Source organism: Phytohabitans rumicis (genome assembly GCF_011764445.1).
Lineage (GTDB): Bacteria > Actinomycetota > Actinomycetes > Mycobacteriales > Micromonosporaceae > Phytohabitans > Phytohabitans rumicis.
In genome coordinates this window covers 7,623,222-7,680,892 of the sequence record NZ_BLPG01000001.1, presented here as the reverse complement: position 1 = coordinate 7,680,892, position 57,671 = coordinate 7,623,222, and the positions used below count along the sequence as shown (strand labels likewise).

At 72.7% G+C, this 57,671-nt stretch carries 37 protein-coding genes and 4 pseudogenes (2 of these 41 cut by a window edge); 22 read left to right on the top strand and 19 right to left on the bottom strand.

What is annotated here, in order from left to right:
- The 3 genes in view from Prum_RS34945 to Prum_RS34935 are tightly spaced (each overlapping or abutting the next) and all read right to left on the bottom strand, a layout consistent with a single transcriptional unit that may run on beyond the window.
- A protein-coding gene (locus tag Prum_RS34945; protein WP_173080576.1) for a hypothetical protein crosses the window boundary here: on the bottom strand, positions 1 to 87 show its 5' portion. It extends 90 nt beyond the left edge of the window; 87 of the gene's 177 nt are visible here — the first part of the coding sequence; the start codon lies at positions 85 to 87; its stop codon lies beyond the left edge, outside the window.
- Positions 84 to 779, bottom strand: a complete 696-nt coding sequence (locus Prum_RS34940; protein ID WP_173080574.1) for a hypothetical protein — start codon at positions 777 to 779, stop codon at positions 84 to 86. The genes Prum_RS34945 and Prum_RS34940 overlap by 4 nt, the downstream gene beginning before the upstream one ends.
- Entirely contained in the window at positions 776 to 1,282 is a 507-nt protein-coding gene (locus tag Prum_RS34935; RefSeq protein ID WP_246278287.1) for a SigE family RNA polymerase sigma factor, read from the bottom strand. Before Prum_RS34935 ends, Prum_RS34940 begins: the two co-directional genes overlap by 4 nt.
- Before the next feature lie 83 nt (positions 1,283 to 1,365).
- Between Prum_RS34935 and Prum_RS34930 the strand changes: the two genes are divergently transcribed.
- The 4 genes from Prum_RS34930 to Prum_RS34915 are packed head-to-tail and all read left to right on the top strand — an operon-like array spanning position 1,366 to position 3,667.
- Positions 1,366 to 1,956, top strand: coding sequence for a GNAT family N-acetyltransferase (locus Prum_RS34930; RefSeq protein ID WP_371871303.1), 591 nt, complete (start codon positions 1,366 to 1,368; stop codon positions 1,954 to 1,956).
- A 46-nt stretch (positions 1,957 to 2,002) separates the two neighbouring features.
- Positions 2,003 to 2,290, top strand: a complete 288-nt coding sequence (locus Prum_RS34925) for an MBL fold metallo-hydrolase (RefSeq protein ID WP_173084471.1) — start codon at positions 2,003 to 2,005, stop codon at positions 2,288 to 2,290.
- Between the two features lie 34 nt (positions 2,291 to 2,324).
- Complete coding sequence (locus Prum_RS34920) at positions 2,325 to 2,915, top strand: SigE family RNA polymerase sigma factor (protein ID WP_173080568.1); 591 nt, start codon at positions 2,325 to 2,327, stop codon at positions 2,913 to 2,915.
- The gene (locus tag Prum_RS34915; protein WP_173080566.1) at positions 2,912 to 3,667 is read left to right on the top strand and encodes a hypothetical protein; all 756 of its coding nucleotides are present in this window, start codon (positions 2,912 to 2,914) and stop codon (positions 3,665 to 3,667) included. Before Prum_RS34920 ends, Prum_RS34915 begins: the two co-directional genes overlap by 4 nt.
- A 15-nt stretch (positions 3,668 to 3,682) precedes the next feature.
- On the opposite strand, the gene Prum_RS34910 is transcribed toward Prum_RS34915, so the two are convergent.
- The 9 genes and pseudogenes from Prum_RS34910 to Prum_RS34875 form a co-directional block, all read right to left on the bottom strand.
- Positions 3,683 to 4,081: a DUF805 domain-containing protein gene (locus Prum_RS34910; RefSeq protein WP_173080564.1), complete on the bottom strand. Its 399-nt coding sequence runs from the start codon at positions 4,079 to 4,081 to the stop codon at positions 3,683 to 3,685.
- 39 nt (positions 4,082 to 4,120) lie between these two features.
- Positions 4,121 to 4,600 carry a DUF1295 domain-containing protein gene (locus Prum_RS54020; protein ID WP_281369075.1) on the bottom strand — a complete coding sequence of 160 codons (480 nt, stop codon included), beginning with the start codon at positions 4,598 to 4,600 and terminating at the stop codon, positions 4,121 to 4,123.
- A complete protein-coding gene (locus Prum_RS54015) occupies positions 4,597 to 5,064 on the bottom strand; it encodes a DUF1295 domain-containing protein (protein ID WP_281369074.1) in 468 nt (155 codons plus the stop codon). Before Prum_RS54015 ends, Prum_RS54020 begins: the two co-directional genes overlap by 4 nt.
- A 20-nt stretch (positions 5,065 to 5,084) precedes the next feature.
- Positions 5,085 to 5,570: a peptidoglycan-binding domain-containing protein gene (locus Prum_RS34900; protein ID WP_173080562.1), complete on the bottom strand. Its 486-nt coding sequence runs from the start codon at positions 5,568 to 5,570 to the stop codon at positions 5,085 to 5,087.
- A 307-nt stretch (positions 5,571 to 5,877) separates the two neighbouring features.
- Positions 5,878 to 8,688, bottom strand: coding sequence for an AfsR/SARP family transcriptional regulator (locus tag Prum_RS34895; protein ID WP_371871302.1), 2,811 nt, complete (start codon positions 8,686 to 8,688; stop codon positions 5,878 to 5,880).
- A gap of 140 nt (positions 8,689 to 8,828) precedes the next feature.
- Positions 8,829 to 10,010: an MFS transporter gene (locus Prum_RS34890; RefSeq protein ID WP_246278285.1), complete on the bottom strand. Its 1,182-nt coding sequence runs from the start codon at positions 10,008 to 10,010 to the stop codon at positions 8,829 to 8,831.
- Positions 10,007 to 11,638, bottom strand: coding sequence for an amino acid adenylation domain-containing protein (locus Prum_RS34885; RefSeq protein WP_173080560.1), 1,632 nt, complete (start codon positions 11,636 to 11,638; stop codon positions 10,007 to 10,009). Before Prum_RS34885 ends, Prum_RS34890 begins: the two co-directional genes overlap by 4 nt.
- Positions 11,635 to 18,912 (bottom strand): annotated as a pseudogene (locus Prum_RS55320) (amino acid adenylation domain-containing protein). Before Prum_RS55320 ends, Prum_RS34885 begins: the two are co-directional and overlap by 4 nt.
- On the bottom strand, positions 18,909 to 20,576 hold the full coding sequence (locus tag Prum_RS34875) for a condensation domain-containing protein (RefSeq protein ID WP_173080558.1): 1,668 nt from the start codon (positions 20,574 to 20,576) through the stop codon (positions 18,909 to 18,911). Before Prum_RS34875 ends, Prum_RS55320 begins: the two are co-directional and overlap by 4 nt.
- Positions 20,577 to 20,721: 145 nt before the next feature.
- Here Prum_RS34875 and Prum_RS34870 point away from each other — a divergent pair, with 145 nt between their 5' ends.
- From Prum_RS34870 to Prum_RS55920, 14 genes and pseudogenes are all read left to right on the top strand, one after another.
- Positions 20,722 to 21,735 carry a ketoacyl-ACP synthase III family protein gene (locus Prum_RS34870; RefSeq protein WP_218577485.1) on the top strand — a complete coding sequence of 338 codons (1,014 nt, stop codon included), beginning with the start codon at positions 20,722 to 20,724 and terminating at the stop codon, positions 21,733 to 21,735.
- A 13-nt stretch (positions 21,736 to 21,748) separates the two neighbouring features.
- A complete protein-coding gene (locus Prum_RS34865) occupies positions 21,749 to 22,015 on the top strand; it encodes an acyl carrier protein (RefSeq protein WP_173080556.1) in 267 nt (88 codons plus the stop codon).
- Complete coding sequence (locus Prum_RS34860; protein ID WP_173080554.1) at positions 22,012 to 23,190, top strand: acyl-CoA dehydrogenase family protein; 1,179 nt, start codon at positions 22,012 to 22,014, stop codon at positions 23,188 to 23,190. The genes Prum_RS34865 and Prum_RS34860 overlap by 4 nt, the downstream gene beginning before the upstream one ends.
- A 153-nt stretch (positions 23,191 to 23,343) precedes the next feature.
- The gene (locus Prum_RS34855) at positions 23,344 to 24,216 is read left to right on the top strand and encodes a hypothetical protein (protein ID WP_218577484.1); all 873 of its coding nucleotides are present in this window, start codon (positions 23,344 to 23,346) and stop codon (positions 24,214 to 24,216) included.
- Between the two features lie 25 nt (positions 24,217 to 24,241).
- Positions 24,242 to 25,120, top strand: a complete 879-nt coding sequence (locus Prum_RS34850; protein WP_173080552.1) for a 3-hydroxyacyl-CoA dehydrogenase family protein — start codon at positions 24,242 to 24,244, stop codon at positions 25,118 to 25,120.
- A 152-nt stretch (positions 25,121 to 25,272) separates the two neighbouring features.
- Positions 25,273 to 25,899, top strand: a complete 627-nt coding sequence (locus tag Prum_RS34845) for a helix-turn-helix transcriptional regulator (RefSeq protein WP_173080550.1) — start codon at positions 25,273 to 25,275, stop codon at positions 25,897 to 25,899.
- Between the two features lie 28 nt (positions 25,900 to 25,927).
- Entirely contained in the window at positions 25,928 to 26,533 is a 606-nt protein-coding gene (locus Prum_RS34840) for a response regulator transcription factor (protein WP_173080548.1), read from the top strand.
- Between the two features lie 128 nt (positions 26,534 to 26,661).
- Positions 26,662 to 27,966, top strand: coding sequence for a diaminobutyrate--2-oxoglutarate transaminase (gene ectB / locus Prum_RS34835; protein WP_173080546.1), 1,305 nt, complete (start codon positions 26,662 to 26,664; stop codon positions 27,964 to 27,966).
- Positions 27,967 to 27,981: 15 nt separating this feature from the next.
- Positions 27,982 to 28,932: an ornithine carbamoyltransferase gene (locus Prum_RS34830; protein ID WP_173080544.1), complete on the top strand. Its 951-nt coding sequence runs from the start codon at positions 27,982 to 27,984 to the stop codon at positions 28,930 to 28,932.
- The gene (locus Prum_RS34825) at positions 28,917 to 31,223 is read left to right on the top strand and encodes a lantibiotic dehydratase (RefSeq protein WP_173080542.1); all 2,307 of its coding nucleotides are present in this window, start codon (positions 28,917 to 28,919) and stop codon (positions 31,221 to 31,223) included. Before Prum_RS34830 ends, Prum_RS34825 begins: the two co-directional genes overlap by 16 nt.
- A gap of 4 nt (positions 31,224 to 31,227) precedes the next feature.
- A complete protein-coding gene (locus Prum_RS34820) occupies positions 31,228 to 32,715 on the top strand; it encodes an amino acid adenylation domain-containing protein (RefSeq protein ID WP_371871400.1) in 1,488 nt (495 codons plus the stop codon).
- Positions 32,716 to 32,750: 35 nt separating this feature from the next.
- The gene (locus tag Prum_RS34815) at positions 32,751 to 33,005 is read left to right on the top strand and encodes a phosphopantetheine-binding protein (RefSeq protein WP_173080532.1); all 255 of its coding nucleotides are present in this window, start codon (positions 32,751 to 32,753) and stop codon (positions 33,003 to 33,005) included.
- Between the two features lies 1 nt (position 33,006).
- Positions 33,007 to 34,740, top strand: a pseudogene (locus Prum_RS34810) (lantibiotic dehydratase); the annotation flags it as partial.
- Between the two features lie 128 nt (positions 34,741 to 34,868).
- A pseudogene (locus Prum_RS55920) lies at positions 34,869 to 35,057 on the top strand (lantibiotic dehydratase); the annotation flags it as partial.
- 375 nt (positions 35,058 to 35,432) lie between these two features.
- On the opposite strand, the gene Prum_RS34805 reads toward Prum_RS55920, so the two are convergent.
- The 5 genes from Prum_RS34805 to Prum_RS34785 all read right to left on the bottom strand — a co-directional run bounded on the left by Prum_RS34805 (position 35,433) and on the right by Prum_RS34785 (position 46,329).
- A complete protein-coding gene (locus Prum_RS34805; RefSeq protein WP_173080530.1) occupies positions 35,433 to 36,212 on the bottom strand; it encodes a 2-keto-4-pentenoate hydratase in 780 nt (259 codons plus the stop codon).
- Positions 36,212 to 37,198, bottom strand: coding sequence for a methyltransferase (locus tag Prum_RS34800; RefSeq protein WP_173080522.1), 987 nt, complete (start codon positions 37,196 to 37,198; stop codon positions 36,212 to 36,214). Before Prum_RS34800 ends, Prum_RS34805 begins: the two co-directional genes overlap by 1 nt.
- 51 nt (positions 37,199 to 37,249) lie before the next feature.
- The gene (dmpG, locus tag Prum_RS34795; RefSeq protein ID WP_173080520.1) at positions 37,250 to 38,287 is read right to left on the bottom strand and encodes a 4-hydroxy-2-oxovalerate aldolase; all 1,038 of its coding nucleotides are present in this window, start codon (positions 38,285 to 38,287) and stop codon (positions 37,250 to 37,252) included.
- Positions 38,284 to 39,024, bottom strand: coding sequence for an acetylating acetaldehyde dehydrogenase (locus Prum_RS34790; RefSeq protein ID WP_246278661.1), 741 nt, complete (start codon positions 39,022 to 39,024; stop codon positions 38,284 to 38,286). Before Prum_RS34790 ends, dmpG begins: the two co-directional genes overlap by 4 nt.
- Positions 39,025 to 39,186: 162 nt before the next feature.
- Positions 39,187 to 46,329, bottom strand: coding sequence for a non-ribosomal peptide synthetase (locus Prum_RS34785; protein ID WP_173080518.1), 7,143 nt, complete (start codon positions 46,327 to 46,329; stop codon positions 39,187 to 39,189).
- Between the two features lie 133 nt (positions 46,330 to 46,462).
- Here Prum_RS34785 and sbnA point away from each other — a divergent pair.
- Together sbnA and sbnB are read left to right on the top strand one after the other, a co-directional pair.
- A pseudogene (gene sbnA / locus Prum_RS34780) lies at positions 46,463 to 47,487 on the top strand (2,3-diaminopropionate biosynthesis protein SbnA).
- Entirely contained in the window at positions 47,481 to 48,467 is a 987-nt protein-coding gene (gene sbnB / locus Prum_RS34775; protein ID WP_173080516.1) for a 2,3-diaminopropionate biosynthesis protein SbnB, read from the top strand. The pseudogene sbnA and the gene sbnB overlap by 7 nt, the downstream one beginning before the upstream one ends.
- Before the next feature lie 144 nt (positions 48,468 to 48,611).
- Here sbnB and Prum_RS34770 read toward each other — a convergent pair whose 3' ends face one another.
- Positions 48,612 to 48,827, bottom strand: coding sequence for an MbtH family protein (locus Prum_RS34770; protein ID WP_173080514.1), 216 nt, complete (start codon positions 48,825 to 48,827; stop codon positions 48,612 to 48,614).
- A 134-nt stretch (positions 48,828 to 48,961) separates the two neighbouring features.
- Here Prum_RS34770 and Prum_RS34765 point away from each other — a divergent pair, with 134 nt between their 5' ends.
- Positions 48,962 to 49,942, top strand: a complete 981-nt coding sequence (locus Prum_RS34765; protein ID WP_173080507.1) for a TauD/TfdA family dioxygenase — start codon at positions 48,962 to 48,964, stop codon at positions 49,940 to 49,942.
- Positions 49,939 to 56,280, top strand: a complete 6,342-nt coding sequence (locus Prum_RS34760; protein ID WP_173080505.1) for a non-ribosomal peptide synthetase — start codon at positions 49,939 to 49,941, stop codon at positions 56,278 to 56,280. The genes Prum_RS34765 and Prum_RS34760 overlap by 4 nt, the downstream gene beginning before the upstream one ends.
- An 8-nt stretch (positions 56,281 to 56,288) precedes the next feature.
- On the opposite strand, the gene Prum_RS34755 is transcribed toward Prum_RS34760, so the two are convergent.
- Positions 56,289 to 57,671, bottom strand: partial view of an ATP-binding protein gene (locus Prum_RS34755; protein ID WP_173080503.1) — the final stretch only. The gene runs 1,533 nt beyond the window's last position; 1,383 of the gene's 2,916 nt are visible here — the last part of the coding sequence; its start codon lies off the right edge, out of view; its stop codon occupies positions 56,289 to 56,291.

Here is a 57,671-nt window from a genome sequence, read left to right as displayed (position 1 = left end):
ACCCCCCGCCTGCCACCACACCGTCCACATCCCGGCGCTGTTGCCGGTGATGGTGCCCTCGTATGGGCCGAGGTCCACCGTGCTCACGGGAACGCGCTGCTGGACCGAGTCGGAGGGCTGCGCCCGCAGGTGCAGCGCGGAGCCGTCCGGACCGTTGTACCCCCGTACCAGTTCACATCGTCGAACTGCCAACTTCCGCCGAAGGGTGACCACCTGCCGTCCGACCGAAGGTCGGGCAGATACCGCTCGAAATAGAGGGGATGCGGGCGCTGACCCACCGCGTCCACCAGCTTGCGCTCGCCCAGCGGCCCGGGCAGCGTCACAACGACCGGGACGGCGATGCCGCTGGTGGAGCAGTCACCGGCCGGAACGACACGACCGGTCACCTCGACCGTTACCCGTGCGGCGTCCTGCGCGGCAATCCGAGCCTGCGGCCGATCAAGCGCCGAACACCGTTCAGCACCGGCGTACACGGTGATCGTGGCATCGTCGCGAGCAACCATCGCCGAAACCCAGGGCACCACCGGTGCGGCCGCCGCAGTGGGTGACGCAGCGGGCACGATCGGTGCCTTCGGTGCGGGCTCGGCTAACATCTGCCGGCTGACCGAGTACCCGCCGGCAAGCACCACCGCGACGGCCGCCGCAGTGACAGCACCGAACATCCGCCGGCGGCGGCGTACCCGTGCGTGGATAGCCGCAAGCGGGGGCGCCAAGCGGGCCCCGGGTACGTCGGCGGTCGCGACATCAAGCAGCTCAGCGAGCTTACGGTCCGTGCTCATCGCTGTGCCTCCTCGACAAGCAGCCCGCGCAGCGACGTGTCATCGCGCAGTGTGGCCAATGCCCGTGCGGTGTAAGACTTGACGGTTCCCACGCTGATGTTCAGGGCCCGCGCCGTGTCGGCCTCCGTGAGGTCGGCATGGAATCGCAGCATCAGCACGGCCCGCTGCTGCCGGGGAAGCGCCGCCAGCGCGCGCCGCATCCCCTCCTGTATCTCGACCCGCCCCTGAGCGTCCCGGCCAGGCCTTTCCGGGCCGTCCGGCAGTGGGTCAGTCGGGATCTCGTTGCGCGACTTCCGCCGCCACCAGGTGAGGTACGTCGTCGCCAGCATGGTGCGCAGGTATGCGTCCGGCGCGCCGTCCCGTAGCCGTGGCCACCGGCCGTACGCCCTGGCCAGCACCGTCTGCACCAGATCCTCGGCCTGATGCCAGTCCCCGGTCAGCACCCAGGCCGATCGCAGCAGCCGCGGCCAGGCCGCCGCCACGTACGCGTCGAAGTCCTCCACACCGCCCCCTCCTGCATGGCCAACAACGCGTACGACGCAAAAGGTTGCCATGGATCCGCCGCGGGATAATCAGACGCGCCGCCATGATCCGTCCGTTAACGTCCCACCTCGTGGAGATCATCAACTTGCGCACCGAACGTCTCGAGCTTCGCCCGGTGCGTGATGAGGATGTCGACCGGATCCTGGAGTACCGCAACCTGCCGGAAGTCACTCGCTGGCTGCTGCGTACCGAGGTCGACCCGGTGTCCTTCCGGGCGGCGTGGCGGCGGCGCGCGGCTGAGGATCCCGACGACCACAGCGTGGCCGTGACCCTGGACAGCGCGGTGATCGGAACCGTTTCGCTCGTGGTGGTCGATGGCATGGGTCAGCCCGGCATGCCGCCACGGACGGAGGCGCAACTCGGCTACATTTTCGACCCGGTGTACGGCGGCCACGGCTACGCGACCGAGGCTGTCACCGCGATGGTGGCGCACGCGTTCGACCATCTGGGTGTTCGGAGGATCACCGCTGGCTGCTTCGCGGACAACCTCGCCTCGGTACGGATCCTCGAAAAGGTCGGCATGCGTCGTGAGCAGCACGGCGTCGGGGACTCCTGGCACGCCGAGCTGGGCTGGGTGGACGGCTACACGTACGCCCTGCTCGCCGAGACATGGCGCCGCGGGACGGCCAACTGATGAACGCCGCCGACGTCGATAGTCGCCGGTCAACGACGGCGACGACATTTTCGGCCTCCAGATCATCGGCACACCGGGACACACCGCCGGCCACATCGCGGTGTTCGACCCCTCGACCGGCGTCCTGGTGGCCGGCGACGCGCTGCGCACCACCGACGGGCTGACCGGCCCGGACCCGCGGTACACCAACGACATGACGCAGGCCGCGGCGTCCGTACGCAGGATGGCGGCCTTGGACGTACGCGTCATCCTGCCCGGACACGGCGCTCCCCTGACCACCGGCACCGCCGAGGCATTGGCGAAACTCGCAGCACACACCGACACGACCCGTTGACAACGTTCAGCAATGCTGCTGCGTGGTGACAAGTGTGAGCACGTACAGCGAACCGCCTGCCGTGGGCCCGCCCGCCGTGGCGCCCACAGTGGTTGACGAGCCGGCGGCCGCCCGCCTCCGCGTCGGGGCAGTGGACGCGCGTGACCAGGAGTTCGTCGAGTTCGTGCGGGCGTCCGGTCGCTACCTGCTACGCACTGCTGTGCTGCTGTGTGGTGACCCGGTCCGGGCGGAGGAACTGGTCCAGGCCACCTATGAACGCACGTATCGCTCCTGGCGCGTGGCGCGCGAGGGCGACCCGCAGGCGTACGCGCGTCGTGTGCTGGTCAACCTGCGGGTCGATGGGTGGCGGCGCACGCGTCGCGAGGTCGTCGTCGACCCGGTCGCCCTCCCCGATCAGGCCGGGCCAGACCATATGGGCGCCGTCGTCGCCCGCAACGTCGTGGTCCAGGCTCTGGCCCGGTTGCCGCTCGCGCAGCGGCGGGTCGTGGTGCTGCGACACCTGCTGGACCTCACCGAGACCGAGGTTGCCCGCGAACTGGGGATCTCGGTCGGCACGGTCAAGTCCCACCACGCGCGGGGCATCGCCCGGCTGCGCGAAATCTTCGCGGAAGGGGACCTGCGATGAGCGTCCAGCTACACGATGACGACGTCGTCGCCCGTCTGCGGGCCGGCGCGCCGAGCTACCCGGATGCCGGTCCCGACGCCGAGCGTACCCTCGTCGCCGCCCGACGAGCGCTGCGCCGCCGCCGGGGCCGGCGGGCGTTTGGCAGCGTGGCCGCGGTCGCGGCCGCGGTCATCGGACTCACGGCGGTCCACCCGATCGAGCTGCCCGGCCTCGGCACGTCCGTCACGCCTGGCGGGCCTGACGACAGTTCGCTCCCGAACCAGAGTGAGCCGCCCGTGTTCCCGCGCCAGCGGCTGCTCGACGACGTCGCGGACCTGGAGCTTCGGGTGCTGCCCGTGGCCGAGGACTTGGCGCTCACCCAGTACATCAACGATGGATCAGGATGGGGCCGGCCGGCGTGCCGCGTGTTCACCTGGTCGCACGGAGCGTTCCGGGACCGCGACTCGGATTGCGCGAATCCCGACGACCCCGAGCCACCGTTCGACACCGAGAGCGAGACCGCGTTCACCCGGGTGTCCGACGCGATCGAGCACTCTGGAGTGAACGTGTACCGGATCGAGAACGGTGGCTGGGGCCCCGGCACGTCGTTCCACCTCCGCGACAACTCCTGGAGGTGGAACTGGTACTACTCCTACGTTCCTGGCACCCCCGCCGACGCCCCAAAAGAGGAGCGGACGGAGACACAACTCGGCGTCAGGCTGCAGATCCACGTCACCGGCAACTGGTGGTTCACCGTGGAGCCCGACGACTGACATAGCGCGTCATCGTCAGGCCCAGCCGGGAACGGCCTGGTGCTTCGGGCTCGGACCAAAGCGGTTTGGACCGGGCGTGCCGTCCTGCAAGGAGAACACCAGCAGGACGATCACACCGACGAGCGGGATCAGCCCGATCAGAATCCACCATCCGGAACGGTCGATGTCGTGCAGGCGCCGCACGGCGACCGCCAGCGACGGCAGCAGAAGCGCCAGGTTGGCGATCAGGCTGAAGAGGCCACTGGACATGAACGACCCTTCGAAGTCCGTGCCCAGCGCGACGTCGAGGATCGAGGTCACGATGCCGAGGAGGACCGAGAAGAGGACGAACCACCAGTACTCGGCTCGGCGGGCCCGCCCTCCGAATTCGACATACTTGGAAAGCACCGAACGAACAGCGGCGGTAAAGGACATGGCGACTCCAGCGTCTCAACGGTGAAGCTGTGGGCGGCATCAGGGTAGGCGGCGGCCGCAAGCGCGCAGCGACGGCAGCAACGCCGGAACCCGGCGCATGTGATCGGCATACGCCGGGCGGCGTTCCAACGACCTACGATCCATCATCGGAACGCTGACCGCGGCAAAAAGCAGGACCATCCCGATCGGACCGATGACTGTCCACCACCAGGCCGGCGCGGCGGCCAACCCGAAAAGCCACATCCCCCACCAGAACCCGATCTCACCTAGATAGTTCGGATGGCGCGAGTATCGCCACAGTCCACGATCGACGATCCGACCACGATGCGCCGGATCGCTGGCGAACCGGCGCAACTGCCGATCCGCGACCGCTTCGATCGCGATCGCGGTGGCCGTCACCGCCACGGCAACGGCGTCGAGCGGACCGAGCGGCGCCGCCACCGTCACCGCCGGCCAGACCGCGAGCAGGCCGCCGAAAACGACGAGCGTGGGCATCATCTGGATGCCGGTAAGGCTCACCAGCCACCAGGGCACCCAACGAGGGCCTGGGCGCGGATCTGTACGTAGCGCCAGTCCTCGTGACTCAAGCCCCGCCACGACAACGCCCAGTTCGCGGTCAACCGGACAGCCCAGATCAGCACCAGGACGATCACCAACGCCTGCCGGCCGGAGATCGCGGCGACATCGGCGCCGCCGCTCCAGATCGCCCACGCGACGACGATCACGGCGGGCGCGACGCTCCAGTACGGGTCGTAGAGGCTTGAGTTTCCGACGGCCATCGACACCGCGAACACCACGGCGGTGGCGACGAGGTCGGCCCAGAGCGTGCCCACCAACGGGTGCTGACCCCGTACGGCGACACAGACACCCCACGCGGCGACGCCAGCCGCGAGATATGTGACAGTCACGACCGCGAACCCCAGCCGCCGCGATGTCGCGGCCAGGCCCCGCCCCACCCGGTACTCGCCGCGCTCCAGCGCCATGCGCAGAGCTTAGGGCGTGTCTACTTGGTCTTGAGATACCAGCAGTAGTACCGGTCGAGGTCGTCACGATCCCGGTAGTGCGGCCACCTGAGGTAGGCGCCGCTCTCGTTCCAGGAATAGACGCCGCTGACCCGGACCTGCCACTGGTCGTTGACGGTGTGCTCCCACCACTGCGCGATCGCGAGCGCCTCCCTGGTGCGCGGACCGAAGTCGCCGTCGACGGCGATGGCCTGCCCGTAGCACTTGACGAGCATGTCTTGCAGGGCGACCACGCCGAAGTTGTTGTAGTCACCCTCGCGGAGCCAGCAGTCGAGATCGTTCGGATAGGCCGCGGAGTTGTTGGGCAAGAACCGCCACAGAAAGTCCTCCGACCGGTCCCATCGCGCGAGGGTGCAGTCGAAGTTGATCGCGGCGGCCGCTTGCGCCGGTGCCGCCGCGGCGGCGGCCGGGAGGAGCAGGCACCCGATGACGATCGCGGCGAGCACCGCGACGGCTTTCCGCATCATGTCCGCACTCCTTCGCCACCCGCGCCACGCCAACCGGTGGTTCGACGCTACGAGATCCACGTTCATCATCACAAGCGGCCGACGAGCTGGCGGCCCCCCATGCCGAGCAACCACCCGCCCGCCCCGCCTCGCGCTGATCAAGGACTTCCGCGCCGATCAAGGGCAAACGGTCGTGGATTGGAGATCAAAGCACGACCATTCGCCCTTGATCGACGAGCAAGGGGGAAGCCCTTGATCGACGAGCACGGGGACGCCCTTGATCGACGAGCACGGGGAAGCACGGGAAGGCGAGCAAGGGGAAGCCTGGTCAGCGGGATCTCAGTTTGGCGCGCACGGGGTCCGCGTCCGGGTGGCCGAGCTCGTCGAGGATGGCGACGGCGCGCCGCCAGGCATCGTGTGCCGCCTTCGGGGCGCCGACGGCGTGGTGGGCGTCGCCAAGACGGGTGAGGGTGTCGGCCTCACGCCACCGGTGGCCGAGGTCCCGGTACAGGCTCACCGCCCGCAGGTAGCAGGTGACGCTTTCCCGGCGGTGGCCGAGATGGTGGTGGGCGTGGCCCAGCGTGTCCCAGGTGTCCGCCTCGCCGTGCCGGTCGCCGATCTCCTGGTGCAGGCCGAGGGCCTGCTCGCCGGCCACCAGGGACTGCTCGTGGTCGCCGAGATAGTTGCGCACCCAGGCCACGGTGTTGAGGGCCCTGGCCTGCCCGGACCGGTTGCCCGCGGTCCGGAACAGCTCCAGTGACTTGCGGGCGTGTTCGAGCGCCCGCCGGTACTGCTCCTGCCGGGCGCTGATCCAGCAGAGGTCGAGGTTGACCCGGGCCTGGCCGGCGAGGTCACCGACCGCCCGGAAATAGTGCTGGGCCTGGCGCAGGTGGGCATCCGCCTCGTCGACCCGGTCCAGGTGGACGCTGACGCGGCCGAGACTGCGGTGGGCGTGCGCCTGCCCGCTCCGGTCGGCCAGCCGCCGCGCGGCCGCCAGCGCGGTCTGCTGGGCGGCGGCCCAGGGCTCCCAGTTTCCGCTCCCTTCCAGGAAGTAGGCGGCGGCCCAGGCCAGCCGCCAGGCGTGCGCGTCGAAACCGGTCTGCGCCGCCCGGTCGATGGCGGCGAGCAGGCCAGGAACCTCGATCGTGAACCAGCTCATCGCCTGCTCGTGGTCGGCGAGCCGCTCGACGGCGACGCCGGGCTCGGCCGGTGGGATGGTGATCGGGTCGCGGTGCGGGTCGAGCAGCCGGTCGGCGGCGCACGCGCCGTGCAGGTAGTGGTCGAGCAGACGATGTTGGGCCGCGCGGCGATCCGCGTTGGCGTCGGACGTGTGTGTCAGCTCGGTGGCGTACGCGCGGAGGAGGTCATGGCACGCGTACCGGCCCGGCGCGTGCTCGGTGATCAGGCGCGCCTCGGCTAGCTCGGCCAGCAGCGGACGCGCCTGTCCATCCGGGACACCGGCCAGGCTGCTGGCCGCCGGGACGGAGATGTCCGCGCCAGGGTGCAGCCCGAGCAGCCGGAACAACCGCCGCGCGGGCTCGGTGAGCTGCTCGTACGACCAGGAGAACACCGCTCGTACGTCGGTAGCCGGATCGCGGCTGCTGAAGGCGGCCAGGCCGCCGCCGGCGGCGCGCAGCTCGGCGGCGAGCGTGGCCAGCGAGAAGCCGGGTTGGGTGGCGGCGCGGGCAGCCGCCACCGCCAGGGCCAGCGGAAGCCGCGCGCAGCGGGTGATGACCTCCTCCGCGGCCTGCGGCTCGGCACCCACCCGCTCTCGACCGAGCCGATGGACGAGCATCTGATGCGCCTCGGCCGGGTCGAACAGATCCAGCATGACCGGGCGGGCGCCCTCGGCGGCGACCAGGCCGGCCAGCACGTTGCGGCTTGTTATCACGACCCGGCAGCCCCGGCTGCCGGGCAACAGCGGCCGGACCTGGTCGGCGTCTCGGGCGTTGTCCAGTACTACCAGCATCCGCCGGTCAGCCAGCAGGCTGCGGTACAGGGCCGACCGGGCCGCCAGGCCAACCGGAATCCGTCCCGGTGGTACGTCCAGAGCGTCCAGGAACCCGCGCAACGCCTCGGACGGGTGCACGGCCCGACCGGCAGGGTGGAAGCCGCGCAGGTTCACGTACAGCTGGCCGTCCGGGAAGCGGTGCCGGACCCGTTGTCCCCAGTGGACGGCCAGCGCGGTCTTCCCGACACCGGCGGTCCCCGCGATCGCGGAGATCACCGCGGCGGTGGCGCCGCCGGGTGGGTCGTCGGGGAGTAGCTCGTCCAACTCCTTGAGGTGGTCCACGCGCCCGGTGAAGCCGGCGATGTCGGTGGGGAGCTGGGCGGGGACCGCCCGCGCGCTGGCGGTCGTGGCCGGCGACGCGCTCGACACCAACGCGTCCACGCTGTTCTCGTCTTTCAGGATGGCGGTATGCAGCTCGCGCAGCTGCGCGCCGGGCTCGAGGCCGAGCTCGCCGACGAGACTCTCCCGCAGGCGGCGGTATGCCGCAAGCGCGTCGGCCTGTCGCCCCGAACGATGCAGGGCCACCATCAGCTGCCCCACCAGTCGCTCGCGCAGCGGGTACGTGGCGACCAGCTCGGTCAGCTCTCCGATCACGTCGAGGTGGCGGCCGAGCCGCAGCTCCAGCTCCAGGCACTCCTCGATGGCGGCGCGTCGCTGCTCGTCCAGCCGGGCCGCGGCCGCCTCCAGTACCCGGCCGGTCAGGCCGGCGAGCGCCGGGCCGCGCCACAACCGCAGCGCCGCCCTCAGCTCGGCCGCGGCCTGGCTGGCCTGGCCGGCGGCGCTCAGCTCCTGCGCCTCGTCAACCTGGTTCTGGAAGAGCCCGGCGTCCAACTCGCTGGCGGCCAGCCGCAGACGGTACGCGTTGCCTTCGGTAGCGATCGTGGGCTGCTCCGGCGCGGGCCCCACGGCCAGCAGGCGGCGAAGCGCGGAGATGCTGTTCTGGACCTGGCGCTTGGCGGTGGTCGGCGGATCCTCGTCCCAGACCACCTCGATCAGGGTATCCAGCGACACCGCCCGATCGGCGTTGACCAGCAGCAGCGCGAGTAGCCTGCGTTGGCGCTGGCCGGTCAGGCGCACCGGCCGGTCGTTCGCGGATACCTCCAGCGACCCCAGGACGTGGAACTTCACCCGAAGCATCGTAGCCGTACGCAAATAGATCAGCACGAATGGCGTGAAACCTCAGCTGTGGGCGGCGCCGACGCGCAGCGCCGGCTGCTCGACAGCTTCGGCCGGAGCGGACCGGAGCAGGGGCAGGGCCACCAGGATGTTCACCGACGCGGCGGTGATGACCGCGGCCACGCCGAGCAGCGTCGGGACCAGCCCGCGCGGTCGATGACCACGCCGGCGGCGAGCAGCCCCAGCGGCCCGGCGACGGTGCTCAGCGTCATCACCGCCTGCAGCACCTTCGGTTGCAGGGCCGCGGGTACGCGGGCGGTGAGGATGGCGAAGTAGGGCGCGTTCGAGAAGCCCATCGCCGCGCCGGACAGCACCACCGCGGTGAGCGGCACGACCGGTGGGGCGGGCAGGGCGAGCAGCCACAGCGGCAGCGCCTGGAAGACCATCGCCACGGCGATCATCGGGGCAGGCCCGAGCCGGCGGGACACCAGCACGGCCAGGAACGACCCGGCCAGCATGCCGGCACCGGTGCCGGCCAGCAGCAGCCCGCCCACCGCGGCGTCCCCGCCGTACCGGTGGAATGCCAGCAGCGGCAGGCAGATCGCCAGGAAGCGCAGCACGAAGCCGCCGGCGATGGTCGAGGCCATGGTCCGGCCCAGGAATGGGTCGGCGCGCATGTGCCGGATGCCGGCCAGCACGCCGCGCGGGCGCGTGCCGCCGGCGGCCGCCCGTCCGGCCCGGGCCGGCACGCAGCCGAGCAGCACCACGAACGACACCGCGAACGTGGCCGCGTCCAGCCACAGCACCCGCTCGGCGCCGATGACCGCGATCAGCAGGCCGGCCAGCATCGGTCCGCCGAACCCGGCCGAGTTGTAGACGGTGTCGATCAGCCCGTGGGCGCGGGTGAGAGCGCGCTGGTCGTCGCCGGCCAGCTCGCCGGCCAACAACCGCTGCGACGCCGCGTACGGCACCGCGGCCAGGCCCGCCGCCGCCACCAGCGCGAGCAGTACGGGGAAGCTGAGCGCGCCGGTGCCGTACAGCAGCGGCACCGCGGCGATCAACACGCCGCGCGTCCCGTCGGACACCAGCATCGTGCGCCGCGCGCCGAGCCGCTGCAGCACCTCGCCGCCGAGCAGGCCGAACAGCGCGATCGGCAGCACCTGCGCCAGCAGCACCAGGCTGGTGCGGGCGGCCGAGCCGGTCGTCTCCAGGACCAACCAGGGCAGCGCGAGCACGGTCATCTGGGTGCCGAAGGCGGACACGGCGCCGCCGGCGACCACCGCGCGCAGCCCGCGGCGGTACCCGGTGGGCCCGGCGGCCGGTGCGCGGCTCATGCCGGGACCCCGAGCACGTGCGTGCTGCCGGTACGCGCCGGCCACGGCAGCGCCGCGCGGTCGAGCTTGCCGTTGGCGGTCGCCGGGAAGCCGTCCACGAACACGACCGCGGCCGGCACCATGTAGTCCGGCAGCGCCGTTGCCACGTGCCGGCGCAGCTCCCGTACGGTCGGGTGGCAGCCGGGTGCCGGCACGACGTAGACCACCAGCGCCCGGTCGCCGTCCCGGTCCGGCCGGGCCAGCGCCACCACGTCCTTCACGCTCGCGTGCGCACGCAGCCGGTGCTCGACCTCGGCCAACTCCACCCGGGCGCCGCGGATCTTGACCTGCCCGTCGGCCCGGCCGAGGAAGGTCAACACGCCGTCGGGGCCGAAGCTCGCCCGATCGCCGGTGCGGTAGAGCCGCCCGCGCGGGTCGGGTCCGAGCGTGTCCGGGATGAACCGCTGCCGGGTCAGCTCCGGCTGGCCGTAGTAGCCGGCGGCGAGGACGTCGCCGCCGATGAGCAGGTCGCCCGGCACCCCGACCGGGCAGGGCCGCAGGTCCTCGTCGACCACCCAGTACTGCGCGTTGTCGATGGGCCGCCCGTACGGGATGCTCCGCCAGGCCGGGTCGATCGCGCCGACCTCGAACCAGTTCGACCAGACGGTCGCCTCGGTGGCGCCGCCGAGGCTAACGATCGTCGCCCCGGTGAAGACCGATCGCACCTCGTCCGGCAACGTCAGCGGCGTGTAGTCGCCGCTGAGGTAGACCAGCCGCAGATCGCCGGTGCCAGCCCGGTGCCCGCCGAGCAACGGCGCGAGGTGGGCCAGCGTGGTTGGCGCCGAGTTCCAGTACGTCACCGGCTCGCGCAGCAGCACGTCCAGCAGCAGCTCCGGGTCGCGCCGCTGCGCGTCGTCGGCGATGTAGACGCCGGCCCCGTACGCGGGCAGGCCGAGCAGGTCGAAGACGGACAGGTCGAAGCCGAGCGAGGTGGCCGACAGGCCCAGGTCGTGCGGGCCGAAGCCGTGGGTACGCCGGCACCAGGCGAACAGGTTGTGCAGCGACCGGTGCGCCACGGCGACGCCGTTGGGCCGGCCGGTGCTGCCGGAGGTGAAGACCACGTAGGCGGTGGAGTCCGCGCCGGTGCCGGGCTCCGGGCCGCGCAGCTCGCGGCAGTCCGGGATCGGGCTGTCGGCGGGCACCGGGCGCACCTTCGGCGGTACCGGCCAGGTGTCGCCGCTGTCCGCGTCGACCAGCACCCGCGCACCGGCCTCGGCCAGGACGGTGTGCGCGCGCTCGGCCGGGAGCCCCGGCTCGACCGGCACGTAGAAACCGCCCGCCTTCAGCACCCCGTACACGGCGACCGCCAGCAGCGGGCCGCGCGGCACCCGGATGCCGACCGGTGTCTCCGGCCCGACCCCGCGGTCGCGCAGCGCCCACGCCAGCCGGTTGGCGCGCCGGTCCAGCTCGGCGAAGGTCAGCGTGCCACCGGCCCAGCGCACCGCCACGGCGTCCGGGCGGAGCCGGACCTGCGCCTCGAACAGCCGGTGCACCGGACCGTCCGCGGCGTACTCGCGGGCGGTGGCGTTCCACGCCCGCTGCTGCGCCGCCGGGTCGAGCGCCGGCGGGCGGATGGTCGCGGTCCTCATCGGGCACCTTCCAGCACGGTGCTGATCACGTCGGTCAGGTGCACCAGGAGCGGCGGTTTCATGATTCCGATGTGGTCTCCGGGCACCCGGTGCAGCTCGATCCCGCCGCCGATCAGCTCCTCCCACCGGACGAGGTAGTCGGCGAAGGTCTGGCCGGAGGACACCACGTGCTGGCCGTTGGCGAGCGCGTCGCTGACGATGAGGTGCAGCTTGCCGGCGTAGACGGGGTTCGGGTACTCGATGAGGGCCTGCAGCGACTCCCGCCAGACCCGGACCATCCGCGGCCAGGCGGTGCCGACGCCGCGCTCGGGCAGCGCCATGCCTTCCTTCTCGTCGATGTCGTTGGCCACCCGCTCGTACAGTTCCATGATCTCGGCGCGGCGCTCGGGCGTATCCGCCTCCGGTCCGCCGCGGTCGATCTCCAGGACCAGCTTCTCCAGCCGGCGTACGAAGCCCATCTGCTCGTAGAACTTCGGCCGGGTCTGCGCGTCCAGCACCGGATCGAGGAGCATGAAGGTCACCTCCTCGCCGGCGTCCCGCAGCAGGGTGGCGAGGTCCGCCGCGATCGTGCTGCCGCCGCACCAGCTGAACAGCCGGTACGGCCCGTGCGGCTGGGCGGCTCGCAGCTCGTCGAAGTGCCGGCGGGCCATCTCGGCGGCGGTGGGGATCGTGGCGTTGTCGCCGTGCGGCTTCGGCCACTCGAACGCGGCCAGCGGGAGCTGCGGATCCAGGTACGGCAGGAAGCGCTGGAACCAGTGGGCGCTGCCGCCGCCGGGGTGGATGCAGAACAGCGGCGTGCCGCTGCCGCGGCGCAGCCACAGCATCGCCCGGTTGCGCCGGCCGGGCTCGGCCGGGGCCTCCGGCTCGCCGACCGCGCCGTCGGTGATCGCGGCGGCCAGCCGTGCGACGGTCTGATGCTCCAGGAAGGACCGGAACGTCAGCTCCACGCCGTGCGACTCCCGCAGCAGCGAGATGATCCGCATCATCGCCATCGAGTGACCGCCGAGGTCGAAGAAGTCGTCGTCGATGCCGACACTGTCCAGCTTCAGTACCTGCGCCCAGGCGCCGGCGATGGCCCGCTCCAGCGGCGTACGCGGTGCCACGGGCGCGATCTGCGTGGCGACCGGCTCCGGCTCGGCCGCGATCAGCGCGGCGCGGTCGACCTTGCCCGAGGCGGTGACCGGGAACTGCCCGACGACGTGGCAGCGGGTCGGCACCATGTGTGCCGGCAAGCGGTGGCGTACGTGCTCGCGCAGCTCGGCCGCGGACGGGCCGGCGCCGCAGGTGCCGCCGGTGAGCCGGACGAACGCCACCAGCGTGGCGTCCTCGGTGCCCGCCGCGGCGACCGCGACGGCCGCGGCGGCGACCGCCGGGTACGCCTCCAGCGCGTGCTCGACCTCGCCGAGCTCGATCCGGAAGCCGCGGACGCTGACCTGGTGGTCGCCGCGGCCGTGGAAGCGCAGCGTGCCGTCGGCCGCGCGGGAGGCCACGTCGCCGGTGCGGTACATCCGGCTGCCGGGCGGTCCGAACGGGTCCGGGACGAACCGGTCGGCGGTCAGCCCCGGCTGGCCGAGGTAGCCGCGGGCCAGGCCGGCGCCGGCGACGTGCAACTCGCCGCGTACCCCGGCGGGCACCGGTCGCCCGTCGGCGTCCAGCACGTAGCAGCGCACGTTCGCCAGCGGGGTGCCGATCGGCGGCATCCGGTCCGGGGAGCCGGCGGCGACGGGCGCGTACGTGGCGGCGACGGCCGCCTCGGTGGGGCCGTAGAGGTTGACGAACGCGGCGTGCCGCGCCCAGCGGTCGGCCTGCGCGGCGGGGCACGCCTCGCCGCCGACCAGGGTGACGCGCAGTTGCGGGAAGTCCGCCGGAGTCAACCGGCTCAGCATCGACGGCGGCAGGAAGATGTGGGTGAGCGTGGCCGCCTCGCCGCGCAGGTCGCCCGGGTCGCGGCCGACCGCGGGCAGCACCAGCTCGGCGCCCGCGGTGAGCGCGGCGATCAGCTCGGACACCGACGCGTCGAAGCTCACCGAGAAGAACTGAAGCATCCGGTCGCCCGGCTGGACGTCGAAGATCTCCTGCTGGGCGTGCCGCAGGTTGAGCGCGGCCCGGTGCGGTACGGCGACGCCCTTGGGCCGCCCGGTCGAGCCGGAGGTGTAGGTGACGTACGCCAGGTCGTCCGGCGCCACGGCCACGTCCGGCGCGGTGACCGGCATGCCGAGTTGGGCGGACTCGTCGGTCACGTCGATCGCCGGCAGGCCCGCCGGGCCGGCTTCGGTGAGGCCGGCCGGCAGCCGCCCGGCGGCGAGCACCACCGCGGCCGCCGCGTCGTCGAGCATGAACCGCAGCCGCTCGACCGGGTACTCCGGGTCCAGCGGCAGGAACGCGCCGCCCGCCTTCAGCACGGCCAGCACCGAGACGGCGTAGTCGGGCGTCCGCGGCAGGCAGATGCCGACCACGGTGTCCGGGCCGACGCCGAGCGTACGCAGCCGGTGCGCCAGCCGGTTCGCGCGCAGCTCCAGCTCGGCGTAGTAGACCTTGACGGCGCCCTGCCGCAGCGCGACCGCGGTGGGCGCGGACCGGGCCTGCCGCTCGATCAGCCGGTGCACCGGCTGATCGGTGGGAAACGCCCGATCGGTGCGGTTCGGCGCGACGAGCACCCGGTCGTGGTCGACCGGCGCCAGCGTCAAGGTCCGCGGCGACGGTGCCGTGGCGTCCGTGCTGGCGGCCATCGCGGCCAGCACCTGCCGGTAGGTCCGGGCGACCAGCTCCAGATACGGCCGCCCGATCCGGCTCGGCCGGCCGAGCAGTTGCAGGCGGCCGGGGAACGACACCGCCGAGAACGGCTGCTCGCTCGGGCTGAAGTCGGACTCCAGGCCGATGCCGGAGCTCCAGTCGATCATGTGGAAGTCCAGGTACGTGAAGCTGACGTCGACCAGCGACGAGGCGTGCCGGCCGTCCCGCCGCATCGCGGCCATCGGGTAGCGCCGGTGCGGCCACAGCCGCGCCTCCTGCGCGAAGACCGCCCGCACCAGCTCCGGCCAGCTCGCGGCGGTCAGGTCGGCGGAAAACGGCACCGTGTTCAGGTACATGCCGATCACCTCGTCGCCGCGCAGCCGCTCCGGCCGGCCGTTGCTGACCAGCCCGGTGAAGAAGCGGTGCCGCCCGGTGACCAGGCCCCAGGCCGCGACGTGGGCGGCGAGCAGCACGCTCTTCAGCGACGCGCCGGCACCGGTCGCGAGCCGGCGCAGCGCCGGCTCCAGGTCGGCGTACCCGACCACGACCGAGTCCGGCGCGTCGCCGGTCCCCTCCGCTTCGGCCGCCTGGTCGCCCCACTCGGCCGGGATCTCCAGCTTGTCGGCGGCGGTGATGGTGGCGGTCCAGAAGTCCCGGTCGGCCGCCGACCGCAGGGACTCCTGCTCGGCGGCGACGAAGTCGGCGAACCGGACGGCGGGCATCGGCACCGGCTCGGGCGTGCCGCCCCGGCGCAGCGTGCGGTAGTGCGCGAGCAGCTCGGCGATCACCGAGGTGTGGCTCCAGCCGTCGAGGATCGCGTGGCACTCGACGTGGGTGAGCCACCACTCGCGCTCGCCGGTCTGGTGCACCGTGTAGCGCAGCAGCGGCGGCACGGCCAGGTCGAACGGCGCGTCGCGCTGGGCGAGCAGGAAGTCGTCGAGGATCTGGCGCTGCGCGGCCGGCGGCAGGTCCCGCAGGTCGTCCAGGTCCACCGGCAGCTCGGCGGTGCGGTGCACAAGCTGCAGCGGCTGCGTGTAGCCGGCGAGCGCGAACGACGTACGCAGGATCTCGTGCCGCCGCACCAGCAGCGCCGCGGCCGCGCGCAGGTCGGCCAGGTCGAACGGCAGCTCGTCCTCGATCCGGTAGCAGCTGACGTTCACGTAGACGGGCCGCTGCGCGGCCAGCATCTCGTACACCATCCCGGCCTGGATCTCGCCCATCGGGTACGCGTCGAGCAGGCCGGGCGGCAGCAGCCCGCGGTCGGCGTCGGACAGCAGCGCGAACGGCGCCACGACCGGCTGCTCGGCGGCGGGCTCCGGCACGTCGGCTAGCCCGTCCGGCGCGGGCGCGCTGACCAGCTCGGCCAGCTCGGCGACCGTGGCGTGGCTGAACAGGTCGTGCACCGACACCGGCAGGCCGGCCGCCCGCAGTGTCCCGACGGCGCGGATCGCCCGGATCGAGTCGCCGCCGTGCTCGAAGAACGCGTCGTGCCGGCCCACCGTGTCGACGCCCAGCGCGCCGGCCAGGGCGCGCGCGATCGTCCGCTCCACCGCGGTCTGCGGCGCGGCGCCAGCGGGCTCGACGCGGGTGGGCGGCGCGGGCAGCGCGCGGTGGTCGACCTTGCCGGCGACGGTCAGCGGCAGCGCGTCGAGCACCACCCACTGCGCGGGGACCAGTTGCCGCGGCAGCCGGGCCCGGGCGTGTGCCGCGACCGCGTCCCGGTCGACTGCCGGTCCGTCCGCCTCGGCGCCCGAGCCGACGAGGTACGCGACGAGCCGGTCGTCGTGCACGGTGACCACCGCGGCGGCGACGGCGGGATGCGCGGTGAGCGCCGCCTCGACCTCGCCCGGCTCGATGCGGTGGCCGTGCAGCTTCACCTGCCGGTCCAGCCGGCCCAGGTATTCGATCGTCCCGTCGGCGCGGTGCCGGGCCAGGTCGCCGGTGCGGTAGAGCCGGCCCCCGGCTCGCTGCCGGACGGATCCGGTACGAACCGGTCGGCCGTGTGCGCGGGGCGGCCCAGGTATCCGCGGGCGAGCTGGACGCCGGCCAGCAGAAGCTCCCCGGGTACGCCGGCCGGCAGCAGTCGCAGGTCCGGGTCGACGACGTAGGCGCGGGTGTTGGCGACCGGCCGGCCGATCGTGACCGGCTCCCCGGCAGGCATTCGGTCGCGGTCACGTCGATCGTGGCCTCGGTGGGGCCGTAGAGGTTGTGCAGCTGGCAGCCGATCCGCTCGTGTACGGCCGCGGCCAGCTCGGCCGGGAGCGGCTCACCGCTGGCGAAGATCCGGCGCACCGAGGGCAGCTCGCCGGCCAGCGAGTCGAGGAAGGGGCGCAGCATCGACGGCACGAAGTGCAGCGTGGTGACGCCGTGCTCGGCGATCGTCGCGGCCAGGTACGCCGGGTCGCGGTGCCCGCCGGGGCGGGCGACGACCAGCGTCGCGCCGGTGATCAGCGGCCAGAACAGCTCCCACACCGAGACGTCGAAGCCGTACGGCGTCTTGTGCAGCACCCGGTCGGTGCCGTCGAGCCGGTGCTCGCGCTGCATCCAGGTCAGCCGGTTCACCAGCGCGCGGTGGGTGATCACCACGCCCTTGGGCCGGCCGGTCGAGCCGGATGTGTGCAGCACGTACGCCGGGTGGTCCGGGTGGGGATCATCGCCGAGCGGCCCGCTCGGGGCGCCGGCGCCCGCGTCGGGCCGGACCAGCGTGCGCGCGGCCAGGCCGACGGTGGCCCGGTCGGTCACCACGACCCGTACGCCAGCGTCGGTGAGCAGCTGCTCCAGGCGCTGCTGCGGGCTTTCGGTGTCCAGCGGCAGGTAGGCGCCGCCGGCGGTGAGCACGGCCAGCAGCGCGGTCACCAGGTCCGGGCCGCGCTCCAGGCACACGCCGACCACCGACTCGGGACCGACCCCGAGCGCGCGCAACCGGTGCGCCAGGGCCGTGACGCGGGCGTCCAGTTCGGCGTACGACAGGTGCTGCTCCCCGCCCGTACGGCCACCGCGTCCGGGGTGGCGGCCGCCTGGGACCGGAACAGCGCGGGCAACGTGGTGGCCGGTACGTCGGTCGCGGTGTCGTTCCAGCCGCCGAGCAGCTGCGCGCGTTCGGCGGGCGGGAGGATGTCGATGTCGGCCAGCGGCGTGTCCGGTGCCGCCGCCACGCCGGCCAAAAGCTGCCCGACCTGCGCGGCGAACCGCTCGATCGTGCCCCGGTCGAACAGGCTGGTGGCGTAGACCACGGCGCCGGCCAGCGAGCCGTCCGGGCGCGGGGTCACCGACAGGGTCAGGTCGAACTTCGCGTCGGCGAACGGGATCGGCACCCACAGCACGTCCAGCCCCGGTGCCTCGAAGCCGCCCGCCCCGGCCTCCTGCCAGACGAACATCGTCGAGAACAGCGCGGTCCGCGCGGGGTCGCGGACCGGCGCGAGCTCCTCGACGAGCTGCTCGAACGGCAGTTCCTGGTGGGCGAAGGCGGCCAGCGAGGTACGGCGGACCCGGTCGACAAGCTCGCCGAACGTCGGGTCGCCGGCCAGGTCCGCCCGTACCACGACGGTGTCGAGGAACAGCCCGATCAGGTCCTGTACGTCGTCGTGCCCGCGGCCGGCGACCGGCGTACCGACCGTGACGTCGGTCCGGCCGCTCCACCGCCCGAGCACGACCGCGTAGGCCGCCAGCAGCACCATGAACGGCGTGGCGTGGTGGCGGCGGGCGAGCTGGCCCAGCGACGCGGCGACCTCGGCGGGCACGGTGAACGGCACGATGTCGCCGGCGGCATCCCGTACGGCTGGCCGCGGCCGGTCTGCCGGCAGGTCCACCGGCGTGGCACCGGCGAGCTGCTGGCGCCAGTACGGCAGCTGCGTTTCGCGCAGCTCGGCGGTCCGCTGCCGCTGCCAGGCCGCGACGTCGGCGTACTGCACCGGCAGCGGGGCGAGGTCGGCCGGGCGGCCCTCGACCGCGGCGGTGTACCGCTCGCGCAGCTCGTCCAGCAGCAGGCTCTCCGACCAGAGGTCCATCGCGAGGTGGTGGGTGGTGAGCAGCAGCAGGTTCTGGTCGGGTTCCCGCCGGACGAGCAGCGCGCGGAAGACCGGCCCGGCGGCCAGGTCGATCGGCTCGCGGTCGGTCGAGACGAGCCGGTTGAGCAACTGGCCCTGGACCTTGCCGTCCAGGTGGGTCAGGTCGCGGATCGGCAGCGGTACCGGGGCGGGCGGGTCGATGATCTGCACCGGCTCGCCGTCGGGGCCGGCCGGGTAGCGGGTGCGCAGCACCTCGTGCCGCGCCACCAGCCCGGAAAGCGCGGTCCGCAGCGCGTCGACGTCCAGCCGGCTGCCGGGCTTGTCGGTCATGTGCAGCGCGATCTGCACCAGGTACTCGACGCCGCCGGGGCGCATCTGGTCGAGGATCCACAGCCGGCGCTGCGCGTACGACAGCGGCAGCGGGTCGGCCCGGGACACCCGGGCGATGCCCGGCTCGGTGAGCGGTTCGAGGCCGTGCAGCCGGCGCTCCAGCAGCTGCTCGTGCGGGCTTGGCGCGTGCAGTGTGTCGGTCATCGGGTTCCCTCTCGGGCGGCTCGGGACAGCACGTCCCGCACCTGGCTGTCGGAAAGTCGGCTCACATCGGCACGGACCGCTGCGGTGACCGCGGCCGCGAGTTCGGCCACCGAGGTGGCCTCGAACAGGACCTGCAAGGGCAGATCGACGGCGAACGTGCGCCGCAGCGCGGTACGTACCCGGGCGACCAGCAGCGAGTGGCCGCCGAGGTCGAAGAAGTCGTCGTCGGCGGTGATGTCTTCGACGCCGAGCAGCCGCGACCAGATCCCGGCGACGGCCTGCTCGACCGGGCCGGCCGGCGGCCTCGGGTCGGCCGCGCCCGCGGCGGTCGGGGTGGTCGGGGTGGCGGGCACCGCGGCCGGCTGGACCGCGCGGGCCTCCGGCGCGCCGGCCAGCCGCTCCAGCAGCGCCACGTAGTCGTCGGCGAGCCGCTGCATCGTCGTCCGGTCGAACAGGCCGCTGGCGTACTCCAGGACGCACCGCAGGTCGCCGGCCGCGGTGCGGCGGACGGTGAACACGAGGTCGAACTTGGCGGCGGTGGCGCCCACGGGCAGCGGCTCCACGGCGGCGCCGCCGAGCGTGCCGGGCGTGCCGGCCGTGTACATGACCTGGAACATGATCTCGAACAGCGGGTTGCGGGCGGGATCGCGGTCGGGCCGGACCGCGGCCACGACGTCCTCGAACGGGACGTCGTTGTGCATGAGCGCGGCCAGCACCGTCTCCCGCACCCGGTCCAGCACCTCGGTGAACGACGGGCCGCCCGCCAGGTCGGTCCGCAGCACCTGCGTGTTGATGAAGAAGCCGATCAGCTCCTCGGTCTCCGGCGCGTCCCGCCCGGCGCCGGGCATCCCGACCGCGATGTCGGTACGGCCGGTACGATGCGCCAGCAGCACCTTGAAGGCGGCCAGCAGCGTCATGAACGCGGTCGTCCCGTACCGCTCGCCGGCGGCGTCGACCAGCCGAGCGACGCGCCGGGGCACGTCCACGGCCAGGATGTCGCCGCGGCGGTCGCGATGGGCGTCGCGCGGGCGATCGGTGGGCAGCAGGACCGGCTCAAGCCCGGCGAGCTGGTCCCGCCAGTACGCGGTGCCGGCCGCACCGGCAGCCGCGCGCCGCTCCCGCTGCCAGGCCGCGACGTCGGCGTACTGCACCGGCGGCGGAGCCGGCATGGGCTGGCCGCCCACGAGCGCGCGGTACGCCTGGTCCAGGTCACGCAGCAGCACGTCGCACGACCAGCCGTCGGCGGCGATGTGGTGCAGGGTGAGCGCGACGAGGTGTTCGGTGGGTGCGAGCCGGACCACGACGACCCGCAGCGGGTGCTCGCGGCGCAGGTCGAACGGCCGGCCGGCGGCCGCGTCGAGCAGCGCCGCCGCCCGCGTCTCGCCGTCGGGCTCACCGGTCAGGTCCACGACCGTGACGTCGACCGGGCCGGGCGGGTCGATGACCTGCATAGGCTCCCCGGCGCTGTCCTCGTACCGGGTGCGCAGCACCTCGTGCCGGCGGACGACCTCGGCCACGGCGCGGGCGAACACCGCCGGATCCCACGGTCCGCGCAGGCGCATCCGCTGCCAGACGAGGTACTCGGTGCCGCCGCGCAGCCCATCGAGGAACCACAGCCGCTCCTGCCCCGGCGAGAGCGGATGGGCGTTCGTCTGGGTAAGCATGGGTCGAGGCTGATGGAGGCGGGCGGGCCCGCACCAGGGTCGGACCGGCAGCGCACCTCTGCCGGCGCTTCTCTATCCCGAGCCCGGCCGCTGGCGGCAGAGTCGGCCAGGTCAGCGAACGCCACCACCGGAAAGGTGCGGCGACATGCCCGGCACGATCGCGGTACGCACGATGGCGTCGTTCTTGCCCAAGCGGTCGGTCGCGGTCGCGGAGCTGCCGGAGCTGGCGTACCTGGGCCCGGCCGAGCGGGAACTCTGCGCCGGGCTCGGGATCGACCGGATCCGCACCGACCCGGAGCTTGACGCGTTCGGCCTGGCCGCGGGCGCCGCCACCCGGGCGCTGGACGCCGCCGGGCTGAGCCCGGAACGGATCGGGGCGCTTGTCGTGGTGGAATCCCGCGCGCCGGCCACGCTGATGAGCTCCGGTGAGACCCGGCTGCAGGCGCACCTGCGCGCCGACCGGGCGCTGACCTTCTCCGTCGGCGGGCTGGGCTGCGTGTCGATCACGCCGGCGCTGCTGGTGGCGCGCGGCCTGCTGGCCGCCGACCCGGACCTGACCGACGTCCTCGTCGTGCACGGCAGTACGCCGGCCACGCCGCGCCGCTACCGGCACCCGGTCACGGTCAGCGGGGACGGCGGCATGGCGGCGGTCGTCTCGCGGGACGGGCCGCTGCGGGTGCTCGACGTGCTGCAGGAGACCGACGGCCGCTACTGGGATCTGTTCCGGGTGGACTACCGGGACCGCCCGTCGGCCCGCTGGAGCGAGCAGTGCCGCGACGCGCGGGAGTACTCCTTCCAGCTGGCCCTGGAGAGCCGCAACCGGCTGCGCGCGATGTACCGGCGCCTGCTGGACCGCAACGCGCTGGCGCCGGCGGACATCGCCCGGCACGTGAGCCACAACCTGTCCGCGGGCGCGTTCCGGTTCGTCGAGGAGACGCTCGGCGTGGCGGTCGCCAAGACCTGCCACGAGAACCTGCGCGACCTGGGCCACCTCGGCCCGAACGACGTCCTGCTCAACCTGGCGACCGAGATCGGGACCGGGCGGCTGCGGGGCGGCGAGCGGGCCGTGTTGATCAGCTCCAGCCCGGTGGCCGCCTGGAGCATGCTGCTGGTCGAGTTCGACGGTGATCCCGGTGTCGCCGCCGGGGCGGGTGACTGAGATGGGAGTGGGGATGGATGCGCTGGACCGGTCCGCGGTGGCGCGGGACCTGCACGACTTCATCGCCCCGGCGCTGGCCGGACCGGTCGGCCCGGACGAGGACTACTTCGCGCTCGGCCTCAACTCGCTGTTCGCGATCGAGCTGGTGGTGTTCGTGGAGCAGCGCTTCGACCTCGAGGTCGAGGTGGCCGACCTCGATCTCGACCACTTCCGCACGATCTCCCGGCTGACCGCTTTCGTGCTGGCCAAGACCGCCGGCCGGGCCGGGATCCCGGCGTGACCGCCGTACTCGCTCCGCCGCCGGCCGAGCCGGCGGAGCTCGACGCCCTCGGGGCCGACCTCGCCAACGCGGCGCGCGGCGAGGCGGCCGGCTGGGACCGGGACGGCGCGCTGCCCACCGGGGTACGCCACACCGCGGCAGCCGCCGGGCTGCTCGCCCCGGACCTGCCGGTCGGCTACGGCGGACTCGGCGCCACGCCGGCGCAGCTCGGCGAGGTGTGCGCCCGGCTCGGCGGCGTGTGCAGCGCGCTGCGCGCGCTGGTCACCGTGCAGGCGATGGTCGCCGCGGCCGTGCTGCGGTGGGGCACGGCCGAGCAGCGGGTCCGCTGGCTGCCCGCGTTCGCCCGCGGTGAGCTGCTGGCCGGCTTCGCCGCCACCGAGGACGGCGCGGGCAGCGATCTGGCCGCCGTCGACACCCGCATCCGCGCCGTCGCCGGTGGCCAGCAGCCGGCCCTGGAGCTGACCGGGGTCAAGCGCTGGGTGACCTTCGGCCAGGTCGCCGACGTGCTACTGGTGCTCGGGGTGCTGGACGGCCGGCACACCGCCGTGCTTGTCGAGACCGACCGGGCCGGTGTGACCCGGCAGCCGGTCGCCGGCCAGCTCGGCCTGCGGGCCGCCCAGCTGGCCCACGTCCGGCTCGACGGTGTACGGGTCCCGGCGGCGAACCGGATCGCCCCGCCCGGGTTCGGCCTGTCGCACGTGGCGGCCACCGCGCTGGACCACGGCCGGTTCACGGTCGGCTGGGGCTGCGTGGGTATGGCCGAGGCGTGCCTGCGGGACATGGCCGAACACGTGCTCACCCGCCGGCAGGGCGGCACCCTGCTCGCCGAGCACCAGAGCGTACGGGCGCTGCTGGGTCGGGCCGCGGTGGACACCGCCGCCGCGCGGGAGCTCGCCGCCCGGGCCGCCCGGTGGCGGGCCGCCGGCGCCCCCGACGCGGTCGCCGCCACGGTCGCGGCGAAGTACGCGGCGGCGCGCACCGCCGCCTCGGTCGCCGGCGACGCCGTACAGGTCCTCGGTGCGGCCGGCTGCGCCCCGGACAGCCGGGCCGGCCGGTTCTACCGGGACGCGAAGGTCATGGAGATCATCGAGGGCTCCGCCCAGGTGGCCGAACTGCATGTCGCCGACCACCTGCTCCGGCGGGCCCGCGCGACAGTACCGGGAGGGCTGCGGTGACCACCACGGTGAAGTGCCTGGTCTGGGACCTGGACGACACGCTGTGGGACGGCGTCGTGCTGGAAGGCGACGACCCGGTGCCGTTCCCCGCCGCCGTACGCACGCTGCACGCCCTGGACCGGCGCGGCGTCCTGCACGCCGTGGCCAGTCGGGGTGAGCGCGACGCGGCCACCGCCCACCTGGCCGCGCACGGCCTGGCTCGACATGTTCACCCGGATCGAGGTCGGGTGGGGCGCCAAGTCCGCCGCCGTCGCCCAGGTGGCCGCCGACGTCGGCATCGGCCTGGACACGGTCGCGTTCGTCGACAACGACCCGCTGGAACGCGCCGAGGTGGCCGCCGCGCTGCCGGCCGTGCGCTGCCACCCGGCCGGCGCCGTCGCCGAACTGCCGGCGCTGCCCGAGTTCAGCCCCGGGTACGTCAGCGAGGAGTCCCGTCAGCGCCGCCACCTCTACCGGGTGGACGAGCAGCGCCGGGCGGCCGAGGCCGGGCACACCGGGCCGCCCGTGGACTTCCTCGCCTCGCTCGACCTGGTGATGGAGGTCCGCCGCGCCGGGCCGGCCGACCTCGTCCGCGCGCACGAGCTGACCGTACGCACCCACCAGCTGAACACCACCGGCGCCACGTTCAGCCTGGCGGAGCTGCGCGCGCTGTGCGCGTCGCCGCGGCACGAGGTGCTGGTGGCGCGGCTGCGGGACCGGTTCGGCTCCTACGGCACGGTCGGCCTGGCGGTCACCGAGCTGCGGCCGGCAACGACGGTACTGCGGCTGCTGCTGATGTCCTGCCGGGTGCTGTCCCGCGGCGCCGGCGCGGCGCTGTTGGACCATCTCGTGCACAGCGCGCTGGCCACCGGACGGCAGCCGGTGGCGGAGTTCGTGCCCACCGCGGTGAACCGGCAGATGCTGGTCACCCTGCGGTTCGCCGGCTTCGCCGTCCAGGACGACACCGGCGGGCGGTGGACGCTCGCGGTCGACCCGGCCCGCCCGCCGGCCGCACGGGCGCATCCGGTACGGGTGACGGCGGCATGAGCGAGCGCGGCGAAGCGAGGACGGCATGAGCGAGATCGTCGGAGTGGTCGGCGCCGGCACGATGGGGCTCGGCATCGCCCAGTGCCTGGCCGACGGCGGGTACGACGTGGTCGTGGTCGACCCGGCGGCCGGATCGGCGGCCGGCGTGGCGGGGGCGCTGGCCCGGCTGCGTACCGGGCTGCGCCAGGCCCGGCTGCTGGCCCCGCACCGCGTCCGTGAGCCGGTGGACCGGGTGATCGGGCGGATCAGCTGGACCGACCGGGTCGCCGGACTGGATCGGGCCGGGTACGTGATCGAGTGCGCGCCGGAACGCATCCCGCTGAAGGAACGGATCTTCGGCGAGCTGGACGCCGTCTGCCCACCGCGGGCGGTGCTCGCCTCGATCACGTCCGCCATCCCGATCGACCTGCTCGCCGCCAACACCCGCCGGCCGGACCGGGTGATCGGGACGCACTTCATGAACCCCGCGCCGCTCAAGGACACCGTCGAGGTGGTGCGGGCGCCGCGGACCAGCGCGGAGACCCTCCAGCGCACCCTCGACCTGCTCGCCGCGATCGGCAAGACCGGCATCGTGGTCGCCGACGGGCCGGGCTTCGTGATCAACCGCGTGCTGATGCTCACCGTGAACGAGGCCGCCGAGGTCGTCGGTCAGGGCACCGCCGACGCCGCGACCGTCGACCGGGTCTTCCAGGACTGCCTCGGCCACGCGATGGGCCCGCTGCGTACCGCCGACCTGATCGGCCTGGACACCGTCGTCGACACCCTCCTGGTGCTGCTCGAGTGCACCGGCGACCCGCGGTTCCGGCCCGGCCGCACGCTGCTGGAGCTGGTGCGCGCCGGCCGGTGCGGTAGCAAGACCGGCAGCGGTTTCCACCAGTACCCGCGGCCGGCCGCGATCAGCTGACAGTCCTCCGCGTAGCCAAGGCTCCCCGCACGTGCGGGGAGCCTTTGTTCGTAGGTGCCGTACCCAGATTCTTGCGAATGGGTAGGCCGCCAACAGAAATGCGGGTAGTCCGCCCCGATGTACCGACCACCGGCAACGCCGAAAGTTGTTGTGTGACAACAACTCTCCCGCAGCGGTCCGTCGACGAACGACCGCGAGCGTGCCTGACCGCCCGAAACCCGCGCGCCCGCGCCGGCCTGACCGCCCTGCTCGACCGGGCCGGTGCGCAGATCGATCCGCGGCCGGAAAAGGCGCCGCCACCGACGGTCGTGGTGGCCGCTGGTCGCAACGTCGACGAGGCCGTCGACACCTGCCCGGAGTCGTACCGGCAGGGCGACTATCCCCTCATGGTCGTGGCGGACGAGTTCTCGCCGACCGGAGTGCGACGCGCGCTGCAGGACGGTGTCCGCGTCATGCTCCTGTCCACCGAGGTGACGCCGAATCGCTTGCGCACCGCCCTGCGTTCGGCGCGGCACGGTGACGGGCGGCTGCCGTACCAGGCGCTGATCGGGTTGCTCAACCGCTCCGCGCCGCCGGTGCGGCCGATCGAGCCGCTCACCGCCCGGCAGTCCGAGGTGCTCAGCCTGATCGCCGACGGACACGGCAACGCGGCCATCGCCCGCGCCCTGTCCTGTTCGGAGCACACCGTGAAGAACGTCATCTACGACCTCATGGCCCGGCTACAGGTCAACAACCGGGCGCAAGCGGTCGCCGAAGGGATCCGGACCGGGCTCATATGAGCCTCCGGCCGGCGGAAGGACCTTGGCCATGGGCGGCCCGGTCACGGTCAACGTGATAGCACCGGATCCGGTATTGGAGTCCGGGACCATCGCGGCACTGAGCGGCTCCCCCGACGTCGCCGTGGTGACCCGCGACGAACCGGCGTCGGTCACGGTGGTCATCGGAGACGATGTCGACGACGTGATCCTCGACATCGTCCGGACCACGCGCGCCAGCAACCACCGCCCGGCGATCGTCGTCCTGGCCACGAACATGGCGCCGGCGCAGGCGCTGCAGACGATCGCGTCCGGCGCGCGCGGGCTGCTCTGGCGCCGCGAGGCCAACGGCGACCGGCTCACCCGGGCCGTCCTGGCGGCCGCGACCGGTGACTGCACCGTGTCACCGGAGATGCTCGACCGGCTGCTCGATGTGGACGGTCCGGGCCGATCGGACCCACCGGAGGGTGGCCTGAGCGAGCGGGAACGGGCGGTGCTGGCCATGGTGGCCGAGGGTCGGGAAACCGACGAGATCGCGCGGGCACTGTGCTACTCGACCCGGACGGTGACCAGTGTCGTGCACGACATCACGCACCGGTTCCGGCTCCGCAACCGGGCCCACGCGGTCGCGTACGCGCTGCGCGCCGGACTGCTCTGAGGTCGGCACCGGGAAGAACCGGCACCGGCACCTACCGGCGCTTCTCTGCCACCGGCCCGGCCGCCGGACGATGCTGGGGGAACAAGCCCCGAGTCCATAGTGGACCCCGTTGGGATACGAGGAGACCGATGACGAGCACACTGGCCGCGGCCGAACCGCTGATCGACGACTTCTCGGTCTTCGAGGAGCTGGAGTCCAACGTCCGCACGTACTGCCGGAAGTTTCCCGCGGTCTTCCACCGGGCCAAGGGCGCCGAGCTGTACACGGAGGACGCGCGGGTATTCATCGACTTCTTCTGCGGCGCCGGCACACTGAACTTCGGCCACAACAACGACTTCATCAAGCGCCGGCTGACCGACTACCTCGACGACGACGGCCTGATGCACGGCTTGGACATGTACACACAGGCCAAGCGCGAGTTCCTGACCGCGTTCGCGGACACCGTCCTGCGCCCGCGCGGACTGAGCTACAAGGTCCAGTTCTGCGGCCCGACCGGCACCGACGCCGTGGAGGCGGCGCTCAAGCTGGCCCGCAAGGCGACCGGCCGGACCGGGCTCTTCGCGTTCACCGGCGCGTACCACGGAATGTCCCGCGGCTCGCTCGCCGTCACCGGCAGCCGCAGCGCCCGTCGCGCCGGCGGGATCAGCGGGCAGGACGTCACGTTCCTGCCCTATGAGGACGGTCCACAGGGGACGTTCGACTCGATCTCGCTGATGGAGCGGTTGCTGGCCGACCCGTCGTCCGGTGTCGACGTGCCGGCCGCGGTCATCGTCGAGCCGCTGCAGATGGAAGGCGGGGTCTACCCCGCCTCGCCCGACTGGCTACGCCGGCTGCGGGCCATCACCGAGCGGTACGGCATCCTGCTCATCCTGGACGAGATCCAGGCCGGCTGCGGGCGGACCGGGCGGTTCTTCTGTTTCGAGCACGCCGGGATCGTGCCCGACCTGGTCACCGTCTCCAAGGCGATCGGCGGCTACGGCCTGCCGATGTCGCTGGTGCTCTTCCGCCACGGCCTCGACGTGTGGCAGCCCGGCGAGCACACTGGCACGTTCCGCGGCAACCAGCTGGCGTTCGTCGCCGCCACGGCCGCCTGCGACCTGTGGCGGCAGGAGGGGTTCCAGACCGGCCTGGCCACCGCCGCGAACCGCCTGGCCCAGTTCGGCCGGGACCTCGCCGCCGAGCACCCCGCCATCGCCGTCCGGGGCAAGGGGATGGCCCTCGGCATCGACCTCGCCGCGGCCGGCGGCGGCGAACGCGCCGAGCAGGTGCAGCGCTACGCCTTCAACAACGGCGTGGTGGTGGAACTGTGCGGACGCCACGACGAGGTCATCAAGATCCTGCCCCCGCTGACCATCGACCTCGCCCGGCTCGACCGCGGCCTGAGCGTCCTGCGGGACGCGCTGCTGCGGGCCGACCTGGCTGGCACCCGGTAGCCGAGGAGGCCCCACATGCCGAACCGCCGCCACCTCATCTCCCTCGACGACCTGGATGACGACGACCTGTCCTGGATCGTGCGGCGTGGTGCCTGGTACGCCTCCGGCGGACACGCCGAGCCGCTGCGCGACGACATCGTGGCACTGCTGTTCCGCAACACCTCCACGCGCACCCGGACCGCGTTCTCCGCCGGCGCGCTCCGCCTCGGGGCGCGACTGATCACGTACGGACCGGACGACCTCCAGCTGAACACCGGCGAGACCACCGGGGACACCGCGGCCGTGCTGTCGCGCATGGTGGACGTCCTCGTGGTACGCAGCGCGAACGGCGAGGAAGTGCGCGAGTACGCCACCTCCAGCCGGATGGGTGTCGTCAACGCGATGAGCGCGGCCGAGCACCCGACCCAGGCGCTCGCCGACCTCACCACGATGAGCCGGCACTTCGGCGCGGTGGACGGCCTGCGCGTGCTCTACGTCGGCGAGGGAAACAACACCGCGAGCGCGCTGTGTCTGGGACTCACCCGCTTTCCCGGCACCGAGCTGCACCTGCGCACACCGCCGGGCTACGGCGTGGCGCCGTCCTTCGTCGAACGCGCCGAGCTGCTCGCCAAGGCCAGCGACGCCCGGATCGAGCAGCGCCATGACATGGACGACCTGCCGGAGGTCGACGTCGTCTACACCACGCGCTGGCAGACCACCGGTACGACGAAACCCACCGCCGACTGGCGGGTCAGGTTCGCCCCGTTCCAGGTCAACCAGGCGGTGATGGACCGGTGTCCGGCCGCGGTGTTCATGCACGACCTGCCGGCCCACCGCGGCGAGGAGGTCACCGCCGAGGTGCTCGACGGGCCGGCGAGCATCGCGTTCGACCAGGCCGAAAACAAGTTCCACAGTGGACGATCGGTGCTGGAGTGGTGCTCCGGGCGTACTGGTGGAAAGGACCTCGACCCATGCCTGACGCGGTGATGCTGGCGGGCGGCTGGCGCCTCTGGCGCCAGTTCGCCCTGCGGGGCCCCGGCTTCCCGGCCGAGGGCGTGCTCCGCCTCGCCCCGGCGGGGCTGGGCGAGGCCGCCGACAAGTTCGGCGACGGTAGCTGCGGTGCGGCCATGTCCGGCCCCGACTGGGACGCGTTCGCGGCGTCCTTCGGGGCGGCGGCCGTGCGCACCGCGCGGTCGCTGCAACAGATCGCGGCCCAATCCGCCTTCCAGGCCGCGGTGGCCTGGCAGAACCGGACCGTCCTGGGTTCCGGCATCGCGCCGTTCCTGGCCTGGCAGCCGTCGGAGAAGGGGCGGACCAGCATGCCCCGCCAGCGCGAGGAACTCGTCGCGCAGTACTGGCAGCGCTTCTGCGTGAAGAACGACACCATCGGCTTCTTCGGGCCGGTCGGCTGGGGCCGGTTCGACGCGAGCCGCCCAGGCATCGAGGTCGAACCCGGCGACCGCCTCATCGCCGGATCCGAGGTGTACTTCTCCAGCTGGGCGATCGACGCCCTGGCCCGGACGATCGAGGCGGTCCCGGGTGTGCGGCGCTGGCTGCCGCCGCGGCGGGTGCCCTTCGTACGGGTCACCGGCGGCGAGGTCACCATGCCGGGCTGCCCGCCGGTGCCGATCACCCTTGACGCCCATCAGGTCCTGGACCTCTGCGACGGCACCCGCCTGCCCGCCCGCATAGCGGTGACGACCGGCCGGCCGCTGTCGTCCGTGCTGGAGACCCTGGGTGAGCTGCTGCGGCGACGCCTCATCGTCTGGCGGATCGAGGTGCCGACCAGCGCCCACCCGGACCGCGAGCTGCGCCGGCGCCTGGAGGCCATCGGCGAGGCGGACCTCCGCGCGGCGGCCCTCGGCAAGCTCGAAGTCCTCGAGCGCGCACGCGAAGGACTGCGGCCGATCGTGCGCGACCCGGCGGCGCTGGTGCCGGCGCTCACCGCGATGGAGTCCTCGTTCATCGAGCTGACCCGGTCGGCGGCGCAGCGGGACAAGAGCGCGAAGACCGCACCGTGCCGCGCGCTGGCCTACTCCGACTCCCGGCGCGCCGCGACCGTGCGGGTGGGGCACGCCGTCCAGGACTCCCTGGCCCCGCTGTCGCTGTGCCTGACCGCCGCCCGTTGGCTGGTCCACCGGTTCGCCGAGGTGGCACAGGACCGCATCCGTGCGGAGTACGAGAAGGTGCGCGCCGGGCGATCCACTGTAGACCTATCCGAGCTGTGGATGCGGTGCATGCCCAACCCGTACCTGGGCGCCGCCGACGACGCCGAGCGGATCAGCCAGCGAATGCGGCAACGCTGGACGGACATCATCGCCGCACCGGCCGGCGCCCGCCGGGTGCACCGCGCCAGCGCCGACATCGCCGACAAGGTCCGGGAGGCGTTCGACGAGCCCGGCCGCGGCTGGAGCCTTGCCCGGTACATGAGCCCCGACGTCTTCCTCGTCGCCTCCGACGCGGCCGCCGCGGCACGCGGCGAGGTCGACGTGGTGCTCGGCGAGATGCACGTGGGCACGAACACGCTGACCCAGTCGCTGTTCGTCATGCAGCATCCCGACGCCGCCGAGCTGTTCGCCGAGACCGACGTCGACTACCCCGGTCCGCGGCTGATGCCGATGCTGCCCAAGGAGTCCATGCTGCTGCGGTGGTCGACGCGGAACCGCCACGCGCTGATCCGCGAGCAGGACTACCTCGTCGGGCCGGTCGACTACACGGCCGCCCCGGACCGGCCGCGCACGCTGATGGGTGCCGACGTCCGCGTGGCGGAGCGGGACGGCGAGCTTGTCGCGGTGCTGCCCGACGGCACCGTCTTCGACCTGCTGGACGTGTTCGGCCACGCGCTGACCAACCAGGTGATGAACCGCTTCGCCCTGCGGCCGGTCGGCGACCACACCCCGCGCATCACCCTCGACCGGCTGGTGGTCAGCCGCGAGACCTGGCGCTTCGCGGCGGCCGACCTGGACTTCGCGGCCGAGAAGTCCGAGCCGCGGCGCTTCGTGCTGGCCCGCCGCTGGCGGGACGCACACGACGTGCCCCGGTTCGTGTTCGTCGTGTCCCCCACCGAACCCCGACCGTTCTATGTGGACTTCGACAGCCCAGTTTACGTGAACATCCTGGCCAAGGCGGCCCGCCGGCTGTACCGCGCCGACCCGGCGGCCGCGCTGACGGTCACCGAGATGCTGCCGACGCCGCAGCAGACGTGGCTGACCGACGAGCGGGGCGCCCGCTACTGCGCCGAGCTGCGGTTGGTCGCCGTGGACCAGAACGGGAGCTGACATGATCACCACATTCGTCCACGAACTCCCGGAGTACGACGTGCCCGCCGTCGTCACGCCCGGTGCCTGCCTGACGTACCGTCAGCTGGGCCAGCGGGTACGACGACTGGCCCAGGTCCTGGCCGCCCGCGGCGTCGGCCCCGAACGGGTGTGCGTGGTCGCGCTGGAACGCGGCCTCGACCCGATCGTGGCGATCGCCGCCGTCGTACGGACCGGGGCGGCGTTCCTCGCGGTGGACGTCGATCTGCCCGACCGGCGGATCGCGGCGTTCGCCCGCGGCGCCCACGCGATGGTGACCAGCCCCGGGCTGGCCGGCCGGTTCGCCGGACTCGGCCTGCCCGCACCCGTCCTGCTCGACGGCGACATCATCGACGGCGGCGTCGAATGCTCGCAGGCGGCGCTCCCGGACACGGTGGCGCCCCGGTCGCTCGCCTACGTCAGCCACACCTCCGGGTCCACCGGCACGCCGAACGCCGTCCATATCGAGCACCGGTGGCTGCACCCGTACCTGCGCTTCATCGCCCGCGACTACGGGCTCGGGCCGGACACCGTCGCGCTGCAGTTGGCGCCGCTCGGCTTCGACGCGGCGATCCGGGACACCTTCGCGCCGCTGGTGGCCGGCGGGACGCTGGTCGTGCTGCCGCGGGCCACGCTGCTGCGACCGGAGGAGCTCTTCGCCGCCCTCGGCAGGTACCGGATCAACACGATGCTGAGCGCGACCCCGTCGTACCTGAGCTTCCTGGCCGGGCAGCCGCGCGCCGCGGAGCATTTGCGGGGCCTACGCCTGGTCGCTACCACCGGTGAGGCGGTGCGGCCCTTCCTCGCCGCCGGTGGCCGGCCGCTCATCCCCGGCCGCGTGGTCAACCAGTACGGGCCGACCGAGGCCACGATGACGGCCACGCGGTTCAAGGTGCCCGCCGAGCCTGAGGCGGCCGACATCATCGGCCGGCCCATCGACGGCGTACCGGTCCGGCTGCTCGACGCCGACCTCAACGAGGTACCGCCGGGAGCCGACGGCGAGATCTGCATCGGCGGACCCGGAGTCGCCCGCGGCTACGGGGACGCACCGGCGCTGACCGCCGCGCGGTTCGTCCCCGACCCGGACGGCCCGCCCGGCGCACGCCTCTATCGCACGGGCGACCTGGCCCGCCGCCGCCCCGACGGCACCCTGGAGTTCCGCGGTCGCCGTGATCGCCAGATCAAGATCAGGGGGTACCGGGTCGACCCGGGCGAGATCGAGGGCGCCCTGCTGTCCCTCCCCGAGGTGACCGGGGCGGCCGTTACGACGGCGGCGGACCGGCAGGCCCGCCCGTACCTGGTCGCGCACCTGACCGGCGACCTGGGCGCGGTCACCGACGCCTCGCTGCGCTTTCACCTGGCCCGGATCCTGCCGCCGCACATGATGCCCCGCCGGTTCGACCGGCTGGACCGATTTCCCACGACCCGAACCGGAAAGATCGATCGGCTCGCCCTCGCCGGCGTGCACCGGTGAGCCCAGACACCTCCATCCACCGAAGGGACGCGATCATGACCGACGACACGCTCGTCGCCCCAGTCGACCTCACGGATCTGATCACCGAGGCATACCGCGAGACGCTGTCCAACGCCAGCCTCGACGCCGACAGCGACTTCTTCGAGGCCGGCGGTGACTCGCTGGCCGCCTTCCAGGTGACCGCCCGGCTGCGGGACGCCATCGGGGTCGAGGTGCCGGTGGCGCTGGTCTTCTCCTACCCGTCGCCGGCCGACCTGGCCAGCGTCGTGGCGACCGAACGGGCGTACTGAGATGGCCGCCCCGGACAACGAGATCCGGCTGGGCGGGCGGTGGCGGCTGTGGGACCAGTTCGCCCTGCGCGGGCCGGGCTTTCCGGTCGACGGCGTGCTGCGGCTGGCAGCCGAGGATCTGGCCCTCGCCGCCGACCGGTTCAACGCCGACCCGCCGCCGTCCGCGGCCGAGTGGCGGACCTTCGAGGAGTCCTATCAGGAGGCCGCGGTGAAGGCGGCGCTGACCCTGCAGGAAGTCGCCGCGTTGCCGGAGTACCAGACGGCGGTCGCCTGGCAGAACGCGGCGCTGCTGGGCCGAGCCGTACGCCCCTTCCTCAACTGGCGCCCGACCGAGAACCGGACGAGCCAGGTGCGGCAGCGCGCGGACCTGGTGGCGCACTACTGGCAACGGTTCTGCGTCAAGAACGACACCATCGGGTTCTTCGGGCCGGTCGGCTGGGGCCGGTACGACCTGGTCATCGCGAGCGCGGCCGTCGCCCCCGGCACGGGCCTGATCGATGAGTCCACTGTGTACTTCGCCAGCTGGGCGCTGGACGCCCTGGCCCGCCGCCTGGGCGACGACCCGGCCCTGCGCCCCTGGGTGGCGCCGCGCCGGGTGCCGTTCGTACGGGTGGACGGGGCGAGCGCCGCGCTCCCGGGCCGGCCGGCCATCGCCCTGGACCCGGGGCTGGCCCGCGTGCTCGCGCTCTGCGACGGCACCCGCCCGGCCGTGGAGATCAGCCGGCAGGTGGGCGGCGACGCCAGCGACGCGATCGACGAGCTCGTCCGCCGCCGGCTTGTCGTGTGGCGGCTCGACCTGCCGGCCGACGCGTACCCGGAACGCCACCTGCGCGCATGGTTGGAGCGGGTCGAGGACGTCGCGGCCCGGCAGCGCGGACTGGACCAGCTCGACTGCCTGGAGCGGGGCCGGGCCCGGGTCCGGGCGGCGACCGGTCCCGACGAGCTGTCTGCCGCGATGGCCGCGCTGGAAGGCGACTTCGCGGCGCTCGCCGACGCGACCGCCCGGGACAAGAGCGACACGACCACCCCCGGGCGCGGCCTGGCCTACTCGGACTCCCGCCGCTCGGCATCGGTCCGCCTGGGCAGCAACGTCATCGCCGCGCTGGCCCCGCTCGATCTCCTGCTCACCAGTGCGACCTGGCTCACCTCGGCGCTGGCGGACCGGATCCGCGAGCGTTTCCAGGCCGTCTACGACAAGACCGGTCCGACCGACCTCGCCTCGTTCTGGTTCGCCTGCATGCCGATCCTGCACTCCGACGCCGTCGCCGACGCCACCGAACTCCAGCGCGAGTTCTGGGCCCGCTGGGAGCGCGTGCTGAGCCTGCCCAAGGACGCCGGTCAGGTGCACCGGTCCCTGTCGGACCTGGCCGGTCCGATCCGCGAGGCGTTCCCCGCCCCGGGCGGCGGCTGGCCAACGGCGCGTTACCTCAGCCCGGACGTGATGATCGCCGCGACGAGTACCGAGGCCATCGGCCGGGGCGATTTCGAGCTCGTCCTCGGCGAACTGCACGTCGCCATCAACACCCTGGGCGCCGCGCTGTACGTCAACCAGCATCCGTCGCCCGCCGAACTGTTCGAGCTGACCGACCGCGACCATCCGCGCCCTCGCCTGATCCCGTCGACGGCCAAGGAGAACAGGGCCCGCCTGTCCACACGGATCCGGTACAGCCTGGTCCGGCCGGAGGACTACCAGGTCGCCCTCACCGACGTCACCACGGACCCCGGCCGGCCAGGCACCGTCAACAGCGCCGACGTCCTGGTCCAGGCACGGGACTCCCGGCTCGTCGCGGTGCTGCCCGACGGGGGCGAGTTCGACCTGCTCGACGCGTTCGCCCACGTGCTGACCACGCTGGTGATGGACCGCTGGCGCATCCTGCCCGAACGCGACCACACCCCCGGGTCACCGTTGGCCGCCTCGTCCTGGCCCGGGAAACCTGGCGGTTCGCATCCGGCGACCTGGCCTTCGCGGCCGAGAAGAACGAGGCCCGGCGGTTCCTGCGCACCCGCCGCTTCCGCACCGAGCACGGCCTGCCACGGTTCGTCTTCGTCACCTCGCCAGCCGAGCCACGACCGCTGTTCGTGGACTTCGACAGCCCGGTCTACGTCAACCTGTTCACCAAGGCGGCCCGCCGCCTGGCGAACCACGACGAGTCCGCCCGGCTAACCATCTCGGAAATGCTCCCCACGCCGGCGCAGACCTGGCTCGTCGACGACCGCGGCAACCGCTACACCTCGGAACTGCGCCTGGTCGCCTTCGACACCCAAACCTAGGCAGATGTCCCCGGTCCGCCTCAGCTGCGGACCGCATGCTCCCGCGGCCTCCGCTGCCACCCCCTAGCCCGTCGATCTTGAGGTTGTCATGTCCAGATGCCCGATATGGCACCTGACAACTCCAAGATCGACGGGCTAGGGGCTTGATCCGCGGGCCTAGGTGGTCAGCGACACCGAACCCAGCGGGCCGAAGGAGGCCCGCACGGTGTCACCCGGCACGAGGTCCACGGCCGCGGCCCAGGAGCCGGAGAGCACGAGCTGCCCGGCCTTGATCCCGGTGCCGAACCCGGACAGGATGCGGACAAGGCATGCCACGGACTCGGCCGGATGTCCCAGCACGGCCGAGCCTCGCCCCTCCTGCACGACGTGGCGGCTGCGCAGCTGCATCCGCGCGGCGGCCAGGTCGGTGGTGCCGGGCGGGACGCCGGCGCCGACCACGGCCAGCGCCGACGAGGCGTTGTCGGCGACGGTGTCGACGAGGCCGATCCGCCAGTCCTGGATCCGGCTGTCGAGCACTTCCAGCGCCGGCAGGACCTCCGCGGTGGCGGCCAGCACGTCGTGCGCGGTCACGTCCGGGCCGGCGACGTCCTCGGCGAACCGGAACGCTATCTCGCCCTCGACCTTCGGCGCGATGAACCGGCTCAGGTCGAGGTCCGCACCGTCGGCGAGCACCATTCTGTCGGTCAGGTAGCCGAAGTCGGGATGGTCGATGCCGAACATCGACTGGATCGCCTCGCTCGTCGCCCCGATCTTGAGTCCGGCCAGGACCGCACCGGACGCCAGGTCCATCTCGCGGACCTCGCTCTGGATGGCGTACGCGTCGGCCAGGTCGAGGTCCGGATGCCGGGTAGAGACCGGCGGCACGGCCTGAAGTGTCCGTGCCGCCGTCCAGAGTTCCCACGCGAGCTCGCGGTGCAGGGACAGCGCGGTGGTCATTATTTGACCGCCACGAAGAGCCGGGCGCCGGGGGTGCCGAGCGGCACGTACTCGGTCTTCGAGAAGCCCGCGGCCTGGAACGTGTCCAGCCACTGTCCCTCGGTCGGGAGGGTCACGCTCATGAAGCTGGCGTGCAGGTAGGTGAACAGCGCGCTGAACTTCCGCTCGGCGGGCTGGGACGCGTACGAGACCGCGTCCGCGACCGCCATGAACCCGCCGGGCGCGAGCGCGTCGCGGCAGGCGCCCAGGACGCCCTTGGCCACCGCGGCGTCCGCCACGATGTCGTGCATGACGAAGCACGCGAGCACGACGTTCGCGCCCTCGACCGGTCCCTGATCGTCCACAAGGGACTCGACCGTGCGCTCGACGACCTGGAGCCGGCCGTCCACGCCCGCGGCGACGGCGGCCTCCCGCGCCGCGGCACACGCGGCGCCGCTGCAGTCGAGCGCCACGCCGGTACGCGCCGGGTCCTGCCCCAGGAGCTTGATGAGCAACCCGCCGGCGCCGGCGCCGAGGTCTGCCACGTGGCGGGCACCGGCCGCGGCGACCCGGTCGACGATCGGTGGATAGAACGCCCGCGCGCCGATCCACCGTGAGCTGACCGCCACCCGGCGTCCGTTCCGCTGATGGGCCCGGGCGGCCGCGTCGCGGTCGACCAGGAACTCCCGCGCGTGGTCGAGGAACGGGCCGTTCGCGCTCAGGCTCCAGGACACGTATCCGGACGCGTACCGCCAGTCCGGGTAGTCCTCGGCCACCTGGAACCTGTTCGGGATCTCCGTGTCCACGACGAGTCCCGCGGCGACCAGCGCGGCCAGGTAGTCGTCGGTGCCGGCCTGCGGGAGGTCGGCCACCTTGGCCAGATCCGCGGCGCTGAACGTGCCGCCCGAGTCCAGCAGTTGGTCGACTCCGATCTCCGCGCCGATCTGCAGCAGCGCGGCGACCGCGGCCAGGTCGGCCGCGTTCTCGAGCGAGGAATGGCGTTGCATTGCTCCTCCTACACGACTTGAAGCACGACTTGATGCGAAACTGACGGCTGCTCAGACGAGGCTCAACGCCTCCTGCTCGGCGGCGAGCGACATGGCGACCTCGATGATGGTGTCTTCCTGACCCGCCACCACCCGGCGGTTGCCGAGCTCCAGCAGGATCTTGCGGGGGTCGACGCCGAAGCGGGCGCTCGCCCGCCGCACCGGCGCGGCGAAACCGGAGAACACGCCGGCGATCCCGCTGGCGATGGTGACGCTGTCGTTGGTGGGTACGTGTTTGACGAAGTGCTCCTGTGCCACGTCGGCCGCGTCGAGCGCCCCGAAGAGCTGGATGCGGGTCTCGATCTGCTCCACGTGCAGGTTCGCCGCGACGAGCTCGATCGGCGCGTTGCCCGCGCCGGCGCCGAAGCCGCGCGCGGTGACGTCCACAATGGTGGCTCCGGCCTGGACCGCCGCCATGCTGTTGACGACCGACATGCCAAGGTTGTTGTGCGCGTGGAAACCGACCTCGATGTCGAGTTTCTCGACGAGTTCGCCGACCTTTTCGCGGACCTTCTCCGGCGTGTACGCGCCGGCGGAGTCCATCAGCACGACCGCCTCGGCGCCGTAGCTCTGCATGATCCGTGCCTGTTCCACAAGTTTTGCCGCGGAGACCATGTGGCTCATCAACAGCATGCCCTTGACGGTGACGCCCATGGCCCGCAGCATCGTGACCTGCTGCCGGGTGACGTCCGCCTCGGTGCAGTGCGCGCCGACCCGCACCTCGTCCACGCCGTAGTCCAATGCGGGCTTGAGGTCGCGCTCGACGCTGGCGAACCCGGGGATGGACAGCACGCCGAGCCGGGCCGTACGCAGCTCGGCCTTGGCCGTCCGCAGCATGTCGGCGTCGCTGAGCGCGGCCATGCCGACCTGGATGGACGAGGCGCCGAGTCCGTTGCCGTGGCCGACCTCGACGACGTCCACGCCGGCGGCCTCGGCCGCCCGGGCGTAGGCGCTGATGTCCGCGCGGCCGAGTTGGTGGGCGACGGCGTGGTTGCCGTCGCGCAGGGTCGTGTCGCAGATGCTCAGTCCGCGTCGGGTTGCGCCGTTCATGACCGCCTCCGTTCCGCACGCGCCTCAGCAACCGCGATGGCGGCGCACGTGATGATGTCGAGGTTCCCGGCGTAGCGCGGGAACCAGTCTCCGCGGCCCTCGACCTCGGCCATGAGCATGATGCGGTCGCCGGTGGCCACCGGCGGGACGGCGACGCGATAGCCGGGGACGTACGACTTGATCAGCTTCTCCATCGTGTCGACGGACGCGCGCAGGACGTCCAGGTCGATGCGTTCGGTGGGCGGCACCGCGATGGTGTTGCGCATGACGATGCCGGGATCAGCGGGATTGATGATCACCACGGTCTTGGCGCGGCGTACCCCGGAGAACTCGAGGATCGCCTGCTCGGTGGTGTGCACGAACTCGTCGAGGTTGGCCCGCGTCCCGGGGCCGACGGTGGCCGAGGCGGTGGCCGTGGCGAGCTCCAGGTAGTCGATCCCCTCGGCGGCCTCCGCCATGCAGTAGGCCATCGGCACGGCCGCCTGTCCCGCGCAGGTGACCATGCTGAGGTACTGCTCGTCGAGGCAGCTGTCCAGGTTGATGGCCGGCACGCAGAACTTGCCGAGGTGCGCCGGCGTGAGGTCGACGAACGGCAGCCCGGTGGGTTCGACGATCGACCAGTGGCGGGTGGCGTCCTCCGCCGAGGTCGCGTCGAAGACCAGGTCGATGTGTTCCGCGCGGGCGAGGACCGCGTCGATGCCGTCCACGCTCGTGGGCACACCGTGCCTGTCGGCCAGCTCGATCCCGGGTGATCCGGCGCGGCGTCCGGCGAACAGGACGCACTCCAGCAGGGGGACGCCTCGACCTTCAACAGCAGGTCGGTTCCGATGTTGCCCGTGCCCACGATCGCTACCTGGAGCGGGGTCGGGCTCGCGTGTGTACTCATCCAGTCCTTCCTCTCACTGGCCGGGCCCGGCGGGCGCGGCGTCTAGTACGTCGGTGATGACGCGGGCAAGCTCGCCGACCAGCGGCGGCTTGATGACGCTGAAGTGGTCGCCCGGTACGCGGTGCACCCGCACCCCACCGGTGCAGAGCTCGTTCCAGCGGGCCAGGTAGTCCGGGTAGCTCTGGCCGGACGTCACCTCGTGCTGGCCGCTGGCGAGCTCGTCGCTCACGATGAGCTCCAGCCGCCCCGGCCAGGGACGGTGCCGGTACTCGACGTCCACCTCCATGACCTCGCGCCAGATCCGGACCGCCCGTGGCCACGAGTCCCCGACGCCGCGCTCGGGCAGCGTGATGCCGGTCTCCTCGTTGACGTCGTCGACGATGTGCTCGAGCAGGTCGAGGATCTCGCGGCGGCGTTCCGGCGTGTCCGCCTCGTCGCCGCCGGCGCTCACCTCTTCGAGCAGGTACTCGAGGCGGCGGATCAGGCCCAGCTCGCGCCAGGCGTCGGTGCGGCTGTGGATGTCCAGGCCCGGGTCGAGCAGGATCAGCGTGACGTCGTGCCCGTCCGCGACCAGCCGGTGGGCGATCTCGCTGGCGATGCCGCTGCCGCCGCACCAGCTGAACAGCCGGTACGGTCCGTGCGGCTGGGCCTGGCGCAGTTCGTTGTCGTACCGCTCGGCCATCTCGGCCGTGGTCGGGGTCCCGTTTGGATGCGGGCCCGGCCACTCGAACGCCGCCACCGGCTGGTCCGGGTGCAGGTGCGGAGCCAGGCGCAGGTACCAGTGCGCGCTGCCGCCACCGGGGTGCACACAGAACAGCGGAGGCCGGCCGTCACCCTCGCTCCGCAGCCACATCATCGCGCGGTTCGCCGCCGCCGGGTCCTGGAGTGTCGCGGCCAGCCCGGCGACGGTGCGGTGTTCGACGAACGAGCCGAACGTCAGCTCGTAGCCGTGCCGGCTGCGCAGCGTCGCGGTCAGCCGCATCATCGCCAGCGAGTAGCCGCCGAGCTCGAAGAAGTCGTCGTGCACCCCGATCCGCTCGATGCCCAGCGCCTCGCTCCAGGCGGTGGCGATGTGCCGTTCGATGTCCGAGCGCGGCGCGACGTACTCGACGTCGGTCACCGGCCGCGAGCCGTCCGGCGCCGGAAGGGCGGCCCGGTCGACCTTGCCGTTGCGCGTGTACTGGAAGTCGTCCACGGACAGGTAGTGGTGCGGGACGAGGTGCTGCGGCAACCGCTCACGCACGTAGTCGCGCAATGCGGCCGCGGACACCGCGGTCCCGTTCGCGGGGCGGGTGTAGGCGACGAGCGCGGCGTCCGGCGTGCCGGCCCGGTGCACGGCGACCACCGCGGCGGCCACGGCCGGGTGGGCGGCGAGCGCGTGCTCGATCTCGCCGAGCTCGATGCGGAATCCGCGGACCTTGACCTGGTGGTCGCGGCGACCGTGGAAGTGCAGGGTGCCGTCGGGGTCCCGGGAGACCACGTCGCCGGTGCGGTACATGCGCTGGCCCGGCCGGGACGCGTACGGGTCCGGCACGAACCGCTCGGCGGTGAGCTCCGGCCGGTTCAGGTATCCGCGCACCACGCCCGCGCCGCCGATCACGAGTTCCCCGCGTACGCCGGCGGGCAGCAGGCGCAGCTCGTCGTCGACGACGTAGGGGCGCACGTTGTGCAGCGGGAGCCCGATCGGCGGCGGTGCCGTGTCCGTGGCCCGCAGGTCGGCGATGGTGGCGATCACGGTGGTCTCCGTGGGTCCGTAGCCGTGCAGGACGCGCACGTGGCCGGCCCACCGCGCCGCCTGGTCGGCCGTGCACGCCTCGCCTCCGGTGGTCAGCACCTTCAGGCGCGGGAAGTCGGCCGGGTCGAGGCGGTCCAGCAGCGGCGGTGGCAGGGTCATGTGGGTCAGCTCGGCCGCGTGGCGGCGCAGGTCGCCGGGGTCGGTGTCCGGCGGCGGCAGCACCAGCGTGGCGCCGCTGGCGAGGGCCAGGAGGATCTCCCAGACGGAGGCGTCGAAGCTGGGCGAGGCGAACTGGAGCACCTGGTCCCCGGCCCGCGTGTCCAGGACCCGCCGCTGGGCGTGGCAGAAGTTGAGCACGCTGCGGTGGGTGACCGCGACGCCCTTGGGCCGCCCGGTGGAGCCGGACGTGTAGATGACGTAGGCGAGGTTGTCCCCGGTGAGCGGCACCGCCGGCGGGTACGCCACCCGGGGCCGCGCGTTCGCGAGGTCGGCGACCAGCACCGTCGCGGTCGTGCACGGCAGTCTCGGGGCCAGTTCGGCGTCGGTCAGCACGACCACGGGCGCCGCGTCGCGGATCATGTCGCCGATCCGCTCGGCGGGGTACGCGGGATCGAGGGGCAGGTACGCCCCGCCGGCCTTGAGGATGGCCTGCATCGCGACGATGATGTCGATCCCGCGGTGCAGGTGGATGCCGACGACCGTGTCCGGGCGGACGCCGAGCTCGCCCAGGCGCGCGGCGAGGCGGTCGGACCGGTTGTCCAGCTCCGCGTAGGTGAGCGTGGCGTCGCCGTGCCGCACCGCCACGGCGGTGGGTGCGGCGGTCGCGCGCCGGGCGACGAGCTCGTGGATGAACGGCGCCGCCGCGAACCGCTCGACCGGCTGGTGTGCCTCGACCGCCCAGGCCCGGTCGGCCTCGCTCAGGCCGATGTCCGTGTCGCCGTCCGGGTCGGCGGCCATCGCCTCCAGCACGTGCCGGTAGGTGCGGGCCAGCAGTTCGAGGTACGGCCGGTCGATCTGCGCGGGCCGGGCACCCAGCCGCAGGATCCCGGGGAACGTCCACACGTCGAGCCCGATGCTGCCGGGGCTGAAGTCGTCGATCATCTCGACCGACTCGGCGCGGCCGTCGAGGACGTGGAAGTCCAGGTACGAGAAGCCCACCCGCAGCAGCGGCGTGCCGTTGCCCCACTCCCGTTGCATGGACGGCAGCGGGTAGCGGCGGTGCGGCCAGAGGCGGGCCTCGCCGGCGAAGACGGCCTCGACAAGGGCGCGCCACGTACGCGGGGAGGTGTCGGCGGCGAACGGCACGGTGTTGAGGAACATGCCGAACACCTCGTCGCCGCGCAGCCGCTCGGGCCGGCCGTTGCACAGCAGGCCGCTGTGGAACGCCTGCCGGCCGGTGACGATGCTCAGCACCTTCAGGTGCGCGGCGTGCAGCACGCTCTTCAGTGAGGTGCCGGCGGCGGCGGAGAGCCGGCGCAGTCCGGGGCGCAGGTCGGTCCACGGCACTTCGACGATGTTCGCCGGGGCGTCCGACTCGGTGCCCCACTCCGGTGGGAGCTCGATCCGGTCCGACCCGGTGACGGTTTCCGCCCAGAAGGCGCGGTCCGCGGCCGAGGCGAGGGACTCGCGTTCGCGGGCGATGAAGTCGGCGAACCGTACCGTCGGCGGTGGTGGCAGCGCCGGCCGCTCGCCCCGGCGCAGCGTCCGGTACAGCGACACGAACATGGCCAGCGTGGAGGTGTGGCTCCAGCCGTCGAGGATCGCGTGGCTCTCCGAGTGGGTCAGTCGCCAGTCGGAGTCGCTGAGCTGGTGTACGTGATAGCGCAGCAGCGGGGCGGTGGTGATGTCGAAGGGCTTGGTGCGCTCGGCCCGCAGGTACGCGCGGACCGTCTCCTCCTGCTCGTCGGCCGGCAGCCCGCGCAGGTCGTCGTAGCCGATCGGCAGGTCGACCGACGCGTGGACCAGTTGCATCAGCTCGGAGTAGCTGGACAGGTCGAACGACGTGCGCAGGATCTCGTGCCGGTCGGTGAGCAGCCGGCCGGCTTCGCGCAGCGTGTCCAGCGAGAAGGGCAGCGGGTCGCTGATCCGGTAGCACGACACGTTGCGGTAGACCGGCCGGTCGCCGCCGGACAGCATCTCGAAGAGCATGCCCGCCTGGTTCTGGCTGATCGGATAGGCGTCGGCGAGCCCGTCCGGCAGGAGGCGCCGGTCCGCCTCGCTGACCAGCGCGAACCGGTCGACGGTCGCCTCCGCTTCCTCGGCCGGCTCGGCCGGGACGACGACGCCCTTGAGGTCGGCCACGCTCTGGTGGGTGAAGAGGTCCTGGACCGACACGCCGAGGCCGGCCGCGCGCAGCAGCCCCACCATGCGGATCGCCCGCATCGAGTCGCCGCCGAGCAGGAAGAAGCTGTCCGTGACGCCGACGGTGTCGATGCCGAGCGCCACGCCGAACGCGTCGGCGATCCGCTTCTCGATCTCGTCGCGCGGGGCGACGTAGCTGTCATCGGCTCCGTCGCGTACCCGGTCGGGTGCCGGCAGGGCCCGGCGGTCCACCTTGCCGCTGGCGGTCAGCGGCAGGGTGGGCAGGATCGTCCAGCGCGCCGGGACCATCGCGTCCGGCAGGCGCTCCAGCAGGTACGCGCGTACGAGGTCGACGGTGTCCGGGCCGACCAGGTAGCCGACCAGCTGCTCGTCGTGGACGGCAACCGCCGCCGCGGTGACGCCGGGCGCCTCGTGCAGCACGGCCTCGACCTCGCCGAACTCGATGCGCTGACCACGGATCTTCACCTGGTGGTCGATCCGGCCGAGGTACTCGATGCCGCCGTCGGGGCGGTAGCGCGCCAGGTCACCGGTGCGGTAGAGGCGCCGGCCCGGGGCGGTGGCGAACGGGTCGGGGACGAACCGTTCGGCGGTCAGCGCGGCCCGGCCGAGGTAGCCCCGGGCGAGTTGCACGCCACCGATCAGCAGTTCGCCGGGCACACCGAGCGGCGTGGGCTCCAGGCTGGGGTCGACGATGTAGGCGGTGGTGTTGGCGATCGGACGGCCGATGGTGACCGGCTCGCCGGGCTCGCACCGCACCGCGGTGACGTCGACGGCGGTCTCGGTCGGACCGTACAGGTTGTGCAGCTCGCATCCGACCTGCTCGTGCGCCCGGTCCGCCAGCTCGGCCGGCAGCGCCTCGCCGCTACAGATCATCCGCCGCAGGGACGGCAGCGGCCCGACGGGCTCGGCCAGGAAGGCGCGCAGCATCGAGGGTACGAAGTGGACGGTGGTGATCCTCTCGTTCCGGATCACGCCGGCCAGGTAGGCCGGGTCGCGGTGTCCACCTGGTCGGGCCAGGACCAGCGTCGCGCCGGTGACCAGCGGCCAGAACAGCTCCCACACCGACACGTCGAACCCGATCGGTGTCTTCTGCAGCACGCGGTCCGAGGCGTCGAGCCGGTAGGCGTCCTGCATCCACAGCAGGCGGTTGACGATCGCGGCGTGCTCGATCAGGGCGCCCTTGGGCTGGCCGGTCGACCCGGACGTGTAGATGAGGTAGGCGGCGTGCTCGGGCGTGATCCCGCCGGACGGTACCGGATCGCCGCCGCCAGACGCATAGTCCACGGTGGACATGAAGTCTTCGGTGATCACCAGGTGGGCGCCGGAGTCGCGCACCATGAAGGCGCGGCGCTGCGCCGGCAGGTCCGGCTCCAGCGGCAGGTAGGCGGCGCCGGCCTTCAGGATCGCCACCAGGGCCCGCATCAGGTCGAGACCGCGCGGCAGGCAGACCGCCACGATGGACTCCGGCCCCACTCCGGCCTGGCGCAGGCGCCGCGCGAGCACGTCGGCCTCGGAGTGCAACCGGCGGTACGACAGCTCCTCGGCGCCGAAGCGCAGGGCGACCGCGTCCGGCGTGCGGGTCGCCTGCGCGTCCAGCAGTTCGGTCAGGGTCGCGGCCGGATAGCTCGTCTCGGTGTCGTTCCAGTCGACCGTCAGCTGGCGCCGCTCGGCCGGGCCGAGCAGCGCCAGCCGATCGACGGGTGCGTGCGGCGCGGCGGCCGCCTCGGCCAGCAGCTGGCCGTAGTGCAGTGCCATGCGCTCGATGGTTTCCTGGTCGAACAGCGAGGTCGCGTAGTTGAAGCCGACCCGCACCGACCCATCGGGGCGCTCGGCCACGGCCACGGTCAGGTCGAACTTGGCGCTGCTCTCGCCGACCGGTATGCGCTCGATGTGCAGTCCGGCGGTCTCGGTGGTGGTCGTCACCGCGTCGTCCCACACGAACATCGTGGAGAACAGCGGATTGCGGGACGGGTCCCGCCCCGGGACAAGTTTTTCGACCAGCCACTCGAAGGGCAGCTCGCGGTGGTCGTGCGCGTCCAGCGTGGTGTTCCGGACCCGGTCCAGAAGGTCCACAAAGGATGGACTGCCGGACACGTCGGTGCGCAGCACCACGGTGTTGAGCAGCAGGCCCACCATGTCCTGCACCTCGGGCCGGTCGCGGCCGGCGATCGGGGTGCCGACCGCGACGTCGGTCTGACCGGTGTAGCGGTACAGCAGGACCACGAAGCCGGCCAGCAGCGCCTGATACGGCGTCACGCCGCGCGACAAGGTGAGCCGGCGCAGCGCTTCGGCGGTCGGCGTGGCGAGCTCGAAGGAGTGCAGCGCACCGGCGGAGTCGCGTACCGGTGGCCGGGGGTGGTCGGTCGGCAGCTCCAGCGGGCTCAGCCCGGCCAGCCGCTCGCGCCAGTAGGCAAGCTGGCGCTCCAGCCCGGCCCGGGACCGCGCCGACCGCTGCCACACCGCCAGGTCGGCGTACTGGATCGGCAACGGAGGCTCCTGCGCCGGCCGGCCGGTGACCGCGGCGCGGTACCGGCTGGCCAGCTCGGCGATGATGACGCCCTCCGACCAGCCGTCGGTGGCGACGTGGTGCACGGTCAGCAGCAACGCGTGCTCCTCACCGGTCAGCCGGACCAGGGTGGCCCGCAGGACGGGGCCGGTCGCCAGGTCCACCGGGCTCCGCTCGGACGTGGCGAGGGCGGCGATGCGCCGCTCGCGCTCCGGCGGGGTCAGATCGCGCAGGTCGACGACGGCGACGGGCACCGGCCCCGGCTCGTCGACAACCTGCACCGGCTCGCCGGCCACCAGCTCGTAGCGGGTGCGCAGCACCTCGTGGCGGGCGACGATCCCTTCGATCGCGGTCGTCAACGCGGCCGTGTCCAAGCTGCCGCGCAGCCGCAGCGCCGTCGTCATCAGGTATTCCGTGCCACCCGGTCGCATCTGGTCGAGCAGCCAGAGCCGGTGCTGGGCGTAGGAAAGCGGGACGGTGTCGGGCCGGACGGTGGGCGCGATCCCGTCGTCGGGCGCCGGCGTGGCCTCGCCCCGCAGCCGGCGGCGCACCAGCTCGGCCCGAAGTGCCACCCGGTCTAGGGTCTCGGTCATAGCTCAACCTCCTCGGTGCCAGCCTCACCATCCGCCGGCCCGTCGAAGAGAGAACAACTCGCTCGGTCCCGATGCCGGTGTGTCTGCGTTTTCTTCTCTGCGGCACCGCGTGGCGGACGCCAACACTCGGTCCATGACGCCAGTGGCCGACTCCGGACAGACATTCGTCACAGGACTCACCGGTGCTATCGGCGGTACGCCGCTCATTGAGCTGACCCGCATCAGCGCGGAAAGTCCATTTCGGACGTTCGCCAAGCTGGAGGGGGACAACCCCGGCGGCAGCATCAAAGACCGGGTGGCCCTGCAGATGGTCCGCGACGGGATCCGCAGTGGACGCATCGTGCCGGGGCGCTCGGTGCTGATCGAGTCAAGTTCGGGCAACTTGGGCATCGGGCTGGCACACATGTGCGCGTACTACGGCATCAAGTTCATCTGCGTGGTCGACCCGCGCAGCAACGCCCAGAACATCGCCATCATGCGCGCGCTCGGTGCCGAGGTCGAGGTGGTGACCCAGACCGATCCGGCCACCGGCGAGTACCTGCCGGCGCGCATCGCCCGCGTGCGGGAGCTGGCCGCGACGATCCCGAACGGGTTCTGGACCGACCAGTACTCGAACCCGCTCAACGCCCGCGCGCACCACACCACCATGCGGGAGATCGCGGAGGCCGCCCCGGGCCGGTCGATCTCCTGTTCTGCGCCGCCAGCTCCTGCGGCACGCTGCGCGGGTGCGCCGATTACATTCGCGCCCACGACCTGCCCACCCGGATCGTCGCGGTGGACGCGGTGGGCAGCGTCATCTTCGGCCAGCCGGCCGGGCCCCGACTCATCCCCGGCCACGGCGCCGCCCTGCGCCCGAAGCTCTACCGCGACGACCTGGCCGACGAGGTGGTGCACGTCGACGACACCGAGTGCGTCGTGGGCTGCCGCCAGCTCGCCCGGCGGGAGGCGATCCTGGCCGGCGGTTCGTCCGGCGCGGTGGTCGCCGCCCTGGACCAGTTGCGTGATCGGATCCCGCCGGGCGCCACCTGCGTACTCATCCTGCCCGACCGGGGCGAGCGCTACCTGGACACGATCTACAGCGATGCCTGGGTCAACGCGCACTTCGGTGACATCTCGCACCTGTGGAAACAAGCCGACGTGGAGGTTGCATCATGCTGATCCTGGGTGCCGAGCACGTGCGCCAACTGCTCGCCGGGGCGGACGAGGAGGTGCTGGCGGCGGTACGCGACGCGTACGTCAAGCATGAGCGCGGGCAGACGGCGCTCCCCGACTCCGTCTTTCTCCGGTTCCCGCCCGACCTGCGCAACCGCATCATCGCGAAACCCGCGTACCTGGGTGGCGACAACCCCGTCGCCGGCGTCAAGTGGATCTCGTCGTTTCCGGGCAACATCGCCGCCGGCCAGCCCCGGGCGAGCGGGTTGATCGTGCTGAACTCGGTGCGCACCGGCGTGCCGGAGACACTGCTGGACGCGGCCGCGATCTCGGCCCGCCGCACCGGGGCGAGCGCCGCGCTGGCCGCCGCCACGATCCGCTCGCCGACTCCGGACACCGGCATCACCCTCGTGGGCTGCGGGGTCATCAACGGCGAGGTGCTGCGCTTCGTCCGCCACGCACTACCCACTGTGGACACCGTTACCCTGTTCGACACCGATCCCACCCGGGCCAAGGCGTTCGCCGCCGACTGCACCCAGCGCTACGACGGCCTGAAATTCGATGTCGCCGACGACATCGGGACGGCGCTCGGCGCGCACCGCCTGGTCTCGCTGGCGACCACGGCGACCACGCCCCACCTTGACGGCGAGCAGTTTCGGCCCGGCACCCTGGTGCTGCACGTGTCCCTGCGGGACATCGCCGCGACGACGGTGCTGTCCAGCACCAACGTCGTCGACGACGTCGAACATGTGTGCCAGGCGTCGACCTCCGTGCACCTGGCCGCGCAGCAGGCGGGACACACCGACTTCGTCGCCGCCACCCTTGGCGGTCTGCTGCTCGCCGCCGAGCCGCACCGCCGGGACGAGCGCGGCCTGACCCTGTTCTCCCCATTCGGGCTCGGCATCCTCGACCTGGCCGTAGCCGAGCTGGTCCGCCGCCGGGCAGTGGCACTCGGTGTGGGGACAGCCATCCACGACTTCACCTGACGCCCCACCGCCGGTCGCTCCACCGAGCACAGCCGGCCGCCCCCACCGCCGCCGTTCTCTACAGAGGACAGACGGCACAAGCAACCGCCGCCCGCCACTCTACCGAGGGACGGGCGGCGGTTGCTGGGTGCCGAGGGGTACAGCTCAAACCTGAGTCTCCGCCATGTGGCGGCGCAGGCTCAGCGGGCGCATATCCGTCCACACCTGGCCGATGTGGGCCAGGCATGCCGCACGGTCGCCGCGAGTGCCCTCGGCACGCCAGCCGGCGGGCAACTCACGGTCGCCCAACCAGATCGAATACTGTTCCTCGTCGTTGACGACCACCTGATACGTACGCTCGTCCGTCTGGTCCTCCAACACGTCCACATCCCTCCTGCGGGTCGGTCTGGATCCGCTGTCGCGAGCCTGCACCCAAAGCCGCCAGGGACAGCAGAGAATAACGGGCACTGTTCGTTCTCTGCCGGGCGCGCCGCGACTCGGGCACGCTGCTAGGCATGCGGATCCCAGCCACGCTCGGCTTACCTGTCGTGATGACGCCGGATACCCCCGGGACGGCGATCTCCAGTGGCTCCACACTCGACGTGCCGTCCCTGCGCCGCCACCTTCGCGAGCATGGCGCGGTGCTGTTGCGCGGGTACGGCGTCGGCGGGGTGGACGGCTTCGACAGCGCCGTACGGGCGATCGCCGGCTCGCCGCTGCCCTACACCGAGCGTTCGTCGCCGCGCAGCACCATCGCGGGCAACGTCTACACCTCCACCGACTACCCGCCGAACGAGGAGATCTTTCTCCACAACGAGAACTCCTACCAGGCACGCTGGCCGCTGACGCTGTTCTTCTACTGTCTGCGCCCGCCGGACACGCTGGGCGCGACGCCGCTGGCGGACACCCGGGAGGTGTACCGGGCCATCGACCCGGCCGTCCGCGAGGAGTTCGCCGTCCGCGGCTGGATGGTGGTCCGCAACTTCAGCAGCGGCTACGGGGTGGCGTGGCAGCAGGTGTTCGGCACGGACGACCGGTCCGAGGTGGTCGCGTACTGCACGCGCAACGGCATGGAGGCCGAGTGGGTCGGCGCGCGGGACCTGCGCACGCGGGCCTGCCGGCGGGCGGTGCACCAGCATCCGGTCACCGGCGATACGGTGTGGTTCAACCACGTGACGTTCTTCCATGTCACGACGCTCGCCCCGGACGTGTGCGCCGGCCTGCGGGAGATGCTCGACGAGGCGGACCTGCCGACGAACACGTACTACGGTGACGGCGCACCGATCCCCGACGACGTCGTGGCGCATCTGCGGGCGGCCTACCGTGGCGCCCAGCGCCGGTTCGACTGGCAGCCCGAGGACATCCTCGTCGTCGACAACATGCTGGCCGCGCATGGCCGGGAGCCGTTCACCGGTCACCGGAAGATTGCGGTCGCGATGGCCGAAGCATGGGACCCCGCCACTGTGGACAGTGGCGATGACGGGAGGCGACCGTGACCACCGATCGTGAATGGCGTCCGCTGTCGGTCGCCCAGGAGCAGCTGTGGTTCCTCGACCAGCTCCGGCCGGGCGCGGCGGTCGACCAGCTACTGTCCGCCGCGCTGCGGATCCGCGGGCCGCTGGACGCCGGCGCGCTCGGCGCCGCCCTGACCCAGGTGGCCGCCCGGCACTCGATCCTGCGCTCGCGCTACGACACGGTCGGCGACACCGCCGGCATGCTGGTCGACCCGATCGCGCCGGTCCCGCTCCCCGTGGTCGACCTGACCGCGCTGCCGCCCGCCGAGCGGGAGCGGGAGCTGCACGAGGTCCGCACCACCGACCTGCGGACCCCCATCGACCTGCACAAGCAGGCACCCTGGCGGGCCACCCTGGTCCGGCTCGCCCCGGACGACGCCGTGCTGCTCGTCATCGTGCACCACATCGCCTTCGACGGGCTGTCGTGGGGCGTGCTCGCCCGCGAACTGGAGGCGCTCTACGCCGCCGCGCTGGGTCGCCCGGCGCCGGCACTGGCCCCGTTGCTGACGCAGTATCACCAGGTCGCACGCCGCGAGCGGGAGCGGGCCGGCGGCGGATCAGCGGCCGCGGCGCTCGCGTACTGGCAGGAACGGCTGGCCGGGTTGGGGCCGCTGGAGCTGCCGGCGGACCGGCTGCGGCCGGCGCAGTGGGTGCCCGACGGCGCGAGCGTCCCGGTCACCGTCCCCGCCGAGCTGGCCATGCGGTTGCGCGATCTCGGACGGGCCGGCCGGGCGACCCCGTTCATGGTGCACCTGGCCGTGTTCCAGCTCCTGCTGAGCCGCTACAGCGGCCAGACCGACATCGGGGTCGGCGTGTCGATGAACACCCGCACCGGGGCGGAGACCGCCAGGCTGATCGGCCTCTTCCTCGACACGGTGGTCATACGCTCCACAGTGGACGAGACTGGCGGGTTTCCGGACCTGGTGGCCGAGGTCCGCCAGCGGGTCCTGGAGGCGCTACGGCACGGCGCACCGTTCAGCGAGGTCATGTCGCGCCTGAGCGTGACGCGCGACGCCACCCGCAATCCCGTTTTCCAAGCCGGGTTCGACTGGAACACCGTGCGGCGGGAGCCGTTCCGCCTGGCCGGGCTGGAGGTCGAGGTCTGCCCGCCCGTTTTCGCCGGCTCCAGCTTCGACCTGTCGCTGCATCTTGCCGAGCACCCGGACGGCACCGTCGTCGGCCAGTTCGTCTACCCGACGAGCCTGTTCACCCAGGCCCGCGTCGAGCGGATGGCCGCGAGCTACCTGCGGCTGCTGCGGTCGATCGCCGAGGCCCCCGCCCGTCCGGTCGCGGAGCTGGACCTGGTGCCGGCGGCGGATCGGCGGTGCTTCACCCGGTGGAACAGCACCGACGTGGCCCGGCCGCGCCAGAGCCTGCCGGCGCTGTTCCTGGCCCGGGCGCAGGCCGATCCGGACGCGGTGGCCGTACGCGCCGAAGAGCAGGAGCTCACCTACGCCGAGCTCGCCGACCGGGTCCGGGTCCTCGCCGGGCACCTGCGCCGGCACGGCGTGACGGCCGAGACGCCGGTGGGCGTGGCCATGCACCGAGGGCTGCATCTGCCGGTGGCCGTGCTCGCGGTCCTCGCCGCCGGCGGGACGTACGTGCCGCTGCCACCGGAGTATCCGGCCGACCGCCTCGCGTACATGGTCGCCGACTCCGGCGCGGCGCTGGTCCTCACCGACTCCACAGTGGACGACCTGCTCGATCAGCCTGATGCCGACCCAGGCGATCTTCCGGACATCGATGACAGGCAGTCCGCCTACATCGTCTACACGTCCGGTTCGACCGGCCGGCCCAAGGGCGTGGTCGTCACCCACGAGGGCATCCGCAACAGGGTGCTCTGGTCGGTGCAACGGTACGGGATGACCGCGGCCGACCGCCTGCTGCACAAAACCACCATCGGGTTCGACGCGGCGGTGTGGGAACTGCTGGCCCCGCTCGTGTCCGGTGGGTCGGTCGTCATGGCCCCGCCCGACGGGCACCGCGACCCGGCGGTGATGACGGCCGCGATAGTCCGGCACCGGGTCACCCTCCTGCAGGTCGTCCCGTCCGTCCTGCGCCTGCTTGTCAACGAGCCCGGACTCGCCCGGTGCACCTCGCTGCGCCTGCTCTGCTCGGCCGGCGAGGCCCTCCCGGCGGCACTGGCCCGGCGGCTCGTCGACCTGCTCGACATCGAGGTGGTCAACACGTACGGACCGACCGAGTGCTCGATCGACGCGACGGCCGCGACGTTCCAGCCCGACGAGGCGGCGGAGAGCGTGCCGATCGGCGGTCCCCTGCCCAACATCGAGCTGTACGTGGTCGACCGGGCCGACCAACTGGTCCCGGTCGGGGTGCCCGGCGAGCTGCGGCTCGGCGGCGTCGGGCTGGCGCGCGGATACCTCGGCCGGACCGACCTCACCGCCGCCCGGTTCACGCCGAACCCGTACGCCGACCGGCCCGGCCAGCGCTGGTACCACACCGGGGACCTGGTCCGGTGGCGCGAGGACGGCGAGCTGGAGTTCCTCGGCCGCGTCGACCAGCAGATCAAGGTCAACGGGGTACGCGTCGAGCCGGCGGAGATCGAGTGCGTGCTGGGTGAGCACCCGGAGATCACCGCCGCCGTGGTGATCGGGCGGCACACCGAGGCGGGCGAGACGCACCTCGTCGCGTACGTGGTGCCCGGGGTGCCCGACGATCTCCACGACCACCTGGCCGACCGGCTGCCCGCCGCCATGGTGCCCGCGCAGATCCTTCCGGTCGAGCGCCTGCCGCTCACGCCGAACGGCAAGGTGGACCGGGCGGCACTGCTCGCCATCGGGACCAGCACCGCCGAGGCGGCGGCGGGGCCCGCACCTCGTACACCGGTGGAACGCGACATCGCCACCGCGATGGCCGAGGTCCTGGGCGCCGACGAGATCGCGGTCACCGACAACTTCTTCGCCCGTGGCGGGCACTCGCTGGCGGCCATCCGCCTGGTCATGCGACTGCGCCGGACGTTCGGCATCGAGATGACGGTGGGCGACCTCTTCGCCAGGCCGACGGTGCAGGGGGTGGCCGAGTGGATCGGCGACCAGCTCGCCCCGGCCGCCGCGATCGGGGTCACACCGGTCCCCCGGGACCGTCCGTTGCCGCTGTCCTTCGCCCAGCAACGGATGTGGTTCCTCGACCAGCTCACCCCGGGCACGGCCGAATACCTCATCCCCTTGGCGGTACGGGTACACGGCGCGCTCGATCCGGACCGGTTGCGCCGGGCGACGGCGGCGGTGGTACGCCGGCACGAGGTGCTGCGCACCCGATACCTGGACCGGGACGGCGAGCCCGTGCAGGTCGTCGACCCGCCCGGGAGCCTCGCGTTCGAGCAGGTCGACCTGACCGGGCGGCCGGACGCCGAGACGGCCGGCCTGGAGCTGCTCGACCGCGCCTCCGGCCGGCCCTTCGACCTCGCCGCGGAGCATCCCCTGCGGGTCACGCTCGTCCGGCTCGGACCCGACCACCACCTGCTCCTCATGGCGCTGCACCACGTCGCGTTCGACGCCTGGTCCATGGGCATCTTCCTGGCCGACCTCGACGCGGCCTACGTCGCCGACGCCGCCCCGTGGGCCGGCCCGGCCCTGCAGTACGCGGACTTCGCGGCCTGGCAACGGGAGCAGGCCGACCACAGTGGACAGTTGGCGTACTGGCGGGATCGGCTGGCCGGGCTCGCGCCGCTGGAGCTGCTGACCGACCGGTCGCGGGGAGCACAGCGCGACCCGAGCGGCGCCCTGCTGGCGTTGGACGTGCCCGAGTCGCTCGCCCGCTCCGTCCTCTCCCTCGCCGGCGACCGCGCCGCCACACCGTTCATGGTGCTGCTGGCCGCCTTCCAGGTGCTGCTGGCCCGCTACGCGCGCCGGAGCGACGTCGCCATCGGGACGCCGGTGGCCGGCCGGACCCGGCCGGAGACCGAGGATCTGCTGGGCCTGTTCACCAACACCCTGGTCATCCAGTGTGACCTGGCGGGCGACCCCCGCTTCGTCGACCTGCTGGAGCAGGTGCGGGCGGTGACCCTGGACGCCTTCGCGCACCAGGACGTCCCGTTCGAGCATGTTGTCGACGCGGTCCAGCCGGAGCGGGACCTGTCCCGCAACCCGCTGTTCCAGGTCATGTTCGACGTACAGCATCTGGACCGGTTCCCGGCCACGCTCGGCGGAGCCGCCATCGAGCCGATCCGATCGGGCCCGCTGGTGTCGAAGTTCGACCTGACCTTGACCGTCCAGCAGCGGGCCGGCGGCCGGTTGCGCTGCGTCTTCGAGTACGCCACCGAACTGTTCGACCGGAGCACCGTCGAACGGCTGGCCGGGCAGTACCTGCGGCTCCTGGACAGCATCGTCGCCGAGCCGCGCAGCCGCCTGGGCGAGCTGGAACTACTGGCCGGCGACGAGCGGCACCGGCTGCTGCGGGAGTGGCCGCGGTCCGGCGCCGACGTCATCGACCGGCTCGACCCCGCCGCCGAGCACCACCTGTGCGTGCCACAGCTCTTCGAGGCCCAGGTGCGGCGCACACCGGAGGCGCTCGCCGCGGTGTTCGGCACCGAGCAGGTGACATACGCGCAGCTCGACGAGCGCGTCAACCGGTTCGCCCGCCGCCTTCGCCGGCTCGGCGTGGCCGCGGAGACGACGGTCGCGGTGTGCCTGGAACGCAGCCTCGACGCGGTCGTCGTCCTGCTCGGGGTGCTCAAGGCCGGCGGCGTGTACACGCCCGTGGACCCTACCCAGCCGGCGGAGCGCCGCGACTACATGATCGCCGACTCCGGCGCCCGGGTGGTGGTCACCACCGGCGAGTTCGCCGCGACCTTCGACGGCCCGTACACGGTCGTCGCCGTCGACGACGAGGCCGGCGCCGGCGACGAAGCGGGCGTCGACCTACCGACCGTCACGGATCCGCGCAACCTCGCCTATCTCATCTACACGTCCGGCTCCACCGGACGGCCGAAGGCGGTGATGATCGAGCATCGGTCGTACGCCCACCACTGCCGGGTCATCGCCGACGCCTACCGCATCACGCCGCGCGACCGGGTGGTGCTGCTGTCGGCGCTCACCTTCGACGTGGCGATGGACCAGATCGCGGCCACGCTGCTGGCCGGCGCGACGATCGTGGTCGGCGACCCGGTCTTCTGGGCGCCGGCCGACCTGCCCGCACGGCTCGCCGAGCACCAGGTCACGATCATGGAGATCACGCCGGCGTACTACCGGGAGATGCTCGAGTACGACGTGAGCGGGCTGGACCGGCTCGCGCTCATGAACGTCGGCAGCGACGTGGTCACCGCCTCGGACGCGCAGCGGTGGGCGGCGACCGGGCTGCCCGGCCGGTTCCTGTGCAACTACGGTCCGACCGAGGCGACCGTCACCTGCTTCCTGCACCCGGTGGACGCCTCGTCGCCGGAACGGTCCGAGCCCGCCACCGCGGTGCTGCCGATCGGCCGACCCGTGGCCGGCACCAGGGCGTACGTGCTCGATCCCGACCTACGGCCGGTCCCGATCGGCGTACCGGGCGAGCTGTGCCTGGGTGGCGTGCGGCTCGCCCGCGGATACCACGGCCGGCCGGAGCTGACCGCGCGGCAGTTCGTGCCCGATCCGCTGTCCGAGGAACCGGGCGCGCGCCTCTACCGCACCGGCGACCTGGTGCGGTACCGCCCGGACGGTGCGGTCGAGTTCCTCGGCCGGATCGACCAGCAGGTCAAGATCCGCGGTCTGCGCATGGAGATCGGCGAGATCGAGGCCGCGCTGGCCCGGCACCCCTCGGTCCAGGCCGTGGCCGTCGTCGCGGCCGAGGTGACGCCGGGCGACAAGGGACTCGCCGCCTACCTGGTGCTCCGCGAGGGACCGGGGCCGAACCCGGTCGAACTCCGCGAACACCTGCGGGGCCTGCTGCCGGAGAACATGATCCCGTCGTGGTGGACCTTCCTGGCGGATCTGCCGAAGACGTCGAGCCAGAAGGTCGACCGCAAGGCGCTGCCGGCGCCCCGACCCGGCACGGGAAGGGCGCTGCGGGCGCCGGAGACGGCGGCCGAAGAGATAGTCGCGGACATCTGGCGGGAGGTGCTCGGACTGAGCGAGGTCAGCGTGGACGACGACTTCTTCGCCGTCGGCGGGCACTCCCTGCTCGCCACCCGGGTCCTCGCCCGCCTGCGCCGGGCCTTCGCGGTCGAGTTCCCGCTGCGCCAACTGTTCGAGTCCAGGACGGTCGCCCAGCTGGCCGAAGCGGTCACGGACGCGGTCGAGGCCGACGTCGCCGCGCTCTCCGACGCGGAGCTGGATGCCCTGCTGACGAAGACCGTCCCGGACACGCGGAACGACGAGTGATCAGGCAGTCAGGTTTCGAGCTGGCTGAGACCCAGCCGGCTCGTCCTGCCCGTCTTCACCAGGAGGCTCGCCACGTGCTTCTCGACGGTCCGCGGCGACAGGTGCAGGCGCTCGGCGATCTCCCGGTTGCCGAGTCGCTCGCGCAGCAGCCGCAGGATCTCGAACTCGCGCACGGTCACACCGGCCGAGCGCAGCTGCGCCGGGATCTCTTCGACGCCACGGCGTCGCTGGCCGACCGGGGCGCCGGCCCGGCGCAGCAGCGCGCGGCAGGCGCTCGCCGCCGGGGTGAAGCCGGCGCCGTGGAAGTACTCCTCCGCGGCCCGCAGCCAGGGCACCGGCGTGCCCCAGCCATCGTCGAGCGCCGCCTCGGCGACGAGTCGCAGCCCCAGGTGACGGCCCATCTCGTAGGGTTCGCCCAGCTTGTCCACGTCGGACACCAGTGCTGCCGCGGCCGTCGCGCGGCCGGCTCGCCCGGCGAGCACGGCCCCGGCCAGCAGCGAGAACTGGCGGTCCCAGCGCAGCCGGCTGGCCGGCGTGCTGGTGAGCTCCTGGAGCTCCCGCTCGTCCAGGTCACCGGCGAGGGCCCGCAACAGGGGGTCGAGACCATACCGGCCGCTGAGCGGAAAGATAGTCGGGCTCTGCGCCTCGGCCGCCAGCGCGCGATCGAGCTCCGCCCTCGCCTGGGGCCGGTCTTCCTCGGCCAGGGCGCAGAACGCGCGGACCAGCCCGTGCACCCGCGGCACGTGCAGCGGCAGGTCGCCGCCCGCCACCCGGAACTCGGCGAGCGCCCCATCCATCGCACGCCGCTGGCCCTGGTGGGCGGCGAGCATCGCCTTCGCGAGCAACAGGTACTGCGTGGTCTCCAGGAGCGTCAGGCGCCCCGTGTCGGGCAGGCAGCGGTCGATGACCTCCTCCGCCTCGGCGTACCGTCCCATGAGCACCAGGTGTGTCGCGATGCTCGACTCGGCCTGGTATCCGACGGTCACCGCACCGAGTCGGCGCGCGGCGTCCCGGGCCTGTATCAGCCGATCGATCGTGCCGCCATGCAGCGCGTTGTCGTTGCCGAGCCGGATGAGCACGTGCGCCTCGGCGATCGGCAGCCCGTGTTGCACGGCGATGGTGCGGGCCCGCTCCAGGCAGGCGGTGCCTTCGGCCGGGTCGCGGATGCGCGTGACCGCACCCAGCAGTTGCCAGACCTGGCAGGCGACGTCGGGGAGGGGGATCGCCTCGGCCACCCTCACCGCCCGGCGGGCCAGCGCCTCGGCGGCGACGTGCCCCTCGCCCGGCTGGTCAAGCATCAGGTGCGCCTCGACCGCGTCGATCCGTGCGCCGGCCGCGGGGTCGGGGTCCGAGCCGAGCAGCGCCCGCGCGGCCCGCACGTGGGCGAGGGC

Coding starts and splice junctions, on each gene's coding strand:
- Prum_RS34940 (WP_173080574.1), bottom strand. CDS start 779: ATGAGCACGGACCGTAAGCTCGCTGAGCTGCTTGATGTCGCGACCGCC.
- Prum_RS34930 (WP_371871303.1), top strand. CDS start 1,366: ATGATCCGTCCGTTAACGTCCCACCTCGTGGAGATCATCAACTTGCGC.
- Prum_RS34915 (WP_173080566.1), top strand. CDS start 2,912: ATGAGCGTCCAGCTACACGATGACGACGTCGTCGCCCGTCTGCGGGCC.
- Prum_RS34910 (WP_173080564.1), bottom strand. CDS start 4,081: ATGTCCTTTACCGCCGCTGTTCGTTCGGTGCTTTCCAAGTATGTCGAA.
- Prum_RS54015 (WP_281369074.1), bottom strand. CDS start 5,064: ATGGCGCTGGAGCGCGGCGAGTACCGGGTGGGGCGGGGCCTGGCCGCG.
- Prum_RS34900 (WP_173080562.1), bottom strand. CDS start 5,570: ATGATGCGGAAAGCCGTCGCGGTGCTCGCCGCGATCGTCATCGGGTGC.
- Prum_RS34890 (WP_246278285.1), bottom strand. CDS start 10,010: ATGAGCCGCGCACCGGCCGCCGGGCCCACCGGGTACCGCCGCGGGCTG.
- Prum_RS34885 (WP_173080560.1), bottom strand. CDS start 11,638: ATGAGGACCGCGACCATCCGCCCGCCGGCGCTCGACCCGGCGGCGCAG.
- Prum_RS34875 (WP_173080558.1), bottom strand. CDS start 20,576: ATGCTTACCCAGACGAACGCCCATCCGCTCTCGCCGGGGCAGGAGCGG.
- Prum_RS34870 (WP_218577485.1), top strand. CDS start 20,722: ATGCCCGGCACGATCGCGGTACGCACGATGGCGTCGTTCTTGCCCAAG.
- Prum_RS34865 (WP_173080556.1), top strand. CDS start 21,749: ATGGATGCGCTGGACCGGTCCGCGGTGGCGCGGGACCTGCACGACTTC.
- Prum_RS34850 (WP_173080552.1), top strand. CDS start 24,242: ATGAGCGAGATCGTCGGAGTGGTCGGCGCCGGCACGATGGGGCTCGGC.
- Prum_RS34840 (WP_173080548.1), top strand. CDS start 25,928: ATGGGCGGCCCGGTCACGGTCAACGTGATAGCACCGGATCCGGTATTG.
- ectB (WP_173080546.1), top strand. CDS start 26,662: ATGACGAGCACACTGGCCGCGGCCGAACCGCTGATCGACGACTTCTCG.
- Prum_RS34830 (WP_173080544.1), top strand. CDS start 27,982: ATGCCGAACCGCCGCCACCTCATCTCCCTCGACGACCTGGATGACGAC.
- Prum_RS34825 (WP_173080542.1), top strand. CDS start 28,917: ATGCCTGACGCGGTGATGCTGGCGGGCGGCTGGCGCCTCTGGCGCCAG.
- Prum_RS34815 (WP_173080532.1), top strand. CDS start 32,751: ATGACCGACGACACGCTCGTCGCCCCAGTCGACCTCACGGATCTGATC.
- Prum_RS34805 (WP_173080530.1), bottom strand. CDS start 36,212: ATGACCACCGCGCTGTCCCTGCACCGCGAGCTCGCGTGGGAACTCTGG.
- Prum_RS34800 (WP_173080522.1), bottom strand. CDS start 37,198: ATGCAACGCCATTCCTCGCTCGAGAACGCGGCCGACCTGGCCGCGGTC.
- dmpG (WP_173080520.1), bottom strand. CDS start 38,287: ATGAACGGCGCAACCCGACGCGGACTGAGCATCTGCGACACGACCCTG.
- Prum_RS34785 (WP_173080518.1), bottom strand. CDS start 46,329: ATGACCGAGACCCTAGACCGGGTGGCACTTCGGGCCGAGCTGGTGCGC.
- sbnB (WP_173080516.1), top strand. CDS start 47,481: ATGCTGATCCTGGGTGCCGAGCACGTGCGCCAACTGCTCGCCGGGGCG.
- Prum_RS34765 (WP_173080507.1), top strand. CDS start 48,962: ATGCGGATCCCAGCCACGCTCGGCTTACCTGTCGTGATGACGCCGGAT.